This window comes from Robertmurraya beringensis (assembly GCF_042433785.1).
Taxonomy (GTDB): domain Bacteria; phylum Bacillota; class Bacilli; order Bacillales; family Cytobacillaceae; genus Robertmurraya_A; species Robertmurraya_A beringensis.
In genome coordinates this window covers 57,672-115,342 of sequence record NZ_JBHLUU010000125.1, presented here as the reverse complement: position 1 = coordinate 115,342, position 57,671 = coordinate 57,672, and the positions used below count along the sequence as shown (strand labels likewise).

The 57,671-nt window shown below is 37.4% G+C and carries 52 protein-coding genes and 2 pseudogenes (2 of these 54 cut by a window edge); 45 read left to right on the top strand and 9 right to left on the bottom strand.

The window, feature by feature from the left end; all coding sequences use genetic code 11:
* From ACFFHF_RS22145 to ACFFHF_RS22125, 5 genes are all read left to right on the top strand, one after another.
* Positions 1 to 821, top strand: the 3' portion of a protein-coding gene (locus ACFFHF_RS22145; protein ID WP_377059082.1) for an anthrax toxin lethal factor-related metalloendopeptidase. It extends 85 nt beyond the left edge of the window; only the last 821 of its 906 coding nucleotides appear in the window; its start codon lies beyond the left edge, outside the window; the stop codon is at positions 819 to 821.
* A gap of 126 nt (positions 822 to 947) precedes the next feature.
* A complete protein-coding gene (locus tag ACFFHF_RS22140) occupies positions 948 to 2,954 on the top strand; it encodes a phosphodiester glycosidase family protein (protein ID WP_377059080.1) in 2,007 nt (668 codons plus the stop codon).
* A 216-nt stretch (positions 2,955 to 3,170) separates the two neighbouring features.
* Positions 3,171 to 3,578: a hypothetical protein gene (locus ACFFHF_RS22135; RefSeq protein ID WP_377059079.1), complete on the top strand. Its 408-nt coding sequence runs from the start codon at positions 3,171 to 3,173 to the stop codon at positions 3,576 to 3,578.
* 203 nt (positions 3,579 to 3,781) lie between these two features.
* The gene (locus ACFFHF_RS22130) at positions 3,782 to 4,477 is read left to right on the top strand and encodes a C40 family peptidase (protein ID WP_377059078.1); all 696 of its coding nucleotides are present in this window, start codon (positions 3,782 to 3,784) and stop codon (positions 4,475 to 4,477) included.
* A 74-nt stretch (positions 4,478 to 4,551) separates the two neighbouring features.
* Positions 4,552 to 6,273: a transglycosylase SLT domain-containing protein gene (locus tag ACFFHF_RS22125; RefSeq protein ID WP_377059076.1), complete on the top strand. Its 1,722-nt coding sequence runs from the start codon at positions 4,552 to 4,554 to the stop codon at positions 6,271 to 6,273.
* 41 nt (positions 6,274 to 6,314) lie between these two features.
* Here ACFFHF_RS22125 and ACFFHF_RS22120 read toward each other — a convergent pair whose 3' ends face one another.
* Complete coding sequence (locus tag ACFFHF_RS22120) at positions 6,315 to 7,196, bottom strand: accessory Sec system S-layer assembly protein (protein ID WP_377059075.1); 882 nt, start codon at positions 7,194 to 7,196, stop codon at positions 6,315 to 6,317.
* A gap of 10 nt (positions 7,197 to 7,206) precedes the next feature.
* Positions 7,207 to 9,579 carry an accessory Sec system translocase SecA2 gene (gene secA2 / locus ACFFHF_RS22115; RefSeq protein ID WP_377059074.1) on the bottom strand — a complete coding sequence of 791 codons (2,373 nt, stop codon included), beginning with the start codon at positions 9,577 to 9,579 and terminating at the stop codon, positions 7,207 to 7,209.
* A 314-nt stretch (positions 9,580 to 9,893) separates the two neighbouring features.
* Here secA2 and ACFFHF_RS22110 point away from each other — a divergent pair, with 314 nt between their 5' ends.
* The 12 genes from ACFFHF_RS22110 to ACFFHF_RS22055 all read left to right on the top strand — a co-directional run bounded on the left by ACFFHF_RS22110 (position 9,894) and on the right by ACFFHF_RS22055 (position 23,490).
* The gene (locus ACFFHF_RS22110; protein ID WP_160549254.1) at positions 9,894 to 10,967 is read left to right on the top strand and encodes a glycosyltransferase family 4 protein; all 1,074 of its coding nucleotides are present in this window, start codon (positions 9,894 to 9,896) and stop codon (positions 10,965 to 10,967) included.
* A gap of 188 nt (positions 10,968 to 11,155) precedes the next feature.
* Positions 11,156 to 12,268 (top strand): DegT/DnrJ/EryC1/StrS family aminotransferase, encoded by a 1,113-nt coding sequence (locus ACFFHF_RS22105; protein ID WP_377059073.1) that lies wholly within the window; start codon positions 11,156 to 11,158, stop codon positions 12,266 to 12,268.
* 45 nt (positions 12,269 to 12,313) lie between these two features.
* Entirely contained in the window at positions 12,314 to 13,069 is a 756-nt protein-coding gene (locus ACFFHF_RS22100; RefSeq protein WP_377059072.1) for a hypothetical protein, read from the top strand.
* A 117-nt stretch (positions 13,070 to 13,186) separates the two neighbouring features.
* The gene (locus ACFFHF_RS22095; RefSeq protein ID WP_377059089.1) at positions 13,187 to 14,500 is read left to right on the top strand and encodes a nucleotide sugar dehydrogenase; all 1,314 of its coding nucleotides are present in this window, start codon (positions 13,187 to 13,189) and stop codon (positions 14,498 to 14,500) included.
* Between the two features lie 24 nt (positions 14,501 to 14,524).
* Complete coding sequence (locus ACFFHF_RS22090; RefSeq protein ID WP_377059071.1) at positions 14,525 to 15,256, top strand: N-acetyltransferase; 732 nt, start codon at positions 14,525 to 14,527, stop codon at positions 15,254 to 15,256.
* Positions 15,257 to 15,258: 2 nt separating this feature from the next.
* Positions 15,259 to 16,689: a lipopolysaccharide biosynthesis protein gene (locus tag ACFFHF_RS22085; protein ID WP_377059070.1), complete on the top strand. Its 1,431-nt coding sequence runs from the start codon at positions 15,259 to 15,261 to the stop codon at positions 16,687 to 16,689.
* Between the two features lie 53 nt (positions 16,690 to 16,742).
* Entirely contained in the window at positions 16,743 to 17,798 is a 1,056-nt protein-coding gene (gene wecB / locus ACFFHF_RS22080; RefSeq protein ID WP_377059069.1) for a non-hydrolyzing UDP-N-acetylglucosamine 2-epimerase, read from the top strand.
* 11 nt (positions 17,799 to 17,809) lie between these two features.
* The gene (locus ACFFHF_RS22075) at positions 17,810 to 19,183 is read left to right on the top strand and encodes an O-antigen polymerase (protein ID WP_377059068.1); all 1,374 of its coding nucleotides are present in this window, start codon (positions 17,810 to 17,812) and stop codon (positions 19,181 to 19,183) included.
* Positions 19,184 to 19,201: 18 nt separating this feature from the next.
* Positions 19,202 to 20,320, top strand: coding sequence for a glycosyltransferase (locus ACFFHF_RS22070; RefSeq protein WP_377059067.1), 1,119 nt, complete (start codon positions 19,202 to 19,204; stop codon positions 20,318 to 20,320).
* Positions 20,317 to 21,399: a glycosyltransferase gene (locus ACFFHF_RS22065; protein ID WP_377059066.1), complete on the top strand. Its 1,083-nt coding sequence runs from the start codon at positions 20,317 to 20,319 to the stop codon at positions 21,397 to 21,399. The genes ACFFHF_RS22070 and ACFFHF_RS22065 overlap by 4 nt, the downstream gene beginning before the upstream one ends.
* On the top strand, positions 21,396 to 22,259 hold the full coding sequence (gene galU / locus ACFFHF_RS22060; protein ID WP_377059065.1) for a UTP--glucose-1-phosphate uridylyltransferase GalU: 864 nt from the start codon (positions 21,396 to 21,398) through the stop codon (positions 22,257 to 22,259). Before ACFFHF_RS22065 ends, galU begins: the two co-directional genes overlap by 4 nt.
* A gap of 13 nt (positions 22,260 to 22,272) precedes the next feature.
* Positions 22,273 to 23,490 carry a glycosyltransferase family 4 protein gene (locus tag ACFFHF_RS22055; protein ID WP_377059064.1) on the top strand — a complete coding sequence of 406 codons (1,218 nt, stop codon included), beginning with the start codon at positions 22,273 to 22,275 and terminating at the stop codon, positions 23,488 to 23,490.
* Positions 23,491 to 23,534: 44 nt separating this feature from the next.
* On the opposite strand, the gene ACFFHF_RS22050 is transcribed toward ACFFHF_RS22055, so the two are convergent.
* From ACFFHF_RS22050 to ACFFHF_RS22030, 5 genes are all read right to left on the bottom strand, one after another.
* Positions 23,535 to 24,905 (bottom strand): SpoIID/LytB domain-containing protein, encoded by a 1,371-nt coding sequence (locus tag ACFFHF_RS22050; protein WP_377059063.1) that lies wholly within the window; start codon positions 24,903 to 24,905, stop codon positions 23,535 to 23,537.
* Positions 24,906 to 25,583, bottom strand: coding sequence for an SH3 domain-containing protein (locus ACFFHF_RS22045; RefSeq protein WP_377059062.1), 678 nt, complete (start codon positions 25,581 to 25,583; stop codon positions 24,906 to 24,908).
* Between the two features lie 71 nt (positions 25,584 to 25,654).
* Entirely contained in the window at positions 25,655 to 28,108 is a 2,454-nt protein-coding gene (locus tag ACFFHF_RS22040; protein WP_377059061.1) for an N-acetylmuramoyl-L-alanine amidase family protein, read from the bottom strand.
* A 133-nt stretch (positions 28,109 to 28,241) separates the two neighbouring features.
* Complete coding sequence (locus tag ACFFHF_RS22035) at positions 28,242 to 29,267, bottom strand: LCP family protein (protein ID WP_377059060.1); 1,026 nt, start codon at positions 29,265 to 29,267, stop codon at positions 28,242 to 28,244.
* 91 nt (positions 29,268 to 29,358) lie between these two features.
* A complete protein-coding gene (locus ACFFHF_RS22030) occupies positions 29,359 to 29,997 on the bottom strand; it encodes a YigZ family protein (RefSeq protein WP_377059088.1) in 639 nt (212 codons plus the stop codon).
* A 378-nt stretch (positions 29,998 to 30,375) separates the two neighbouring features.
* On the opposite strand from ACFFHF_RS22030, the gene ACFFHF_RS22025 reads away from it, so the two are divergent.
* From ACFFHF_RS22025 to ACFFHF_RS21910, 24 genes and pseudogenes are all read left to right on the top strand, one after another.
* On the top strand, positions 30,376 to 31,518 hold the full coding sequence (locus ACFFHF_RS22025) for a sensor histidine kinase (protein WP_377059059.1): 1,143 nt from the start codon (positions 30,376 to 30,378) through the stop codon (positions 31,516 to 31,518).
* 32 nt (positions 31,519 to 31,550) lie between these two features.
* Entirely contained in the window at positions 31,551 to 32,228 is a 678-nt protein-coding gene (locus tag ACFFHF_RS22020) for a response regulator (protein ID WP_377059058.1), read from the top strand.
* 134 nt (positions 32,229 to 32,362) lie between these two features.
* Positions 32,363 to 32,518 (top strand): sporulation histidine kinase inhibitor Sda, encoded by a 156-nt coding sequence (gene sda, locus ACFFHF_RS22015; RefSeq protein ID WP_377059057.1) that lies wholly within the window; start codon positions 32,363 to 32,365, stop codon positions 32,516 to 32,518.
* A gap of 100 nt (positions 32,519 to 32,618) precedes the next feature.
* On the top strand, positions 32,619 to 33,455 hold the full coding sequence (locus ACFFHF_RS22010; RefSeq protein WP_377059056.1) for a fatty acid kinase binding subunit FakB: 837 nt from the start codon (positions 32,619 to 32,621) through the stop codon (positions 33,453 to 33,455).
* Positions 33,456 to 33,578: 123 nt separating this feature from the next.
* Entirely contained in the window at positions 33,579 to 34,928 is a 1,350-nt protein-coding gene (locus tag ACFFHF_RS22005; RefSeq protein ID WP_377059087.1) for an ATP-dependent helicase ComFA, read from the top strand.
* The gene (locus ACFFHF_RS22000; RefSeq protein WP_377059055.1) at positions 34,925 to 35,620 is read left to right on the top strand and encodes a ComFC family protein; all 696 of its coding nucleotides are present in this window, start codon (positions 34,925 to 34,927) and stop codon (positions 35,618 to 35,620) included. The genes ACFFHF_RS22005 and ACFFHF_RS22000 overlap by 4 nt, the downstream gene beginning before the upstream one ends.
* Positions 35,621 to 35,824: 204 nt before the next feature.
* A complete protein-coding gene (locus tag ACFFHF_RS21995; protein WP_377059054.1) occupies positions 35,825 to 36,247 on the top strand; it encodes a TIGR03826 family flagellar region protein in 423 nt (140 codons plus the stop codon).
* A gap of 124 nt (positions 36,248 to 36,371) precedes the next feature.
* Positions 36,372 to 36,635: a flagellar biosynthesis anti-sigma factor FlgM gene (gene flgM, locus ACFFHF_RS21990; protein ID WP_377059053.1), complete on the top strand. Its 264-nt coding sequence runs from the start codon at positions 36,372 to 36,374 to the stop codon at positions 36,633 to 36,635.
* A 15-nt stretch (positions 36,636 to 36,650) separates the two neighbouring features.
* Entirely contained in the window at positions 36,651 to 37,139 is a 489-nt protein-coding gene (locus tag ACFFHF_RS21985; RefSeq protein WP_377059052.1) for a flagellar protein FlgN, read from the top strand.
* A 16-nt stretch (positions 37,140 to 37,155) separates the two neighbouring features.
* Positions 37,156 to 38,706, top strand: a complete 1,551-nt coding sequence (gene flgK / locus ACFFHF_RS21980; protein WP_377059051.1) for a flagellar hook-associated protein FlgK — start codon at positions 37,156 to 37,158, stop codon at positions 38,704 to 38,706.
* Positions 38,707 to 38,716: 10 nt separating this feature from the next.
* Positions 38,717 to 39,598: a flagellar hook-associated protein FlgL gene (flgL, locus tag ACFFHF_RS21975; protein ID WP_377059050.1), complete on the top strand. Its 882-nt coding sequence runs from the start codon at positions 38,717 to 38,719 to the stop codon at positions 39,596 to 39,598.
* Positions 39,599 to 39,669: 71 nt separating this feature from the next.
* On the top strand, positions 39,670 to 40,227 hold the full coding sequence (locus ACFFHF_RS21970) for a DUF6470 family protein (protein WP_377059049.1): 558 nt from the start codon (positions 39,670 to 39,672) through the stop codon (positions 40,225 to 40,227).
* Between the two features lie 12 nt (positions 40,228 to 40,239).
* Positions 40,240 to 40,668 (top strand): flagellar assembly protein FliW, encoded by a 429-nt coding sequence (fliW, locus tag ACFFHF_RS21965; protein WP_377059048.1) that lies wholly within the window; start codon positions 40,240 to 40,242, stop codon positions 40,666 to 40,668.
* Between the two features lie 4 nt (positions 40,669 to 40,672).
* On the top strand, positions 40,673 to 40,894 hold the full coding sequence (gene csrA / locus ACFFHF_RS21960) for a carbon storage regulator CsrA (protein WP_377059047.1): 222 nt from the start codon (positions 40,673 to 40,675) through the stop codon (positions 40,892 to 40,894).
* Positions 40,895 to 41,312: 418 nt separating this feature from the next.
* On the top strand, positions 41,313 to 42,428 hold the full coding sequence (locus ACFFHF_RS21955; protein WP_377059046.1) for a flagellin N-terminal helical domain-containing protein: 1,116 nt from the start codon (positions 41,313 to 41,315) through the stop codon (positions 42,426 to 42,428).
* Between the two features lie 83 nt (positions 42,429 to 42,511).
* Positions 42,512 to 44,431 (top strand): tetratricopeptide repeat-containing glycosyltransferase family 2 protein, encoded by a 1,920-nt coding sequence (locus ACFFHF_RS21950; protein ID WP_377059045.1) that lies wholly within the window; start codon positions 42,512 to 42,514, stop codon positions 44,429 to 44,431.
* Positions 44,424 to 45,299, top strand: a pseudogene (locus ACFFHF_RS21945) (polysaccharide pyruvyl transferase family protein); the annotation flags it as partial. The gene ACFFHF_RS21950 and the pseudogene ACFFHF_RS21945, both read left to right, overlap by 8 nt.
* A 192-nt stretch (positions 45,300 to 45,491) precedes the next feature.
* Positions 45,492 to 45,989: pseudogene (locus ACFFHF_RS21940) on the top strand (acyltransferase); the annotation flags it as partial.
* Between the two features lie 452 nt (positions 45,990 to 46,441).
* Entirely contained in the window at positions 46,442 to 46,807 is a 366-nt protein-coding gene (gene flaG, locus ACFFHF_RS21935; protein WP_377059044.1) for a flagellar protein FlaG, read from the top strand.
* Positions 46,808 to 46,820: 13 nt separating this feature from the next.
* Entirely contained in the window at positions 46,821 to 48,842 is a 2,022-nt protein-coding gene (gene fliD, locus ACFFHF_RS21930; protein ID WP_377059043.1) for a flagellar filament capping protein FliD, read from the top strand.
* A 20-nt stretch (positions 48,843 to 48,862) separates the two neighbouring features.
* Positions 48,863 to 49,264: a flagellar export chaperone FliS gene (gene fliS / locus ACFFHF_RS21925; RefSeq protein ID WP_377059042.1), complete on the top strand. Its 402-nt coding sequence runs from the start codon at positions 48,863 to 48,865 to the stop codon at positions 49,262 to 49,264.
* The gene (gene fliT, locus ACFFHF_RS21920; protein ID WP_377059041.1) at positions 49,264 to 49,605 is read left to right on the top strand and encodes a flagellar protein FliT; all 342 of its coding nucleotides are present in this window, start codon (positions 49,264 to 49,266) and stop codon (positions 49,603 to 49,605) included. Before fliS ends, fliT begins: the two co-directional genes overlap by 1 nt.
* A 268-nt stretch (positions 49,606 to 49,873) precedes the next feature.
* Positions 49,874 to 50,434, top strand: coding sequence for a ribosome hibernation-promoting factor, HPF/YfiA family (gene hpf, locus ACFFHF_RS21915; RefSeq protein WP_119710101.1), 561 nt, complete (start codon positions 49,874 to 49,876; stop codon positions 50,432 to 50,434).
* Positions 50,435 to 50,618: 184 nt separating this feature from the next.
* Positions 50,619 to 51,698 (top strand): Gfo/Idh/MocA family protein, encoded by a 1,080-nt coding sequence (locus tag ACFFHF_RS21910; protein WP_377059040.1) that lies wholly within the window; start codon positions 50,619 to 50,621, stop codon positions 51,696 to 51,698.
* Positions 51,699 to 51,741: 43 nt separating this feature from the next.
* Here the strand turns inward: ACFFHF_RS21910 and ACFFHF_RS21905 are convergent, their stop codons facing one another.
* Both ACFFHF_RS21905 and ACFFHF_RS21900 read right to left on the bottom strand, forming a co-directional pair.
* Complete coding sequence (locus ACFFHF_RS21905; protein ID WP_377059039.1) at positions 51,742 to 53,397, bottom strand: methyl-accepting chemotaxis protein; 1,656 nt, start codon at positions 53,395 to 53,397, stop codon at positions 51,742 to 51,744.
* A 12-nt stretch (positions 53,398 to 53,409) separates the two neighbouring features.
* The gene (locus ACFFHF_RS21900) at positions 53,410 to 54,384 is read right to left on the bottom strand and encodes a BMP family lipoprotein (protein ID WP_377059038.1); all 975 of its coding nucleotides are present in this window, start codon (positions 54,382 to 54,384) and stop codon (positions 53,410 to 53,412) included.
* Between the two features lie 176 nt (positions 54,385 to 54,560).
* On the opposite strand from ACFFHF_RS21900, the gene ACFFHF_RS21895 reads away from it, so the two are divergent.
* The 4 genes from ACFFHF_RS21895 to ACFFHF_RS21880 all read left to right on the top strand — a co-directional run.
* Positions 54,561 to 55,130: a chromate transporter gene (locus ACFFHF_RS21895; RefSeq protein ID WP_377059037.1), complete on the top strand. Its 570-nt coding sequence runs from the start codon at positions 54,561 to 54,563 to the stop codon at positions 55,128 to 55,130.
* Positions 55,127 to 55,657 (top strand): chromate transporter, encoded by a 531-nt coding sequence (locus tag ACFFHF_RS21890; protein ID WP_377059036.1) that lies wholly within the window; start codon positions 55,127 to 55,129, stop codon positions 55,655 to 55,657. Before ACFFHF_RS21895 ends, ACFFHF_RS21890 begins: the two co-directional genes overlap by 4 nt.
* Positions 55,658 to 55,744: 87 nt before the next feature.
* Positions 55,745 to 56,584, top strand: a complete 840-nt coding sequence (locus ACFFHF_RS21885) for a DUF1028 domain-containing protein (protein WP_377059035.1) — start codon at positions 55,745 to 55,747, stop codon at positions 56,582 to 56,584.
* Between the two features lie 336 nt (positions 56,585 to 56,920).
* Positions 56,921 to 57,671: the 5' portion of an SEC-C metal-binding domain-containing protein gene (locus ACFFHF_RS21880; protein ID WP_377059034.1), read on the top strand. 338 nt of this gene lie beyond the right edge of the window; the window shows 751 of its 1,089 coding nt (coding positions 1–751); its start codon is at positions 56,921 to 56,923; its stop codon lies off the right edge, out of view.

The following is a 57,671-nucleotide window of genomic DNA, read 5'->3' as shown; positions in this document are numbered from 1 at the left end:
GTGCGGAGCTTGTAGCTGGTCAAATCGGTAAAATAAAAATCCTCCAGCCTATTAATCTATGGAAAAAAGAAAATAATCAACTGAAATTTGTACGTATTTTAAAAACTGGTGAGACCTATCGAGTCTATGGCTATGATAATAAAAATAACCAATTTCGTGTGGGTGGTTCTTTCCTTGTGACGAATATGAAGGGGAGAGTTTCCTACTTCACTCCTTCGAAAGAGAAACTTAGCCAGCTCTCCATAGGAAATGAAAGTGAATATCTTGTTAAACAATTGGTTCAATACCCAAAAGGATATGAAACAAATACGGATGTAAAAGGAATAATGAACAGACTAAGCTCAATTCCTATTACTACCCTTCAGAAACTACAGAAGAATGGTGTGACCATTAAGCTTGTCGATCAACCAATTACAAGTGTTCCGGAATATTCCTATTTAAAGGGACAAGTCCCTCGTGGGTGGGAAGGGACCGATAAAACCTGGGATGATGTACCTGGTATTGGGGGGACAACGGTAATTGTAGTGAGGATTGGATACAGTGAATATGGAAAAGGACATGGTTCTGTGAACCTTGAGCTTCATGAAACGGCGCATACCATTGACTCTTTTGTGTATCAAGAGCTCTCCTCAACAAGTAGCTTTAAGAAAATATGGAGCAAGGAAACAGTTGCTTTATTCGGAGAAAATGATTATTACAAGAATTATGCGGAAGAATACTTTGCTGAGACATTTGCTATGTATTATTACTCGTCCGCAACAAGAGGTGTTTTAAAAAGTAAGGCACCACAAACGTACACATTTTTTCAAAACCTACAGTAGTTACTAGCCTAGCTCAATAGTGAGTTAGGTTTTTTTTGGTATTTTTGTAGAAAAAGAGGAAAATAAGGGCGATTTTGTCGTATAATTGAAGAGATTTTGTTTGTAATAGAAAAGGGAGCGGAAGCATTGAAAAGAATTATTAGTAGTATTGTAGTATGTGTATTAGTATATTTAAGTCTTTTTACCAGCAATCATTTCATTCATGAGGTAAAAGCTTCTAGCAGTGTACCGGTTGTTTATTGGGATGGGATGCAGCTGTTAAAAGGACAGGTCGGAAGAGTAGATGTTATAAAACCTATTAATCTATGGAAAAGGGTTGGAGGAAAACTAGTTTTTGAGCGTGTCCTAAAACCTGGTGAGTCTTATCGTGTCTATCGGTATGATAGTGGATTTGGTGGACAATATGGTCTTGGAGGAGCTTATTTTGTGACGAATATGAAGGATTATATTCAATACAGAACGCCTTCAAGAGCAAAACTTTTGCTCGTTAATCCAGAATTAAACGGGACAAAAAAAATCTCATTAGGTACGGTTACAAAGGAAGAAGCAAAAGTAATCGCACCTGGTGTGACACAATCTAAGTTAACGGTTGATGGAAGTTCAGGTAAACAAGCCATATACAAGCTAGATGTAGATCAAAAGGCTTCACAAATCACTTTTGAAACCTCATTAGCTAAGGATCAAATGATCGGATACGAAACGGTATCCAGTCAAGCGAACCGTTATAATGAAGAAGGTCGCTATGTTATTGGTGGCGTGAATGGAGACTATTTTGATAGTAACGGAGCGCCAACAGATTTAACCGTACATAATAGCGAGCTAGTAACAACCAATAAGACACCAATAAAAGACCGAGTGATTTTTGGTGTTGGAGCCAATGGAAAAGCAATGATTGGAAGTCCTGATATTACCATTGGTATGACGGTGAATGGTGGAAACAATTATCCCATTAATTCAGTAAATAAGCGTAGAGATGCCAACCATTTGGTTCTATACACTCCATACTTTGCGAGTACAACCATGACGAATAATTTGGGAACAGAAGTGATATTAGAGAATATTTCTGGAACTTTGAATGGAAATAACAAGGTCGTGGCAACGGTAAAAGAAGTTATTGTTGGAATTGGTAGTCAGTCGCTTCAGCCTGGCCAATACGTATTATCAGGACATGGTGCTGGCTCAGAATATTTAAAAACCTTAAAAGAGGGAGATCAAGTGGAGATGAACCTTTCCTATGATCTTTCACAATGGAACAACGTACAGCAAGCAATTGGTGGTCGATATCAGCTTGTGAAAAACGGAGTGGTTCAAACATATAATATAGCAGGTGCACACCCTAGAACTGCAATTGGAATCAAGGCTGATGGGTCTGTTTTTACCATTGTTCTAGATGGTAGGCAAACAGATAGTGTAGGAGTGACTCTTAATAGCCTCGCAAAAGTGATGAAGGACTTTGGTGCAGTGGAAGCGATGACCTTTGATGGTGGTGGTTCATCGACGATGGTAACGAAACAACCTGGTACCACTGATTTATCTGTTGTTAACAATCCATCGGATGGAAAAGAGCGAAGTGTGGCAAATGCTCTCTTTATTGTCATGTTAAGCTCAACCAATCCTGAAAAGGAGCCAACGCCTGAGCAAAAAGAAGAAATTATTACAGGCACTCTTATGATTGAAAGTTTCGAGGGGATTACCAATTGGAAAGCAACAGGTGCGAAATACAACACTGTGGCTGTTCAACTAGAAAAGGTATATGTAAAAGAGGGCAAGCAGTCATTAAAGGTTGCTTATGACTTTATAGGGACAACGGGCACTTCTGGAGTATATGCATCAAAGGATCAGCCAATAACTCTTAAGGGCAAGCCATTAAAAATCGGTATGTGGGTATATGGCGATAACAAGGGTCATTGGTTGCGTGCTCAGTTATCGGATGCTAATAATGAGAAGGTTCAACTCGATTTCACGAAAAATGTTAATTGGACAGGATGGAAGTATGTTGAAGCAACAATACCATCTGGACTTCAAACCCCATATAAGCTTGATCTTCCTGTTCGATACATGCAGGTGGAAGACATGAAGAAAAACAAAGGCCAAATTTTTGTGGATTCGATTCAGGCGATCTATGAGGACTAGGAAATAAGGAATAGGAAAAAGGTTTCCCTAATAGGAAGCCTTTTTCCATGCCAATTAATGTCTGTTTCGTGGATGAATTGCAGAATGAGAATCAGTATGCTACATTAGAATATGGACTGCAGGGATCTTGAAATTACATCGTAAGAAAAGACTTTATGCCTGAATTCTTATGTTCTGAATCACTCACTCAGAACACGGAGGGAGTAGAAGTAATCAATGGCAAAATCTAACGAACAAAAAGATAGACTTAGTTATCTAGAAGAAAATCCACCAAAAATCATTGGTGGGTATAAACGACAAGGTTGGGCAGTAAAGGTTCTTGATAAGATAAGTAATGATCCTCTTGAAGTGGAAGAGGACGGAACTCTAACTGCTACTGCAATATTAGAAGCAAAGGATATGACGTATTATCCTGCATTTCTAAGTATAGATTCGTCAAAAAAAGGACAAGTAGTCGGAGTATATCTACTATTTGAAGAAGAAGAGCAATATAATTTAATTCCTTTAGAGTTAGCCCAGGATTTTATTCCTGGTGTAGATAGAATATTAACGCCTTTTAGATATCGAACATTAGCGAAAATTGAAAATGATGCATATCAGCTAAATTGGCCAGATTTTAGCTAAAATTGACGGGACCTAGGGAATGGTTCCGTCTTTTTTGTCGCCCGATGTCTGTGTTGTAATCAAATTGTAATATAAAGTCGAAACTGTAAGGAAACTGAAATAGTAATTGTTTTTCGAATAGTATAAAATTTTCATAGAAGGTAAGGAAAATATACCCATTTAAATTTTTTTACTATGATCAGTTTCTGGAGGTAAAACGATTTATGATGAAAATAGCAAAATTCGTATCAGCTATACTCATATCGATTCCACTTATCTTTTCTCCTATCAAAGACATTCAAGCTGCTGAAAAGGATAGCTTAGTAGATTATGCTCAACAGTTTATTGGAGTGCCTTATAAATATGGAGGAACCACTCCATCTGGATTTGATTGTTCAGGATTTCTTTCCTATGTATTCAGTGAATACGGAATTGAGTTACCAAGAAGAAGTGTTGACCAATTTAATTCGGGTAAGCAGGTGAAAGCTAGTGAGTTAACTGCAGGTGATTTGGTTTTCTTTAATACAAGTGGATCGGGTGTTTCCCATGTTGGTATCTACTTAGATAATAATAAGTTTATCCATGCTGACAGTAGTAATGGGATTATGATTAATAGCTTAGGTGAAAGCTATTATAAAAGCAGGTATGTTGGTGCAAAGAGATACTTAGAACCACAAATGTCTATCGCATCTGTGTCTGTGAAAAGTGGACAAATTGGTACTGTATACATTAAGAAGAGAATTAATCTGTGGGAACGAGACGCTAATAATAATCTAGTAATGGTACGTGTGTTACAACCAGGTGATCATTACCGAGTGTACGGGTACGATGAACAGTTCGGTGGACAATACAATCTAGGATCCCAACTTTTCGTAACGAAGATGGAAGATTATATTGAATACCAAGAAGTGGGAAAATAATACATAAAACAGGAAATCTTGCTATAATAGAGTAGCAAGATTTTTTTAATAGATTGGGAGAGTGAGAGAGAAGGATGAAAAAATCGTTAAAAGTACTTACAGCTTTGAGTTTACTAGTACCGACTACAACGGTATTCGTAAATCATACAGCTGAAGCGGCCACACAAACACAAATCAATGCTGCTGTTCAAAAGGCGAAAACTGCTTCACTAGCATTAAGATATGCTTCCTCGATTGAATTTAAAGGAGATATTAATGTTCGTCCATATACGGAGTATAATGCAGCGAAAAAAGCCTATGCAGAGGCGAAGAAGCTTGTAGATGCATCTAAGTCATCCAGCAAGCAGGTTCAGCTTGCTCAGTTACAAGAAGCTAAAACATGGATTGATCGGGGAGCTGCCTATATCGATGCGATTAGTGCAGGGTTAGTAATTCAAAAGTACAAGCAACAGCTTGATGCTAAGGGGAAAGCTGGTGTATTGGATAGCGAGGCAATAGAGCTTTATCATGAAATGTCTCGTCAAATTAAGAAGCAAGCTGCCCATATCTTTAAGATTTATGGTGCTTCTACTAGGGATGCGGTTCGTACAAAATATATTAGAACTGCCGAACAGCTTAGGGATGAGTTGAGCTATTCTATAACTGTAAGAGGGAAATTAGATATAATAAAAAACGCTTCAAGTACAAATACACAGAAAATAGAAGCGGCTAAGCAAATCTTATTATTCCTTGAATCCATTCCACAAGCCAATTACTATAGTCAACTTTCAAAAGAATGGAAATCAGTCGTTATCCCTGAATCTATACAGGATGCTGAGTATAAAAATTTACTAAGTTTAAACGAAGAGTTAGTAAAGTTAAAAGCGATTATTAAGCCAGGTGTATCTAGTGAAGAGGTTCCGGGGTTATATCAATCGGTAATAGGGAAAATAGCAAAGGTATCACATGCAATAGGGGCTAAGAAATTAAGTGAAGAACTTACAGAAACGATGTCTTTACTAGAGGTATCGGTTGGGGAATTAAAATCTAGACTAACAAATGAAGCTATTAAGGCTGGTATTCCTCCTGAAATCGTAAAAGCAATTGTCCTAACTGAAAATGGTCGATTCCAGCAATTCACTTCATCTGGGGAGGTATTTAAGAGCCCGGACAATGGTTACGGCTTGATGCAGGTTACACCTCTAAGTGATACGGATACACGCTATGATTGGGATCGAGTGAAGTACGATTTACAGTATAATATTGAAAAAGGTATTGATATCTTACTTGAGAAATGGAGTTATGGAGAAAGTAAGCGGATCCCAGTCATTAATGATGGGTCAAAAGAGGTCTTAGAGAATTGGTATTTTGCGATTATGGCTTATAATGGTTTATCCAAAGCGAATGATCCAACGCAAACGGCACTACCATATCAGGTGAAAGTCTATGAAAATCTAAAAAATGGCACTCAGCTATCTCCAGATTTAATCAATCCAGAAGATCTAGTCCTTCGATATAATGTAAGCACAGGACAAATAATTTTTGCGGATAAACTAGCTTACACGACTAGTAAGAAAACAAAATCTACCCAAATGTATGCGATTGGAGATACGATCACTTTAACGGGTTCAGCAACATTTAGAAACGCTCCAACTACGTCTGGTAGTGTGTCTACACCTATTTCAGCGGGTACCAAAGTAATCATTCAAAGTGAAGCTATCCAAGATTCCAACAAGGCTAATCTATTTGTCTGGTATAAGGTAAAAATTGGAACCACTGGTAAAGTGGGATATATTGCTTCTGTCAGTTTAAAATAGTAAAAAAGCTTGGGTTCTGAAGTGACCCAAGCTTTTTCCTTTTACTTATTCGGAGGATAGACTCTCCATTTCGATAAATCTGGTGATGGCTTACTAATTAAATTGTTTGGAAATATAAAAGTCCATGGTTTACTTGAATTCGCCTGGACAATAAACTTATCAAGTTTAAAGCCGCCTTGGCAAATGATGTCACCTTGTGCATCTTCAACAATGAGTGGCAGTTGTTCAAGATTAATGTTTTTGTCACTACCGTTTCGTATGAGTACAGTAACAGCGAGGTTATCATCGGATGTAATTTTACATTCTAGTCCTAAGAAGTTGATTTCCCCTTCTTGAAGAGGTGGAAGAGTAGAAACAAGCTGCTCTAAATGCTCCCGATGTAAAGGTGAAATTTGGTTTTCCCAGCTCTCATGGAGCTGAAGCTTGTGTTCTTCCCTAGGCTGTTTCAGTTCAAAAGCTATCGTCCAACCATCCTCAGGCATTTTTTCTACCAGTTTATCTTCGTTGGAAAAAAGGAATCGCCACGGTCTACAAGTAAAGGGAGCCAGTTCTTCCATTCCATCTAACTCGAACTGCTTCTTAGCGACAGCTTGCCCTGTTTCGTCTAAAAGTAATAAATCAACTGCATCAAAACGAATCGCTTTGTCTAAAGTATTGCGCAGAAAAGCCACTACAACAAATCCATCCTGGTACTCTAGCAGTTTCATGCCAGTAATAGAGATCTGGTTTGGTTTTAGCAATGGAAGCTGTTTATGCTTAAACATATATACATACTTCTCTTGACTTGTTAACTCCCAATCTGGGTGAAAGGAGAGGGTGGTTTCAACCATTCCCTCATTTGTAGTGTCTATTTTTTCTAATGGTAAGTCTAATTGTAATTCATTTTCTTCTTTCTTTTTCGGTTTTCTTTTAAAGATAGGCATGATAGGCTCCTTATGCTTCCTCAGTAACTTCGTACTGTGCTTTTAAATACTCAATGAAACGGATGCTTACATCTGATTCAATGGAAAAAAGAAGATGTTCAAAATACTGTAGTGCCTCTTTTTCATATAATCGATAAGGGTCTTCCTGACCATACCCTCTAAGTTGTATTCCGTCCTTTAACTGAGTCATTGCATCGAGATGCTGAATCCAATTTGTATCAATTATTTGAAGCATAAACATCTTTAATTCTCTTCCAAGATCCTCATTATCCTGAAGGGAGAGGATCTGCTCTGTTAGCTTATCGTATTCGTTTAGGACTAGTGCTGTAATTTGGTCCCTATCTAATCCATCAAGAGAGCGGACAGTTAACTGATGCTCTAGCAATACAAGGTCAAGTTCTTGAACAAGCTGTTGAAGATTCCAGTCGGCCGACAATTGTTCAGAATTACAATATTTATTAATAACTTGAGTTAGATAATTTTTAATATAATTGACCAGCTCTGGGAAGGTTTCATGAGCTGTTGCTTTTAATAGTCGGTCACGGGTAGAATAGATCACCTTACTTTGGGAGTCAATGGCACTGTCTAATTTTAATAAATGGGCCCTTGAGGATTGGTGGGTATATTCAACCGTTTCTTGTACTCGACGTACGAACTTATTTGGATCAGGTGATAGAACAAGTCCTTCTTCGTTTGTTTTGAGTTTCTTTTTAAATTTCTTCAATTCATCCTCATCGTAATTTTTAAATAAGTCATCTTCTAAAGAGATAATGAATTGGCTTGAACCTGGATCTCCTTGTCTTCCTGAACGTCCTCGTAGCTGCATATCGATTCGGAAGCTTTCATGGCGTTCTGTACCAATAATATAGAGTCCACCGAGTTCACGAACTCCTTCTCCAAGTAAGATATCAGTTCCACGCCCTGCCATGTTTGTTGCTAGCATGACCTGACCTTTTTGTCCTGCTAGAGAGATGATTTTTGCCTCATCCTCTTCGGTTTTTGCATTAAGCACAAAATGTTTGATTCCAGCTTTAGAAAGGTGTGATGAAAGCATTTCAGACTGTTCAATGGATGTTGTTCCTATTAGAACAGGACGTCCAATCTGATTCAGTTGTGTGACAGTCGATAGAATTTTCTTTACCTTTGCTTCGTAGTTTGAGTAAATAAGGTCATCTTCGTCTATACGCAAAACAGGTTTATTCGGTGGAATAGAAATTACAGGGATATTGTATGTCTCAAGAAATTCCTGTTTCGAAGGTGTTGCGCTCCCCGTCATACCGCTTAAATGCTTGTACATACGGAAATAATTTTGGATGGTAACGGTGGCTTGTGTATCGTTTTCTTCCGTAACCTCGACTCCTTCTTTTGCCTCAATCGCCTGATGGAGACCTTCACTGAAAGTTCTACCTTCCATGATTCGACCGGTAAACTTGTCTACTAATATTACTTTTCCATCTTTAACGATATAATCATCGTCCTTTTTCATAATGGCAAATGCACGTAATGATTGCATCACGTTGTGGACAAGATCTTGATGCTCGGCATCATATAAATTATCGATTCCATAAGCCTGTTCGATCTTGTTAGCACCCTCGTCTGTTAAGTAAAGCTGTTTTGTTTCAGGATATAACTCATAATCCACATCTGCTTGGAAGGTTTTAATAATTTCCGAATTAATATAGAAGAGATCCGCACCTAATCCAGATTTATTTGCGATAATGAGGGGGGTACGTGCTTCATCAATAAGAATGCTATCAATTTCATCAACGATTGCAAAGTGATGCTCCCGTTGTACCTTTTGTTCGGATGTATACACCATATTATCTCGAAGGTAGTCGAACCCAAATTCGTTTCCTGTTCCATACGTAATGTGAGCATTATAAGCTGCATGTTTCTCTTCAGGTAAAAGTTGAGAAATATTTAATCCAACCTTTAATCCAAGAAATTCATGTATCTTCCCCATTAGTTCAAAGTCTCTTTTTGCTAGGTATTCATTGGCAGTTATTATATGTACACCTTTGCCCTCAAGTGCTCTGACGTAGCTGGGAAGAGTCGACACGAGTGTTTTTCCTTCTCCCGTTTGCATTTCAGCGATACTGCCTTCTAGTAATACAAAGCCTCCAACAAGCTGTACATCATAATGCCTAAGACCAAGTACACGCTTAGCAGCTTCTCTTACAACAGCAAATGCCTCAATTTTAATATCGTCGATGCTATGACCAGACTGAATTTTTTCTATAAAAAGATCGGTATGATTTCGAAGCTCTTCGTTGCTAAGTGTTGCATACGTTGGCTCAAGCGCGTTCACTTTCTCAACTAGCTTTGAAATTCTTTTTATATCTCTAGAACTTTCACTAAATAACATTTTTACTTTTGTAAGCAAAAAAATCGCCTCTGTTTCAATGAATTAATAAAAAACTACTAGTCGAATTATATCATAAATAGGGGGATTTCTGCTAAGAAGGTAAAATTTGGTCGAAAAATAATGTAACCAAAATGGTTGTATTAACGTCTAAATAGAAGTGGGAAAATAAAATACTATTTGCATGCTCTAAAAAACTGTAATTTACTAGAATAACCTAAAGATATAAGCTTTATACCTTCCAATAAAAAAAAGAATTGCGTATTTAAAGATATGTGTTACCATATGAATGATTGGGAATGAATAAAATAACCTCTCAAAAAGGTGATGAAATAATGCTTACAACAGGTATATTAGCATTTACAGTATCGTTACTAACCGCACTTTTTGTAACGCCTTTAGTTATTAAAATAGCCAAAATGATTGGTGCTGTAGACAAGCCCAATGAAAGAAAAGTTCACACTAACCTCATGCCTCGTCTTGGCGGGTTAGCGATCTTTATAGGTGTAATAGCAGGTTATTTTACAGCTGGATTGCATCATGAAAAAGTTACAGCGATTAGTGTTGGAGCGATTCTAATTGTTATCATAGGCATTTTGGATGACAAATATGAATTGTCTGCAAAAGTGAAATTTCTTGGTCAGTTAATTGTAGCTGGAATAATTGTGTCAAGTGGACTAACGGTAAACTTAATCACTATCCCATACATTGGAGATTTTGAATTAGGAATGTGGAGCTATCCAATTACTGTTTTCTGGATAGTTGGTATTACAAATGCAATTAATTTGATTGATGGATTAGATGGATTGTCAGGTGGGATTTCTGCGATTGGAATTGGAACGGTAGCTATACTAGCAGGAATGAATGGAAAGGTTTTGATCTTTACTCTCTCCATTATCTTACTAGGAAGTATCCTTGGTTTCCTTTACCATAATTTCTACCCTGCGAAGATTTTTATGGGCGACACCGGAGCATTGTTTCTCGGCTATTCCATTTCGATTTTATCACTGTTAGGCTTATATAAAAGTGTCACTTTATTTAGTTTTTTAGTTCCGATTATCATATTGGGCGTACCAATTTTTGATACCACCTATGCGATAATTCGACGTATTGTCAATAAAAAGCCAATCTCAGCTCCAGATAAGTTTCATTTGCATCATCGATTATTAGCTTTAGGGTTGTCTCACCGTAATACAGTGTTGGCGATCTATGCTTTCGGAATCTTATTTGCAGTATCTGCTCTCCTTTTCTCAGAGTCAACTCTTTGGGGGTCTATCTTTATTATCTTTGGATTGTTGATTGTGACAGAAATTTTTGCAGAATTGATTGGGATCGTTCATCATAAATATCGACCGATTTTAGGATTAATTAACAAGTTAACTAATAAACGACTTTATGGAAAGCAATAATAAGAAAAAAACCGTTTGTTCCATACAAACGGTTTTTTATAGAGTAAATCGGGGTAAAGTGCTAAGATTACTTGATGAAATTTGATGAAGTTATGCTATTTTTGTCATATTATGTTTAATGTATTAAAATAATACATGTTAAACTATAATCTGGTTTTTACCTTAATATTTCTTGGAGGTTTCCTTTTATGCAAGTACCTATGCTTGATCTTACAGAACAATATAGTAGCTTACGTTCAGAAGTACTAGAGGTTCTAGATAAGGTGATGAGTTCATCTCAATTTATCTTAGGACCAAATGTAAAGAAGTTAGAAACAGATGTTGCTGAATATAGCCGTGTGGCACATGCAATTGGATGTGCAAATGGAAGCGATGCTATACATATTGCTTTACAAGCTTTAGGAGTGGGTCCTGGGGACGAAGTTATTACAACTCCATTTACTTTCTTCGCAACTGGAGGAGCGATTGTTCGTGCTGGTGCAAAACCTGTATATGTGGATATTGATCCTATTACCTTTAATATTGACCCTGCCAAAATCGAAGAGGCGATAACAGATAAAACAAAAGCAATTATTCCTGTTCATCTTTATGGACAAATGGCTGATATGGAGAGAATTGCTGAGATTGCGAAAAAACATCATTTAGCGGTTGTTGAGGATGCAGCACAAGCAATTGGTGCCAAGCATAACGGGAAAACGGTTGGTGAGTTAGGTTCAGCAGCAACATACAGCTTCTTCCCAACGAAAAACCTTGGAGCATATGGTGACGGTGGAATGATCGTTACAAATGATGATGAGGCAGCTGAAAATTGCCGTGTTATCCGAGTTCACGGAAGTAAGCCAAAGTACTATCACCATGTACTTGGGTATAATAGCCGTCTAGATGAGCTACAAGCAGCTGTTTTAAATATCAAGTTCCCACATTTAGATAAGTGGAGTGAACTAAGACGTGAGAAGGCACAAATGTACACTTCTCTGTTAAAAGAAAAAGTAGGTGATATGGTGGTTACTCCTATTGAAAAAGAAGGGAACTACCATGTATTCCATCAGTATACAATTCGAGTTGAGAACCGTGATGAACTTCAGCAATTTCTAAAGGACCAAGGTGTACAAACGATGATTTATTATCCACTACCATTGCATGTGCAACCTGTATTTAAGGACCTTGGCTACAAGGAAGGGGATTTACCACTTGCGGAAAAGGCGGCGAACGAAGCATTATCGCTACCTATGTTCCCAGAACTGAAAACAGAACAACAAGAATATGTTGTGGCGAAAATTGCGGAGTTTTACGGGAAATAAATCTAAGGGGAAACGTCGCCAGAGGATCGGGGGGCGTTTCTTTACATGCGAGATAAAAGGTTGGTGGACTGTTTGATAGAGGAAAAAAACAAATTTGTGTTTTATCAATACTTACAATATTTTTGGCGAAAAAAATGGTTTTTCCTGATTGTTCCAGTTATTTCAACGATAATAATCATTGCGGCTGTTTACTTTTTAACAAAAGATAAGCCTTATTCAGGTGAAATTTTATTTTATACAGGATCGATAACTTCCCAAGAGCTTGTACATCCTAATAATATTTCGTCGAAATATGGTGGAGACGTTCATGTTACTGAAAAGGGACAGGTAAAGTTTAACCTTTCCGGTGATTCAAAGGAAGAGGTTCAAGATAAGATCGATCAAATTGTGGAATTATACTCCAAAGATCTTGAGGAAAAAGCTAAAGTTCAAATTGATTTAACAGAGGTTCAAGTAAGTTCATTAGAAGAACGTAAAGAGGCTTTGAATAATTCTATTGAGCTCTATAAAGCAAAGCTTGAAAATGAAAATCTTTCTCCACTGGAACATGAAGCAATATTGAATTCATTGGCAGTGTCTGAGTTGGAACTTACTGAAGTGGATTTAACAGCATACAGAATGAGTAGTGACCTGGAATTATATGAACAACCACATCTCTTATCAACAAATGTATCTCCCGCTAAGACATATATGAAGGAATCAATCGCCATTGGTTTAGTAGTAGGACTATTAGCAACAGTAGTTTTATTAATGCTCATGAAATACCTAGGTGATGCGAGGAAATACTTCGGGCATTCTTAATGTTATATTAAAAAAAGATTAAATTGAAATGGATTAGCACCTATTTAACTTGATTTTATCTATACTAAAATCAATGGAAACCGAAACTTAGTTTCGTAATAAAAGGAGAAGAAGATGATGAGTACTTTTGAAGCTTTAACTAAAAAAATTGAAAATAAAGAAGCAGTTATTGGAGTTGTAGGTCTTGGATACGTTGGACTTCCACTAGCGGTTGAAAAAGCAAAAGCTGGTTACAAGGTTATTGGTTTTGACGTTCAAGCTGCTCGTGTGGAGCAAGTGAATATGGGAATTAACTATATTGGAGACGTAGTAGACCAAGATCTATCCGATATGATAAAGGATGGCAGACTTGTAGCGACAACGGATTATGCCCGTATTCAAGAAGTGGATGCAGTTGCGATTTGTGTACCAACTCCACTTGATATTTATCAACAACCGGATACTTCTTACGTGGAAAGCTCATCAAATGAAATTGCTAAGTATGCTCACGCAGGAATGCTCGTTGTATTAGAATCAACGACGTATCCAGGAACTACGGAAGAAATCGTTAAACCGGCTCTTGAGGCAAAAGGATTTGTAACAGGTGAGGACATCTTTGTTGCTTACTCTCCAGAACGTGTCGATCCAGGTAACAAGCAATTTAAAACGAAAAATACACCAAAAGTAGTTGGAGGTATTACTCCGAACTGTACGAAGGTGGCTGCTTCTCTATATAGAAACGTCTTAGAAGGGGATGTTCATGAAGTTTCAAGCCCTGCAATTGCCGAAATGGAGAAGATTTTTGAAAACACATTCCGTCATATCAACATTGCACTAGCAAACGAAATGGCTATTCTTTGTGAAAAAATGGGAATCGATGTTTGGGAAGTAATTGATGCAGCGAAGACAAAGCCTTATGGGTTTATGGCATTCTACCCAGGACCTGGACTAGGTGGACACTGTATTCCAATCGATCCATTCTACTTAACATGGAAAGCTCGTGAATATAACTACCATACAAGATTAATCGAACTTGCAGGAGAAATTAATAACGGTATGCCTGATTATGTAATTAATCGCTCTATGCAAATATTGAACGAAGATGGAAAAGCTTTACGTGGAGCAAAAGTAACAATCTTAGGTGTCGCTTATAAGAAAGACATTGATGACGTGCGTGAATCTCCTGTATTAAATATTATTGAACTTCTTAACCAACATGGTGCGGATTACAAAGTAGTAGATCCTTTTGTAACTAGCTTCAGATCTTGCAATACGAAGGTAGAAACGGTTGAGTTAACAAAAGAACTTCTTAATGAGTCAGATCTTGTTTTATTAACAACAGATCATTCAAACTTTGACTACGAACTAATCGCAAATGAAAGCCGTGTAATTTTTGATACACGCAATGCTCTTAAGGATTTTGCTAAGCCGAATAAATACATTAAATTATAATTTGTAAATAAGGGAGACTTTTTCATGAATTATATTGATTCTTCCGCTGTAGTAGATTCAAGTGCGGTTGTTGGTCTTTTCTCGGTCATTGAGAAAGAAGTGAAAATCGGGAAAAATGTAGTCATCGGAAACAGAGTGACGGTTCACGAAGGAACTGTGATCGAAGATGATACCACTGTAGCTGATGGAGCGGTGCTAGGAAAACCGCCGAAGCCTGCAAAGACAAGTACGGTCAAACTCGCAGATAGTATTCCTGCCTTAAAAATTGGTGAAGGTGTAACCATCGGATCAAATTGTGTGGTTTATCGTGGAGCAACCATTGGTGCTAATACGTTAATTGCTGATTTAGCAAGTGTTCGAGAGAATGTTGAGATAGGGAACTACTGTATTGTCGGCCGAGGTGTTACGGTGGAAAATTACGTAACGATCGGAGATAGAACGAAGATTCAATCTAATTCTTATATTACTGCGTATACAACGCTTGAAGAGCAAGTTTTTATAGCTCCATGCGTAACCACTACAAATGACAACTTTATGGGTCGTACAGAAGAGCGTTTTGATAAAATTAAAGGTGCTCATGTGAAAAAAGGCGCCCGTGTGGGTGGTGCTTCTATCATCCTTCCTGGTATTACAATCGCAGAGGAAACATTTGTCGCTGCAGGAGCGTTAGTAACGAAGGATACGGAAGTAAAAACTGTCATTAAAGGAGTTCCTGCGAAGTTTGTCCGTCTTGTTGACGAGCGGGAACTATTATAAGGGTGTTCGCCCAGTTTAAGCGTTTAGGAGCGGATTCGCTCCTTTACGCATTTATGAATGTCGGTACGAAGCTAATTGCGTTTATTATGCTTCCAGTCTATACAAACTATTTGCCTCCTAGTGTTTATGGGGTGCTAGATATAGTAGATCGCTGGACGGCGATGTTAACGTTCTTAATTATTTTTGGGACTGACTCTGCTTTATCCTTTTTCTATTTTGATACAAAAGATAAGGAAAAGCGATTAGAGCATGTTCGAAATGTTATGTATTTCAGAATTTTTATCGTGTCTATCCTTGCTCTCTTAGTCCTTACCGCAGGACCTTGGATTTCTGAGCTATTGTTTAAGGATAGGGACTATGTGTCACTGCTTTACATAAGCATTGGGGTTTTGTTTGTTGATACCATACTAGTTGTAGTTTTAATGGTACTTCGTTTTGACTTTAAGACCAAGAAGGTCGTATTCTTCACAGTTTTCAAAATGCTTTTAGTAGCGATTCTCTCTTATTTGGTTTTACGTTTTTTTATTCGTACACCAGAGGGAGTATTACTAGGGAGAATTTCTAGTAGTATCATAATTGCTGTATTGCTTTTATCATCGAGTATAAAGTATTTAAAACCGAAAATTTCGTTTTCTTCGATGAAGGAAATGTTAAAATATGCTGCACCACTTGTTCCAGCATCTCTTGCATTTTGGGTTCTAGCTAATGCAAGTGCTTTTTTTCTGCAAGCTTTTTACTCTACCGCAGAGGTTGGAATTTATGGAGCAGCGACAAAGCTAGCTACAGTGATTACATTACTTACAAGTGGAGTCCAGATGGCTTGGAGACCTTATTCCATGTCCATAAAGGATAAGGAAAATAGTCCATTGCTTTTTTCAAAAATTTATATGGGCTTATTACTATTAGGAATGGTCGGTATTCTAGCAATCGCTACGGTTATGCCTTATATCATTGGAATATTGGGAGACGATTATTTTCATGCATATCAATATGTTGCATTGATCTCAGCTGCAACCTTCCTAAATTTCTATTATATGATTATATCTGCTGGGTTATTTTTTACGAAGAAAACATCAGCTATTTCCATCACATTTGCCATAGTGGCAGTTATTAACACAATTCTTAACATTACACTTATTCCGTTGTACTCGATTTGGGGAGCCGTAGCTGCTTATCTAATTGCTTATATGGTAGCTATCATATTTATCTTTAGAAAAAGCCAACAATCCTATTATGTTCCTATTTCATTTGGAAAGATGTCCTTTCTTTTCTCTAATATGATTGCGGCTGTCATAGCTATTATTTATGTGCAGGAGCAGGACATGTCTTTTGTCTATATTCTTCTGGCTTGGTTGTACGTTCTTGTAATAACAGGAATCAGTCGGATTGATAAGGACTTTAAAAGAAAGGAAATGCCAGCGGGACAACATTAACAAGAAGATATAGGGAAAACTAATCATACTTACATTCAAGGGGGTAACCTTACATGAAAATTCTAACAGTACTAGGAGCGAGACCTCAATTTATTAAAGCAGCACCTGTTTCACGTGTATTAAGGGAGAATCATACAGAGTTAATTATTCATACAGGACAACATTATGATAGCAATATGTCTGATATTTTCTTTGAGGAACTAAATATTCCGAAACCAGACTATTATCTTGGAGTGGGCTCAGGGAATCATGGAAAGCAAACAGGGGAAATGCTTGCTAAAATTGAAGAGATTGTTTTAAAGGAAGAGCCGGATTTTGTCATGGTTTATGGTGATACAAATTCTACTCTTGCTGGTGCATTGGTTGCAGCAAAACTTCATGTACCAGTCATCCATATCGAAGCAGGCTTACGGAGCTTTAATAAGAAAATGCCTGAAGAAGTCAATCGTATTATGACAGATCATGTATCAGAGTTTTTATTTTGTCCCACACAAACCGCCATTGATAACTTAACAAATGAAAATATTACCCATAATGTATTTAACATTGGTGATGTTATGTATGACGCGGTTCTTTATAATAAAGGGCTTGCAGCAGAAAAATCCGAGATCTTAAAGGAACATGGGTTATCAGAAAAAGGGTATCACCTGATTACGATTCATCGTGCAGAGAATACAGATGATATTCATCATATGAAAAATATTCTAGATGCTTTCTCAAAGATTGAAGAAGTAAAGGTATGGCCGATTCACCCGAGAACAAAGCACAAGCTCGAAAGCTATGGCTTAGATTTAAGCAGTGTTCCTAACTTAAAGGTGATTGATCCAGTCGGATATTTAGATATGCTAACACTTGAAGCGAATGCACTAAAGATTGTGACGGACTCTGGTGGAGTTCAAAAAGAAGCTTATTTTATGAAAGTACCTTGTGTAACTGTCCGTGAACAAACGGAATGGGTGGAAACATTAGAAGAGGATGCAAATATCCTTGTAGGTACAGATGTTGAAAAGTTATTAGCTGCAGTTGAGAAGAAAGTTAACCCTAGTTATAAGGAAGCATTTGGTGACGGTAAAGCAGCTGAAAAAATAGTTGAACTAATTAAAGGGTAAGGCTACGGAACATGTTATTTTTAATCGTATGGATCATCGTTCTAATTGCATCCATCTATTTTTTTCAAAAGGCTTCAGGCAGTTTGTCGTTGTTAAAGCCTAACCTTAACTCGATTATTTTCTATTATTCTTTTTTCATATCCAGTTATATCGGAACACTCCTTATTGCAACGGGAGTCGATGATTACTATATGATTAATCGAATGACTCATGAAAAGTATAGATGGATTGGATTCTATGCCGTTACGTTTGTAATGTTAGTATTCCCACTTATCCTTTTTACCGTGTCAAGGCTCACCGGTTTTAACGGTGAAAAGGAATTTAATGCCTATTTAAAGAAGGAGATTAGTCTTCCTTTTAAAGAGAAAAATGAGTTTTTCCTAATTTTTTCGGGGCTCTCTGTTCTTTCATTAACAGCAATTGCCTATACGATGTTAAAAACACCTCAAATTCCAATACTTGAAGTATTGTTGGGGAGAGGGGAATTGTCTCCAGGTGAATTAAGAAACTTAGCTCAAAGAGGGTTTGGAGGAAATGTTCTTATACGTAATATCTTTGCGATCGCATTAACCCCCTTACTCTCATTAGTTGCTTATGTTTATTCTGTAAAAACAAATCAAAGAAGATGGAAAGTACTATTTCTAGCTTTGTTTGCGGGTTCCATACTCATCAATTCATATGATTTAGCAAAATCGCCTATTTTCTTCTATTTAATTATGTTTTTACTAGTCAGGTTATACGTAGGTAAAATGGTGTTTACTCCAAGGAAGATTATGATTTGGGGAGTTACAGGTACAGTTGCACTAGTAGGTATGTATATAGTCATTCAAGGGGTTACAGATGTTAACTCCTTTGTATCCTATAATACTGGTCCCATCGGGCGTTTAATTCTTGCGCAAATCGCCCCAACCTTTTTACATTTAAATTTATTCTCAGAATCATTACCAATGCTAAATGGACAAGGGTTACCTTCTATTTTTATTAATTTATTTGATATAGAACAAGTCCGCTCTGCAAGACTTGTAATGATGACGGTTTTTCCAGAGAAGGTCGCAGATGGAACAGCTGGTGTATTAAACACATTGTTTATAGCTGAAGCCTTTGCAAATTTCGGTTATATCGGGATTGTGTTAGGGACTGTATATGTAGCTGTGCTTGTTCAACTACTCTATATTACCTTTATTCGTTTACCAAAAAATCCAATTTTTTTATGCTTATTTATCTATTTCACCGTTAATATCCCAAGAACATTAGTGGGAGGCTTTACAGATTTTCTATTTAATCCGATCTGGACGCTAATCGTCGGCCTATTTGTTGGAATTCTATTATTTATTCGTTTGAGAATTGATGTAACTTCTATTTGGCTAAGAAAGCAAAGGTCATGAACGTAATATGAGGAGAAGATGATGAAATCAATTTTATTATATTATCCATTTCAGATAGCTAAAGAAGCTAATAGTGGTTCAAAGGTTAGACCAAAGGAGATCCATAAGGCCTTCCTTGCTTGGGGGCAAGAAAATGGGATTGAAGTATTGCTTTTGTCTGGATCTTCCAAGGAAAGAGAAGAAACTTTTTTTCAGTGGCAACGAGAGGGTAAGTTAGATAACCTTTGGTTCTGCTATATGGAAAATCAAACGATTCCCTTTTGGCTGACCGATCAAGGACATATTCCAAAGAAACCACTTATTGATCAAAAGGTAATGAGTTTCTTAAAAGCAAAGAAAGTTCCAGTAGGAGTGTTTTATCGGGACGTATATTGGAAATTTGATGAGTTGTACCCTCTTAAGGGAATAAAGAAATTCATTATGAAAAGTATTTACCGATTAGAAGAAAAATTCTATGAAAAATATTGTGATGTTATCTTTCTGCCAAGTGAAGCAATGGGACGCTATGTTCAGATTGAAAAGCCTATGGTGCCTTTACCTCCAGGAGGAAAAGGAATGAAAGGTCAGCATAGTAAATCCAATAATGGTACGAAAAAGGGTCTTTATGTCGGTGGTATTAATAATGAAGATTACGGACTTTTCTTATTGCTTGATGCTCTTTCGTTAGCAAATAAAGACCAAAAGAATTGTGAGTTAACCATTGTTTGTCGCCCTGATGAGTTTGAAAAGTTACCTGCAGAGAAGAAATCTCGTCTTTTAGATGCCGGTGTTACAGTTAAGCATGTGAGTGGTGAAGCGTTAAACACATTATATCAAGAAATGGATTACGCCTTTATTCCAAGATTTAAGAGTGTATATAACGATTTTTCTGTACCTGTGAAGCTGGTTGAATACTTATCTAATGAGCTCCCTGTCATAGCGACTCATTGTGAAGCACAAAAGGATATTATTGAAGCAGATGAATATGGTCTGATTTGTGAAGACAATCCAGAGAGTATGGCACAAGCTATACTAAGGATGAATGATAAAGTAGACACTTATAGAAGTCATATTCAGAAAAGTTTTGTTGAGAAGCACTCATGGTTAGCGAGAGTTAAAAAGGTAAAGAGTGTCTTGTTAAAGGAGGAAAGTAGGTGAGGGTTTTAATACTTGCTCCGAGCAGATCGATCCATACTCATAAATGGGCCCTTTATTATCAAAATAAGGGGATTGAAGTGAAAGTAGTTACCTTTTTTGATCATTACTCTGAAGAAAATGCTAAAGAGGTAGATACTGTTATTCTTCCCAAGCTATTACCTGGAAAGCTATCCTATTTTACGAGTGTATTTGCACTTAGAAAAGTCTTAAAGTCATTTAAACCGGATATCCTTCATGCACATTATGTGTCAAGCTATGGGTTTATTGGTGCACTTGCAAATTATAAGCCGTACTATATATCCGTATGGGGAAGAGATATATTTCAGTTTCCTCTTCAAAATAATATTAATAAGAGCATTGTTACGTATACACTTAAAAAGGCAGATGTGATTTGTTCTACTAGCCATATCATGGCAAAAGAAACGAATAAGTATACGGATAAAGCAATTCCTGTCACCCCATTTGGTGTGGATATGAATAAATTTAAGCCTATTGCTGGATTAAAAAATGAAAACATATTAACCATTGGAACGGTAAAAGCTCTATCAGATAAATATGGGATCAGTGATTTAATTCATGCTTTTGCTCGGATCTACTCCGTTCAGAAAAAAACTCGACTGCTGATTGTTGGTGATGGACCCCAAAGAGCAGAATATGAGGAGCTAACTAAAGCCTTAGGAATTGATTCAGTTACTACCTTTACAGGGAGAGTACCGAATAACGAAGTCCCAACTTACATCAACCAAATGGATGTGTTCGCAGTGCCGTCAACGGAAGATAGTGAGAGTTTTGGAGTTGCCGCTGTTGAAGCAATGGCTTGTGGCGTTCCCCCAGTGGTATCTAATGTTGGAGGTCTGCCAGAGGTTGTTATTGAAGGGCATACAGGCTTTGTTGTACCAAAGGAAAACCCTGAAAAACTAGCTGAATCGATGTCGATCCTTTTGTTGGATAGAGAAAAACGGATGAAGATGGGAATGAGCGGCATTGATCATGTGAAAGCTCATTATAATTGGACAGATAATGCAGAAGGTATGCTAATGCTTTACGATAAAACCTTGAAAAAGGAGTTGGCGAAATGATTAAAAAAGCGGTTATTCCTGCTGCAGGATTAGGAACAAGATTCTTGCCTGCAACAAAAGCTCAGCCGAAGGAAATGCTCCCAATCGTTGATAAACCAACCATTCAGTATATTATTGAAGAAGCAGTGGAGTCCGGTATTGAGGATATCATAATCATTACAGGAAGAAACAAACGTGCCATCGAGGACCATTTTGATAAATCCGTTGAACTTGAGCTCCTACTTGATCGCACGGGTAAGCACGAAACACTTGAGCTAGTTGAAGGTATTTCCAATTTAGTGGATATCCATTATGTTCGTCAAAAAGAGCCGTTAGGGCTTGGACATGCTGTTCTATGTGCAAAAAAGTTCATTGGGAACGAACCGTTTGCGGTTCTTTTAGGTGACGATATAGTAGATAGCGAAGTCCCTGCTTTAAGACAAATGATGGATCAATTTAATCAAGTTCAATCTAGCATTTTAGGGTGTAACGAGGTTCCGCGCTCAGAGGTAGATAAGTATGGAATTGTTAATTACTCTAAAGAGTTAGGTGAATTATTCGAGGTGGAAGGGCTTGTTGAAAAGCCAGCTATTGATGATGCTCCTTCAACTCAAGCTATTGTAGGCCGATATATATTAACACCTACGATCTTTGACATGCTGGAGAAAATTTCTCCTGATAGAAAAGGGGAAATTCAACTGACGGAAGCCATTGATCTTCTTTTAAAGGATGAATCAATTTATTCCTATATTCTCAAGGGAAAACGCTACGATGTTGGCGACAAGTTTGGTTTTCTAAAGGCTTCCATTGATTTTGCTTTAAAAAGACCTGACTTGAAGGATCAAGTGAGAGCGTACCTGAAAGAAATCAATGTCAATTAATGGAGTTGGGAAAATGAGAGTAATTTATTTATGCCAGCATTTTCCCCCTGAAACGGGTGCACCTCAAATTCGAGTGTATGAAGTGAGTAAGGAATTACTTAGCCGTGGACATCAGGTGGAAGTAGTAACGGCATTTCCTCATCATCCGAAGGGAGTCATCCCAGAGGAGTACCGTGGGATGTTTTATATGTATGAGGATTGGGATGGGATTCCTGTACATCGTACATGGATTTATCCATCACCTAAAGGAAGTTTTTGGAAGAGACTGGCATCCTATTTTTCTTTTACTTTTAGTGCATTTTATGGACTTCTAAAAGCAAAGCCAACAGATGTGATTATTTGTAATTCTCCACCATTATTTTTGGGGATCACTGGATATCTAGGTGCAAAGCTTAAGGGAGCAAAATTTGTTTTTAATGTGGCTGATATATGGCCAGAATCAGCGGTTGAATTGGGAATACTTAAGAACAAACGATTTATTCAATTGGCTGAGAAACTTGAGAACTTCCTCTATAAAAAATCTTGGAAGATAGCAACGGCAACAGAAGGTATACGTGAATACATGATTAAGAAGGGGAAGAAGCCTGAAGATGTATTCTTGTTACCAAATGGAGTTAACACAGAAACATTTGTCCCTCTTCCAAAAGACCAAGAACTGATTGAAAGCCTGGGTTTAACAGGTAAGAAAATATATATGTATGCTGGGGCTCTTGGATATGCTCAAGGCTTAGATTCTGTTCTTGAAGCAGCCTCCCTTATAAAGGATGATCCTAGTATCCATTTTCTTTTTGTTGGTGATGGACAAGAGAAAGACAAGCTTCTAGCGATGAAGGATACATTAGATTTAGAAAATGTCACTTTCTATGGGACGGTACCCGTATCAGAGATGCCGAGAATGTTTTCTATAGCTGATTATAGTATTGTTTCCCTTCGAAATATAGAGCTTTTTAAAGGGGCAAGGCCATCTAAAATTTTCCCAGCTATTTCAACTGGAACACCAGTTCTCTATTGTGGAGTTGGGGAAAGTGCCTCTATATTAGAAGAATATGAATGTGGTCGAATAGCTGAACCGGAAAATCCAAAAGCAATTGCTGAAGCGATTCGAGAACTTCACTCTGTTTCAGAAGAACAATATGAGAATATGAGTAAGAAAGGTCGTCAGTTAGCCATTGACCATTATTCATGGAAAAGTATTGTTGAGGATTTATTACAAGCTATAAAACAAAAATAATAAAGAAAGGTCCTAAAAATTTTTTTAGGACCTTTTTTTATTTATTATTTTGAGACCGTTGTTCCTTTAAAATAGTGAGTGAGAATTTGTTCAGCTGTATAACCCATCAATGCAAAGCCTCTTGCTCCGTATTGACTCATTCCTACACGGTGTCCCCAGCCTTTACCTGTAAGAGTTACAGATGTAATCCCAGTTGCTGTATTAGAGATGACTCCGGAAGATGTTTGGATACTAACATTAGAATCAGACAAGACTATTTGTCCACTAGCTGTTTGTACTGCTTGTCCTTTTAAGTCAGAGACTTGCTGAGTTCCTGAAGAAGTCTGAACCGATACAACACCAGTAGATCCATTCAATTTAGCTGTAAACCAATTTGAGTAAAGAGAATTGTATACTGCATCGTTTTGAATAGGAAATGCCTTTCGAACATTCAGTTCGTTTCCGCTGATCGTTTTATCTCCAGCAGTGGTTTTTAACGTAACAGATTTAACCTCACCGTTTTGACCAATAGTTCCAAGTACTAGATCAGTAATTTTAGCAGTTTTGTCTGTTATACCAAATGATGTTAGTAATTGATCTGCAGTAAAGGTTTCTGTCCAGTTAACAAAACTTGATTTACTATAAGGATATGAACATGCAGTGTTGTTTGGACAAACCACATTTTCATATGGATCCTCTACAGAAACTAAGTAAGGGAAGTTACTTTGGCTTGAGTTCCAAACATCACTTACATTTGCTGTTCGACCTCCAGAGGTAGAAAAGAAAAAGGTTTGAATGGTCTTAGTACCATACTTAACTGTTAAACCTTCCGTTTCATTAATTGCAGTGTTTGTTCTGGAATCCTCTGCTGAGTAACCACCATATACCTGACTTGCTGCTGTATCTGATAGCTTCATAGAATTTGCTGCATAGCTTCGAGCAGCAATTGCCTGTGCTTTCAAAGCTTCTTTTGGCCATGAGGCAGGCATTTCACTTGGCACAACCCCTTTGAGATAATCCTCCATATCGAGCACATTACTTACTTGCACTTGGCTACCGTTAGCGCGTAACCAAAAGCTTCCTCGATAAGTTTTCCCATTACTAAGCTTCGTTAAAGAAGTCGAAGTACTAACTTTCTCTTGAACATCAAAACCGGCTACGGAGTTTTGATTGAAGTTTGTATAGGTTACATTGACTCCTGATGTTCCCTTTTTTACCGTAAGGATTGTCCCTTTTGGTATATCGGTAACAGCTGATGTATCCTTGTTAAGTAGCTGGTAATCTCCGTTTAAAGTCATTGTTAGTGTTGAAGCTAATTGTACAGAAACATTGACCTCATTTGGATAGTTTACTATTTCAGCAGCTTTTGAGAATTTTGGCTGTGAAATGGCCATCAATAAAATAAAAGAAGTAACTAATAAAATCAGCTTTTTCAATTATTTCACCTCACTTAGTCCACCAAAGACCCAACCTTTCACACCAGCAGACGTCTGTGCATTATACCAAGTTTCTCCTTTAGAATTTACGAAAGTAGAGATATATTTTAACGTCGTTCCTTTAGGCAATGTTTGTAAAATGGCATAGGAAGTGGTTGCTCCTTTTCTTAGGTGAACGTCTCCAGTCGTGATTACTGATGTTGATGAGGTAGTCGCCGTTGTTGAAACGTCACCAGAGAAAATCCAACCATAAACGGTTGAGGAAACCTTCACTCGGTACCATAGACCAGTTGATGAATTAAATGTATCGACGAACTCAAGTTTTGTCCCTTTTGGTTTTGTAGCAATTACTTTATAACTTCTAGTTGCACCAGAATGAATGGTAACGGAATCTTTAGTTGTATAAACCATATTGGTACTTTGGGCTGGTGGAGTTGATGGGTTTCCAAGGCTAGCAATCTGGGTCTTTAAGCTAGCAATCTCTTTTTCCTGATTCGCAAGTTTTGTTTCAAGCTCAGTAACTTTTGTTTTCACCGGGTTGATTTGAGAAGTAACCCACTCCACACTTGCTAGTACAACGTTACTTGACGCACTCATCACTTGTGGTGTAGAAAGTAATGCACCTGTTCCAATCCCAACGGTTAAAGCTCCTGCTACTAATATGTTTTTTTTCTTCATTATTGTAGTTCCTCCCTTTGTTAGAAAAAAAGATTTGGAATGCTAGACTCCAAATCTTTTGTTTTTATATACTAAAAATCCGTAAAATACTCTTCAAGCCCTTGTCTTATTCCTAATACTGCTTTTTGTTTAAATGCAGTTGATTTTAAGAGAGCTTCTTCATTTGGGTTAGAGATAAAAGCCAGTTCTACCAAAACACTCGGAATTTCATTCATCCGATTCACATAAAATTCTTGTTCTTTTACTCCTCGGTCATATGTTCCTAATGAGGAAATCAAGTTTTCCTGGATTGCATTCCCCAAGTCCCTGCTTCGTGGTCCATTGAAATTCACGGTAGTGTTCAAATAAGTGGTTGTTCCTTTTGTCGTTGACGAGAATGCGTCTGTGTGAAGACTAATAAATGCGTCATAGTTATTTGCATTTGAAATCGCTGTTCTCTCAGAAAGCTCTAAGAAAATATCTGTGCTTCTAGTAAGAGTTACAATTGCGCCATATCTTTCTAGCTCTGTTTTTAGCATAAGAGCTGACTCAAGAACCACATCTTTTTCTTTAAGTCCACTTGGTCCTATAGCACCAGGATCTTTTCCACCATGACCAGGATCAATGACGATTCTTTTTCCTTTTAATCCGTTCTCCGCAACCTTAAGGACTACACGGTCTGAATAATCACGTAAAGTAAACGTATATCCTGGTAAGAAGGTAATCACCATTGTTTTCTCTGTTCCAGAAGTGAAAGTATCAATGGATTGGATTCCTACTGGATTCGTAGGAGGAAGTTCAATGTCAGTAATTCCACCTTGAAGTTTTAGACGTCTTTCAGATAATAGAGAATAACTAAAAGAGAAGTCAGTCGGTTTTTTCCAAGTAAGATATTGTTCATTTCCACTTGTTTGGATAACTGGTGAGGTAAGTCGCTTTAACGAAACTGAGGATGTGAGTGATTGATCCACCCAGCCTCTTACTCCATTTGATGTTTCAACATTCAACCAATTATTATGAGTTCCTAATATAAGGAGTGAGTCATTTTCTTTTAAAGTAGCTGTCACAGTGTAAGAGGAGCTCGCTCCTTTACGTATGACGGCTTTGTTTAAAGCATATACATACTTTAATTCAGACTGAGAGTTTACTAGATCACTTTTTAGAACCCAGCCAGTAACACCGGTTGGAGTCTTGACTTGAAGCCATGACTGTTTTGAAGAGTTTACAAATTCATTTAAAACGGTTACTTTACTCTTAATAGCGAGTGTTTGTTTTACTTTATATTGAGTAGACGCTCCTGATCGTAAATACGTATTGTAATTACCTACATACATTGTAGATCCTACTACAACTGTATTTTTTAATTCAGTACTAACTGAATTGGCAGGAATCCACCCAGATAGTGTTGAATTTACTTTCACTCTTAACCAAGACTCTCCAGTTGAATGAGTAAATGAATCAAGAACAGTAACGGCTTGATTGGTAGCGAGTGTTGCTACTGATGCATAAGCAGTGGTCGCACCTCTCCTTACATTTGTCTCTCCAGAACTATAAACGGTTGCTCCAATAGCAGGGAGATCGACTGATGGTGTAGGGGGACTAACCGTTTGGGCTTCAAAGGCCGTTCCGATTACCCAGCCTTGAATGGAACCTAAATCCACACGATACCATTGTTCTCCGGAAGAGTTTTTAAAAGAATCAATAACTGATACTTTTTGGTCTTTAGTTAGTGTAGCAACTGTAGAGTAGGATTGGCTAGCTCCTTTTTTAACCTGAGCTTGGTTTGTTTGAACCGTTTTTGTTTCGTTACTTTGAATTTCAAATACGGTTCCAATAACCCAACCTTGAATGGAACCAAGGTTCACACGGTACCACTGTTCACCTAAAGAGTTTTTAAAAGAGTCAATGATTGATACTTTTTGAGCTTTAGTTAGTGTAGCAACTGTAGAGTAGGATTGGCTAGCTCCTTTTTTTACCTGAGCTTGATTTGTTTGAACGGTTTTTGTTTCAATGACAGTTGGTGTTGGTGGTTTAACAACAGTATTAGTCGTTGACGAAAGAAGGTCTTCAATTACCCATCCCGTAATGGTTCCGACTTTTACCTTTGCCCAATTTTCTCCGCTACTATTTTTAAATTGGTCAATAACTGTAACTTTTGTACCTTTTGATAGTTTAGCTATTGACGTATAAGCAGTAGTCGCACCCTTTCTTACATTAACATTATCACCATTTACCGTAGCTACTTGGCCGATTGATAATGTTGAGTTATTTTGGGCAAAGCTACTTGCTAATCCCCAGCCTTGTAAATTTCCCGTACTGACTCGATACCATGTTTCCCCAGATGAATTAGTGTATTCATCAATAACGGTTACTAGTTGTCCTTCATTTAGACTTGTAACCAGAGGGTAAGAGGTAGTTGCACCCTTACGGATTTCAACCTTGGTCTCTGCTTCCATTCTTGATGGAAGTGTTAATTCTTCCGCATGAACAAGGAAAGGTAGCAGAGAGCAGGTAGCAAGGACTGAAGATGCAATCAATTTCTTCAATCTAAATCCCTCCGTCGAACTTTAGTTTATTCTCACTTATTCTATCGAAAAATGTCTAATCTTCCAACCTTTAGGAAGAAAATTTTCATAAAAAAATAGACTTCTAACATCTAGAAGTCTATTTATTTTTGTATTATTCATCACCTTGAGCCGTTTCGAGGTCGCTCGTTGACTCTTTATTTATTGTTGTAAGACTTGTTGAAGTTGATTCCAGTACATTGTTTAATGTAGTACTTAAATTAGTTAGCGATTCCTCATATGGAATGTAGTAATAGACTGAATCAATATAATCGTCATATCCTTCTAAAGCTAAGTGTTGGATTTGTGAGTCCTTAATCTGCGTATATAACTTTACAAAGCTTGCAAACTTGGAAGGGGGAATATTCATCTTTACATTTTCTCCAAGATCATCCATTATATCATCTATTTTAGTAATAGAGGTAAACGATGTTCCTTTATCAACAATTTCTTGTATCACTTGCTGTTGTCTTTCGTTACGGCCCATATCACCTTTTGGATCAGCCTTTCTCATTCTTACATAGGCAAGGGCTTCATTCCCATTTAAATCCATTGGTCCTTCGGAATATGTCTTCCATTTTAAGCTGCCAGTAAGTTGCGCTTTGAAAGTAAATGGAACATCAACTGTAATTCCCCCAAGGGTATCTACGATATCTTCAAATCCGTTGAAATTTGTTGTCATGTAATAATCAATTGGAACATCAAGAAGTTCACTTACCGTACTAATGGTGGATTCAATACCACCAAAACCAAGTGAATGGTTAATCTTGGTTTCGTATCCTGCTGATTCCACATAGGTTCTAGTATCTCTAGGAATACTTAGCATATATATTTCTTTTGTTAGTGGATTGACTGTTAATAAAAGAAGGACGTCGGCTCTTTCTCCGCCTTCTTGGTCTTCAATTCCAACAAGAAGGATATTAAACGGATCTTTCGTTACTTCTACCTCTGCCCGTTGGTTTGCAAGTTTCGAACTATCAAGTTCTTGATAAATACTGTCTGATGCCTGTTTGGCACTATATATAAAATCAAAAGCTAGATAGGAACCACCAGCTAATATAGTAAGCAGCATAAAAAGAATGGTTAAGCGGAGGAATCGTTTTTTTCTTTTCTTTCTCCGAATATTTCTCGTATTATTCATATATTTTTATCCCTACTTTTATTTTAGTATGCTCAATCATACAATATCTAATTTTAAAGGAAAATGTCGAATGCGTAAATAACAATTGTTACTAAAGTACGATATCACTTTCCTTATATAGTAAATTATTCATTGTTATGATACCTTGTCCGTTCGTTAATTCCACCATCCATTCCTTGAACCGTTCGATATGTGTTTGTTCAACAAACACCTCGAATTCTACATTTTCAAGGTAAAAGATATCTTTAATTTCATACATGGAGTTACGTAGATCATTTTCAAGTTTCCCTATCCAAGAATAATCTACTTTAACAGATACAACCTGCATTAGTTTTCGTTCTACCATTCCAGTATTGTTTATTCCCTCAGAAGTGGCTCTCCCATAAGCGCGGATTAATCCCCCTGCACCTAATTTTATTCCTCCAAAGTAGCGAGTTATGACAACAACTGTATCTTTAAGTTTTCTTTTTTTTAGGACTTCTAGAATAGGTACACCAGCGGTCCCACTCGGTTCCCCATCGTCATTTGCTTTTTGAATAAGGTCATTTTCGCCAATTAAATAGGCAGAGCAATTATGTGTAGCATTCCAATGTTTCTTTTTAATATTCTGAATAAACTCAAGGGCTTCTTCTTCCGACTCTGCACGTGATATATGTGCAATAAAACGAGATTTATCTATTACTATCTCATGTTCTCCGTATCCCTTTACGGTTAGATAAGAGGGGAGCATCATATTAGCTCCTTTCAGTTTGAAAAATGTACTATATATAGTATAAAACTTCTCGACAGATTTCATCAAATTCCAACTTGATTGTAATCAAACTTTAATCTATGTAATTTATTCACGTGATATAATGTACGTAAAGTACTAACCATTATTTCAATATTTCAGCATAATATTTCTGGTGAGTAAGTACTAAAATAGTAACAACACTTAGTTTTGTTTTATAGGATATATAGCATATTTTGTTGAAAAAAACTCGTTCTTTTTAACGATTTTCTTGTGTTTCGACAGTTTTTTCTCCACCAAGAGATAGTATATTTATCTAAATCAAGCTAAAATAATATCAAAGCCGAAAGGGAAAATGGGACCCTTGGAGGAATAAATATGTTGAAGAAAAAATTTGATATAAAGATGCTTGATTTTATACTTGAAAAAATGATAGAGACGGTCGGTACGAGTAAGGACGAAATTTTCCGTATAGGAGAGCAGTGTCGGAAGGACTATGAATCCCTCGCTGATGAATTACAAGATGTGAAGCGAATGGTCATTGAAGTGATTGATGATGGAGACAAGCTTGAAACGCAATCACGTTTTGCACGGAAAAGATTATCGGAAGTAAGCATGCACTTTAAGGACTATACCGAGGCAGAGGTTCGCGATGCTTATGAAAAAGCTCATCAGCTCCAAATGGAACTGACAATGAAGCGCCAAATGGAAAAGCAGCTTCGCGATCGCCGTGACGATATTGAGCGCCGATTACATGGTTTGACGGAAACCATTGATCGAGCGGAACATCTAGTTTCACAAATTTCCGTCGTCATGAACTATCTCATGAGTGATCTTAAGCAAGTTGGCGAAGTATTAGAGGACGCAAAGCAGAAGCAGGAATTTGGTTTGCGTATTATAGAGGCTCAGGAAGAGGAAAGAAAACGAGTGTCTCGAGAAATCCATGATGGTCCTGCTCAAATGATGGCAAATGTGATGATGCGGTCAGATTTAATTGAACGTGTTTTCCGTGAGCATGGGGAACAAGCAGGCATGGGTGAGATTAAAAATTTAAAAAAAATGGTGCGAAACGCGTTGTATGAGGTGCGTAGAATTATCTATGACCTTCGTCCGATGGCACTTGATGACCTAGGCTTAGTGCCTACCCTCAAAAAATACCTACAAACGATCGAAGAGTATCATAGTGATACAAAAATTAGTTTTGTTAATATGGGGAATGAAAAAAGGTTACCAGCCAAGTTTGAGGTCGCATTGTTTCGATTGGTTCAAGAATCCGTCCAAAATGCCATCAAACACGCAGAAGCACATGAAATTAAAGTAAAACTCGAAATGACACGAAATAGTATTTCAGTAGTAGTAAAAGATGACGGCAAGGGCTTTGATATGAACAAGGACAAGCCAGAGTCGTTTGGAATATTAGGAATGAAAGAGAGAGTGGAGCTCCTACAAGGACAGCTTTCTATCGATTCTAAAATTGGTCGAGGAACGATTGTCATTATACAAGTTCCATTAGAGAGTTAATTTATTGAATAGGCTTAGGGAGGCTGAGAGAAATGACTACAAAGATTGCCATTATTGATGACCACCAATTATTTAGAGAAGGTGTCAAAAGAATATTAGATTTTGAAAAAACGTTTGAAGTAGTTGCTGAGGGAGAAGACGGAAATCAAGCAGTTACTATCGTAGAGGAATATCAACCAGATGTAATTATTATGGATATCAATATGCCGAATGTGAATGGTGTAGAAGCAACTCGTCAACTAATAGAGAATTTTCCTGAATCAAAAGTGATCATTCTTTCCATTCATGATGACGAAAATTACGTAACACATGCTCTTCAAACAGGAGCAAGTGGGTATCTGTTAAAGGAAATGGATGCAGATGCTTTGGTAGAAGCGGTGAAGGTAGTGGCCGATGGAGGTTCTTATTTACATCCGAAAGTCACACATAATCTAGTGAGAGAATATCGCCGATTAGCAGGTGAAGGCGGTGGAGGTTATGTGGGAGCTACCGAAATTCGTCGTCCACTTCACTTATTAACTCGCCGTGAGTGTGAAGTTCTTCAGTTGTTAACGGATGGAAAGAGTAACCGTGGAATTGGGGAAGCTTTATTTATTAGTGAAAAAACGGTTAAAAACCACGTAAGTAATATTCTTCAAAAAATGAACGTGAACGATCGTACTCAAGCGGTAGTAGAAGCCATTAAAAAGGGCTGGGTTGAGGTTCGATAAACTATAGAAGAGGGGACATCTGTCTAGGCAGATGTCCTTTTTTGTATTTGGAAGCATTTCCAATTTTGACAATGTAGTGAAAAACATTTTACAAATAGGTGTTTTTGCTTATAATACTACTAAATCTAGTATAAATGGAGGTGTTTTCCATTAATACATCTTTGGGTATATTATCAGATGAGGATTTAGTTAACGTATATAGCAAGGCATTAAATTACAAACTGGATACGAGTTTTATTGATCTCATTTTGGAAGAAATACATCGTAGGGGCTTAAAGGATGCGAGTTAAGGTTTCCCTTATGAGCGTGTAGGTAATGCAATTTGTATCGTTTTCATATAAAATATGTGTGAGACATATAGTAGAGAAAAACAAAGGTGGTTACTTTTATATGAAAACGGCAGTTGTAACGGATAGTACCGCGTACATCCCGAAAGACCTGCGTGACAAGCTTGATATTCATATGATTCCTTTAAGCGTGATATTTGGTACTGAGACGTATCAAGAAGAAGTAGAGATTACCGCCTCGGAATTTTTTGAAGAGGTAAAGAATCGTGAGCTTCCAACCACGTCACAGCCACCCGTTGGTGAGTTTGTTCAGCTATTCGAACAACTATCGAAAGACTATGATTCAGTGGTCAGCATCCACCTATCAAGCGGGATCAGCGGCACCTTCCAAGGGGCAGTATCAGCTGGAGAAATGGTAGAGAATATTGATGTCTTTGCATTTGACTCGGAAATTAGCTGCATGGTTCAAGGTTTTTACGTACTAGAAGCAGCACAGATGGCTCAAGAAGGTAAGGGGCCAGACGAAATCATGGCACGACTCGAAGAAATGAAGAAGACTTTGTACGCATATTTTATGGTGGATGACTTATCTCATTTGCAACGTGGAGGAAGACTATCCAGTGCTCAAGCCTTAATTGGAAGTTTGTTGCAGGTGAAGCCACTTCTTCATTTTCAGGATAAGAAAATTGTTCCATTTGAAAAGATTCGTACGCGTAAAAAGGCAATGCGCCGTATGGTTGATCTGTTGGCAGAAGCATCTGCTGGTGAACAATACCGTGCAGTGATTATTCACGCCAATCGTGAGCAGGAAGCAAATGAATGGAAGAAAGAGCTTGAAGCTGAGCTTCCAAACGTTGAATTTGTGATTAGTTACTTCGGACCGGTTATTGGAACGCATTTAGGTGAGGGCTCAATGGGCCTTGGCTGGGTAAAGAAATAATTTTTGGTTTACTGAACTTATATCTTTTTATTATTTGGCGCCATTTCAGCGATTGCTGGGATGGTGTTTGTAGTTTTCGGGCGTTTTTTGAAAATTTGATTATGAGGTGATAATTTGAATTTAGTGGACCCCCTTCGAAATGTCCTCGCTGGTAAGCAGCTTCTTCGTGAAGAATTCCCCTTTGAGATGGTTGATTCTCCTTTAGTTTCTAAAAGACCTGGAATTGTGTTTGATAAGAAAGGTCGGGCATGTTGTAATCGGTGTGGCAATAGTGATAAGGAGTTACTTGCTGAGTTTCCTTGTGCTCGGTGTGGGAAAAAGTGTGTGTATTGTCGTGCTTGTATCATGATGGGGCGTGTGAGTGAGTGTACTCCTTTGTATGGATGGGGTGGAGATATGCCGGAGATAGATCATGCTTCTCTTAAGTGGAGTGGTTCGCTTTCTGATGGTCAGCGGGTTGCTTCGGATCGAGTGGTGAAGGCTATTTCTCATAATGATGAGTTGCTCGTTTGGGCCGTGTGTGGAGCTGGTAAAACAGAGCTTCTTTTTAAAGGAATTGAAGTGGCTTTTGCTACTGGTAAGCGAGTGTGTATTGCAACCCCACGTACAGATGTTGTGTTAGAACTAGCTCCACGATTACAGTCCGTGTTTCCCTCAATACAAGTTGCCTCTTTATACGGTGGCTCAGATGACCGCCATCAGTTTTCCCCTTTAACGATTACTACTACCCACCAGTTATTACGATTTTATCAAGCGTTTGATGTGATGATTGTTGATGAAGTGGATGCTTTTCCTTACTCTGTTGATCCGATGCTTCAGTTTGCAGTTAGGAATGCGATGAAGGTTGAATCGAGTTTGATTTATTTGACGGCTACTCCTAGCCAGAAGTGGCAGAAGGAATGTCTGGGTAGAAAGAGGAATTTTGTAACCATTCCTGCTCGTTTTCATCGGTGTTCGTTGCCTGTTCCTGAGTTTGTTTGGTGTGGTAACTGGGAGAAGGTGGTCAAGAAAGGTCGGGTACCATTGAAATTGCAAAAGTGGATTGAACATCGCCTGCTAGTGGGTACGCCAATGCTACTATTTGTCCCAACTGTTGCATGGATGGCTAAATTGTTGCCATTGATACAAATGATCGATGAAAGGATTGAGTCGGTGCATGCTGAGGATCCTGATAGAAAAGAGAAGGTACTAAGAATGAGAAAGAAAGAGATTCCGTTACTTGTAACGACAACCATTCTTGAAAGGGGAGTGACCTTTCCTGGTCTGGAGGTTGCTGTTCTTGGTTCTGAAGATCGGATTTTTACTGAGTCAGCACTTGTTCAAATTGCGGGAAGGGTCGGACGGAGTGCGGATAAACCATTTGGCAATGTGACATTTTTTCATAATGGAAGGACACAGGCGATGGAAAAAGCAAAAGGTCAAGTCGTTATGATGAATAAAGAAGCTTTAGCGAAGGGGCTGATTGACGAGTGAAATGTCTTTATTGTGGAGAAGGAATCATTTTGTCCATCGGTTGGGGAAATTTGTTTTCTAGGGAAGAAGAGGTTTTGTTATGTGATCAATGTACAAAACAGCTTGTACCTATAGAGGGCGAATGTTGTGCTCGTTGTAATAGACCTTTTGAAGGTTTGGCGGAGGAATTTCGTAAAGGTGAGTTTTGTTATGACTGTGTCCGTTGGGAGGGAGACAAAGAGTGGAAAGGTATTCTAGAACGTAATGTTTCTCTTTATGTATACAATGACTTTCTAAAAGGAGTAATTAGTCGATATAAATTTCGTGGAGACTATGTGCTTTCGGAATTTCTTTGTAAAGGTCTAAAAAAAGTGAATAAAGAGTACGATTTAATTGTCCCAGTACCATTGAGTAATGAGCGATTGCATGAACGAGGATTTAATCAGTCGGAAGCGTTAATTTTGCAAGCTGGGCTTATACCAACATTTGTTTTAAAACGTACTCATACAGAAAAACAATCGAAAAAGTCTCGTGAAGAAAGGGTCCACCTCTCAAATATCTTCAAAATTGTTAGTGCGGAAGAAATTGTCGGTAAGAAAGTGTTGTTAGTTGACGATATATATACTACAGGTTCTACACTATTGCACGCAGCTAAACTTTTGAAAAAGCAAGGAGCATTATCGGTTTCATCCTTTACGGTAGCGAGAGGTTAGTGACACGATTCAACAAAATGCAGCCTTGTAAAATTCAATCAAACGTTTAATTGAATTTACCCGACTCTTAGAGTCCCAAGGAATAAACCCACTTCAATCAAACGACCGATTGAATACATTTACTTCCAAATAATTTTCATATCCTTACACAAATCGACAAGCTATAATGAGACTATCGACTTATTTCAAAAAGGGGAAAAAGAAATGTCTCAAATAGAAACTTGCCCTAGCTGTGGGGATATTTATGTAAAAAATCAATTTCGTGATGTTTGTCAAAAGTGCTGGAAGGAAGAAGAACAAGCATACGATAAGGTTTCTCAATTTATGAGAAGACGTGAAAATAGAGCAGCCACGATGTTGCAGGTGGTGGAAGCTGTTGGGGTTAAGGAAGAACTCCTTCTGAAATTTATTCGTACCGGGCGTCTAAAGGTTACACAATTTCCTAACTTAGGTTATCCTTGTGACAAATGTGGGACTATTATACGTGCGGGGAAACTTTGTGAGCCTTGTGCATTAGAAATAAAAAAAGATTTAGAACAACACGAACAAGAAGAGGCTTTTAGAGAAGAACTACGAAAGCGAGAAAAACAAGCCACATACTTTACAACAAATAAGACTATGAGGTAAATAGGAGTAAGTACCTATATGTTAGTCATTTTGATACATTTTTTAAATAAATGCTAAAATAACCTTCAAAATGTCCGATAATACTAGTAGAAGTTGGAACGGACTCTGAAGGAGATGGATATATATGAAAATCAACAACATTGGTACGACAGGAATTAATCCATATAAAAAAGCAATAAACAAACTTGATAAAGTCAATAACACAACAACTGCTAAAGCGGATAAGGTTGAGATTTCTTCCGCTGCAAAAGAAATGCAGCAGATTTCTCAAGTGGATGCTTCTCGTCAAAAGAAGGTTGAAGAGCTGAAGCAAAGTGTTCAAAACGGAACATACAAGACAAACGCTACTGCAACTGCATCTAGTATCATTAACTACTTTAAAATATAGAGAGGAGGGGCTTAGATGTCCGCTGATCAATTAGTAACCGTCATGGAGAGGCTACTTGACCTGCATAATAGCTTGCTTGAAAAAGCCTATCAGAAGACGACAGTTATTGAAAAAGGGGACATTGAGGCCCTAAATACTCTCATTAAAGAAGAGCAAAAGCTTTTACCAACCATAAATAAATTCGAACAAGTAAGACAGCAGGTTGTGAGAAATTTTCTCACTCCTTTTCATGTAGAGGAAGAGAACTTTACAATTTCTACTTGTTTAACATATATAGATGATTCAAAAAAGGACAAGCTTGCTGATTTTCGTGAGGAGCTATTAGAAGTTGCGCAGAAACTTCAAAAGCAAAATGAGTTAAATTCAGAGCTCATCAAACAATCACTACAATTTGTCCAAATGTCATTAGACATGTTTTACCCAAAAACACCTGAATTCAATTATGGACCACCTAAACAGTCCGGACCGTCCACATCGAATTCCCTTTTCAATCGAAAAGCCTAAAAACGGAGGCGCGAACATGAGATCAACATTTATGGGATTAGAAACAGCCCGTAGAGGTATGTTTACACAACAAAGTGCTTTAAACACTACAGGTCATAATATCGCAAATGCAAGTACACCAGGATATACAAGACAACGTGTAAACTTCGCACAAACAGAACCTTATCCGAACGTCGGCCTAAATAAGCCTCAGCTTCCAGGTCAAATGGGAACAGGTGTAGAGGCTGGTTCGGTTCAACGAGTGAGAGAAAGCTTCCTCGATGTGCAATACCGTGCGGAGAATAACAAGTTAGGATATTGGGAAGCCCGTGCAGAGTCGTATACTAAAATGGAGGAAATTATGAACGAGCCCTCTGATAGCGGACTTTCTACAACAATGGACCAGTTTTGGCAATCACTTCAGGACTTAGCGGTGAACCCAAGTAACCCTGGAGCACGTTCAGTAGTGAGACAACGTGCAGTTGCAGTAACGGAAACATTTAACTATCTTGCTAGCTCTCTAAATAGTATTCGTGCAGACTTAAAAAATGAAATTACAGTAACTGAAAAAGAAATTAATTCACTTTCTGAGCAAATTAATAATATAAATAGCCAGATTGCTAGTGTTGAGCCACATGGCTTGTTACCAAATGATTTATACGACGAGCGTGATCGATTAATTGATCAGTTGTCATCACTTGTAAATATAAAAGTTGATTACTCGTCTAGTGGTGGAAATGCATCTACCCTAGCAGAAGGAAAAGTGAATATCACTTTACTTAATGCTAATGGTGCTAATTTGGGTCAGCTAGTAAATGGGACAGGCTTTAATAAGCTCACGGTTAATTTTAACGGTACCGATGAATCGGTAAAAACGGTTCAACTCGGATCCACACAGGTGGATTTTCAGGCATTCAGTTCAACTGGAAAACTAAAAGCCATTGTTGAGTCATATGGGTATCAGAATTCCTCAGTAGAGGTAACTGGAGTATACCCTGATATGTTAGCTGAATTAGACAATATGGCATACATGTTTGCCTATCAGTTTAATCTCCAACATGAGGCTGGGGCTACACCAAACCAGATTAACGGATCAACTACTGATGTTACTCCTGCATTCTTTTCTGATACAGAAAATGGCGCTGTTGATCTTGCCAATAAGAAGGACATGGCTTCTCGTTTGCAAGTATCTGATGAGATCATGGCAAGTCTAGACAATATCGCAACAGCTAGTAAGGATAATCCTACAATGGGTGACTCTACTAATATTTCAGCATTAGCTGAGATTATTAATAAACCGTTTAAATACGGAAACAACACAGAGTCCAGTTTCCGTAACTATTATGAAGTGTTAGTTGGTGGAATGGCTGTTGATTCTCAGGAAGCTGCGAGACTTTCAACAAACAGTGGCACACTTCGTCAAGCGGTTGAAGAAAGAAGAATGTCAGTAAGTTCCGTTTCACTAGACGAAGAAATGACAAATATGATTCAGTTCCAGCATGCTTATAATGCATCAGCTAGAATGATCTCGTTACAGGATGAACTATTAGATAAAATAATAAATGGTATGGGAACAGGTGGAAGGTAGGGGTTAATTTATGCGTGTGACACAAGGTATGTTAGCATCTAACTCAATAAGAAACTTGAGTAACAGCTATACACAGATGGGGAAATATCAGGATCAGCTTGCAACAGGCAAGAAGATCACCAAACCTTCTGATGATCCGGTTGTTGCTATGAAGGGGATGTACTATCGTTCAAACCTAACTGAAGTGGAGCAGTATAAACGAAATTTATCTGAATCGTATCTATGGATGGAGAATTCTGAAGCGGGGATAGAGCAAGTAAACGAAGCATTACAACGTGTACGGGAACTAACAGTTCAAGGGTCAAATGGAACTCTATCTGAATCTGATAAAGAAGCGATCGCTAGAGAAGTTGAACAAATAAAAAAAGATATTATGACGGTAGCTAATACACAAATAGCTGGTCGTTATATATTTAATGGAACTAACACTTCAAACCCACCTGTTGCTGATGGTGGTAATGGAGCTCTACAAGCAAATTTAAATACAAATAATTATCTTGTAGAGGTATCGCGTGGGGTTTCTCTAAAAGCTAACATCAACCCTGACAATATATTTAATCAAGAATTGTTTGATACTCTTCAAGGTATACAAGAAACGCTTGAAGGAATAGGTACAGGGGACTTAAATATTTTATTAGGAACCTTAGACAAAAGGCTTGATATTTTATCTGCTGAACGATCTGAGCTCGGGGCTCGTTACAACCGCCTTGAAATGGTAGAGGCTCGCATTGATCAACAGGAAGTCATTGCTACTCGTATACTTTCTGACAATGAAGATGCAGATGTCGAACGTGTTATTTTGGATTTAACAACACAAGAGAGTATTCACCGTGCTGCACTAAGTGTTGGTGCTAGAATTATTCAACCAACATTAATGGACTTTTTAAGATAAGGGTCAGAGTTACGACCGCAATCTAAGGCTGACCTGCTATGTGTAGGTGGCCCTTTTTTATAGGGGGAAGGATGGAGATGCAAATCCCGCAGATAAGGATACAAACGACACCGGCAAAAATTGAAATATCAACCAAAAAGGGAGAGATGTCAATTGAGCAATCACTTGGTGACCTTCAAATTGAACAACCTCAAGCTATTTTGAATATAACTAGGATTCCGGGGAAACTAACTATAGACCAGACACAAGCAAGGGCAGATGTTGACCTGAAATCTGTAAAACTTCGTAGTGAAGAGGCAGCAAGAGTAGGAAAACAGGATTTACTTACGGGGATAGCAAGGAGAATTCAAGAAGGCACAGAATTAATGAAAATAGAAGATGGTTTTAGTGCAATTTCAAGCATTTCAAAACGAAATAGTGAAGGTGAAAAGAAGGAGTTCAATATAGGTTGGGTTCCGAGTATAGGATCAGTTAAAATCACGTATGAACCTGGGAAAGTAGATGTAGAAGTAACAAATAATAAGCCTAAAATTGATTACAAATTAAACAAACCGATTTTAAATTATAATCCTAGTCAAGTAATAACAAATTTAAAACAACATGCTTCACTTAAAATAGACTTTGAATAAAGGGATGATTAAATGGAATTACGAACAAAATACCATGGTACGATAGAAATAGACCAAAGTAACTACATCTATTTTTCTAATGGAATTCCAGGTTTCCATGAAGAGATTCAATTTGTTATTCTACCATTGGAAGAAGACGAAACATTTTATATCATGCAATCGGTTAATACCCCTACTCTAGCTTTTGTTATGATAAATCCATTTGCTTATTACCATAACTATGACTTTATTTTGGATGAATCAGTAGTGGAGTGTTTAAAAATAGACGCACTAGCGGATGTGCTGGTTTATAGTATTTTAACTGTTCAAGATCCATTTAAAAATACTACAGTTAACCTACAAGCTCCAGTAATAATTAATACTAAAAATAATTTTGGCAAGCAAATAATCCTTAACAATGAAAAGTATTTGACTAGACATAAACTAGTAGAGAAGAGGTGAGGTAATGCTAGTCCTTACACGTAAGTTAGGAGAATCAATCAAAATTGGTGATGACATAGAAATAACTATTCTTTCAACTAAAAATGACCAAGTTAGAATTGGCATCAACGCACCGTTAAACTTAGAGATCTTTAGAAAAGAACTTTTAAATGAAATTACTGATGAAAACAAGCAAGCTGCGAGCCTACAAGGGGATCTTTTAAGTATTTTGAAGAGAAATGATTAATAAATAACTCCTAATGGTCTTTAAGGACATGACGATACTGTTTCGTTTTATAATACCAACCTAATTCATTAGGATATGGTGTTATTCGGGTTAAATTCTTATGCTGAATTTATTAGCAATATTCTATGTTCTTCCACTTCATTTAAATATTATTTAACTACATTAATTTTTTCCTCAACCGTAAATTCTGTCTGCCAAAAGAAAACGCCCTAATTGTTAGACTTTCGTGTCTAATATTAGGAGTTATTAAAAAAAATATAAAAAACTATTAAACTTTTTAAGAGTGCGCCGATATTAATAGTGTAAGACAGAGAATGAAAAAAGGGCGGCCGACCTAGAAACTTTCTCTTCATATAAAAAACAAAAAAATAGAAGGTTCACAAGGATGTGAACCCAAACATTCAAGGAGGAAAATAAAATGAGAATTAATCACAATATCGCAGCTTTAAACACTTATCGTCAGCTAAATAGTGCTTCTACAGCACAATCAAAGTCAATGGAAAAATTATCTTCTGGACTTCGTATCAACCGTGCCGGTGATGATGCTGCAGGTCTTGCAATCTCTGAAAAAATGCGTGGTCAGATTCGTGGTCTTGAGCAAGCTTCAAGAAACAGCCAAGATGGTATCTCGTTAATCCAAACAGCTGAAGGTGCATTGAATGAAACGCACGATATGCTACAACGTATGAGAGAATTAGCAGTTCAAGCGAACAATGATACAAATAATGGAGACGACCGTAAAGCAATTCAAGATGAAATTAAACAATTAAATTCAGAAATTGATAGAATTGCAAATAAAACAACTTTTAACACAAAAAATCTACTTGATGGTTCTCTAGGAGCAAAAGTTAAGACTGGTGCTGGTAGCCAAGCAACATTAACTGGTTCTGGGGTTACAGCAAACCTTACTGGACTAGATAATGGTAAAACTATCTCATTTACAGCTGCAGCCACAGGTATTACTGCTAAAGTAGATGGTGTTAGCCAAACAATTTCATTGGGTGCATCAGTTTCAGCAGGATCATCATTAAACTTTGATAAATTAGGATTCTCTTTAAACTTCAGTTCAACATTTACTACAGCTAGTATGAACTCTAAGTCATTACAAACTGATGGAACTCAAGCTAAATTCCAAATCGGTGCTAATGAAGATACTACATTAGCAATTAACATTGGAAACATGAAGTCTACAGCACTTGGTTCTGGAAATGCTGGTACAACTGCTACAGTTTCAGCTGTAAATGTAGAAACAAATTCATTTGATAATGACATAAAGGTAATTGACCAAGCTATTAAGCAAGTTTCTTCAGAACGTGGAAAACTTGGATCATGGCAGAACCGCTTAGAGCATACAATTAATAACTTGAATACTTCAAGTGAAAACTTAACTGCTGCTGAGTCTCGTGTTCGTGATGTTGATATGGCTAAAGAAATGATGACACAAACAAAGAACTCAATTCTTTCTCAAGCAGCGCAAGCTATGCTTGCTCAAGCAAATCAACAACCTCAAGGTGTACTACAGTTATTAAGATAATAATAAAAAAATATTTATGGCTTATAATAAACCAGAGGACTCTATTCTCTGGTTTTTTTATTAATATTTTGGGGTGATAATAAATGAGAATATCAGGATGTATAATAGCTAAAAATGAGGAAGGGAGTATTGGAAGGTGTATTGAAAGTTTAAAAAACGTGTGTGATGAAATTATTTTAGTTGATACTGGATCTAAAGATAGTACTGTGGAAATAGCTACAAGTTTAGGGGTGAATGTATACTATTTTAAATGGGTCGACGATTTTTCTAAGGCAAAAAATTTTGCCAAGGAGAAGGCAACGGGTGATTGGATTATTTTTTTGGATGCCGATGAATACCTTCCTAAGCTAAATAGAGATGTTTTAGTAAACTTGGCTTCGAAACCGGGAAATTTTGATTCAGTCTTATGTGAAATAATAAATATAGATGAAAATAGCAATGCAAGTCAATCTCATATTGGTAATCGTTTTTTTAGAAATCTTAAATCAATAAAATTTATAGGGAAAATTCATGAAGATCTTAGGAAAGATAATCACTACCTAACTTCAATTAATGGTTACAATGAACTTAAAATTATACATACTGGTTACTCACCAACTATTATAAAAGAGAAAAACAAATTTGAGAGAAATATCAAAATATTATTAAAAGAGCTTGAGGAAAGACCTAATGATCCTGAATTGTACTATTATATTGCAGACACCTATGGACTAAATAATGATTATGATAAGCAAATAGAATATTGCAAAAAATCTATAGTTTTAGGGAGAGTAAAACAACTTGGTTTTGAGGAGCTCCCATATATACTTCTTATTAAAACTATGATTGATTCTTCAAAAAGTTATTATGAGATAAAATTTGAAATAAATAATGCAATTGAAAATTTCCCTACAAATCCAGTTTTTTATTATTTTTCTGGATTGCTCGAGTTGAAAAATAAAAAGTATAACCTGGCTATGGAAAACTTCATAATTTCATTGAACTTAAATTTCGAGTATAGAAACTATTCAGTCGATTATATGAAAAGGTACCTAAAAGATATTTACTATTTTTTAGGGCAAATAGCTTCAAAAAAATTGGATCTAAGAAATGCTATGGAGTTTTATCTTAAGGCAATTGAACTGGATCGAGAGGATAAAGATGTATTCATTGATCTTATGCGTCTTCTAGCTAATGAGGCGATTGAAGATAAAATTATTTTTATAAATAGTATATATAATTTAACCTCAAAGGATGAGTTAAACTTTTTAATACAAGCAATTTCTTCATTAAATGAGGGCACACTTTTATCATATTACATAAAGAAGTATGAACAAATTACTGGAGAGGGAAATAATGCAATATTACTCAATTATTTGATGATAAGGGAATTTTCAAAAGCATTTGAATATAGTCATAAATTTTACTTGGAAACTTACAGATATGATATTGGAATAGTTGCCTCCATTTCTTCGTTATATTCAGGTAATGAAAACTTTATTAAAACATTACTTCCAGTTGTACAACCATCTGTTAATCGCTTAATCTCTATAGTAAGAGGAAATACAGTGGAACTAATGGATGAGGATTATATTGTATACCTAGATTTTCTTAGAAGAATAATTCAATTTGGTAAAGGAAATGAAATAAAAGACTTTCTTACACATTTAGGAAATTTTAAAGGTAAGTTCCTACTTGAGACGGCAGAGTTTCTAATGCATTACAAAGAATGGAAGTATGCAGAATCTATCTATGCAGAGGAAATAAATAGAGTAGGTTTATTTGTAGATAATAAAGTATACAAAAATCTGGGTATCTGCTTATATATGCTAGGGGAATTTGAAAAAGCTACTGAGCATTTTATTATGTCTTTTACTTTAGGAAATTTAGAATACGAAACATTTGAATATATGTATTTTACATATTTTCATGTAAGTGAGGAGAAAAGAAAAAACATTCTTAGATGTTTAAAACTAGCTCCAAATGAAACATATATATATGAATTATTAAAAGGTGATGATTAGTTTGTTGAAAAATATTTTATATTTAGGATGGTTAGGGCAAGGTAATGTTGGTGATGACTTACTTTTAGAGGTTTTTAAGAAACTTGTTTATAGTAATGTTGATAATAACAAGTTCATAAACATAGATACTCTTTACCCTCTGAATAACTATAAAACAGATGTTTCAAGATATGATCTAGTTGTTTTAGGGGGGGGATCACTGTTAAACCTAGAATATTGGGAGAACGTATGTATGGAAGTTCTTGAGAGGAATATTCCCTTAATAACATGGGGTACAGGGGTAGATAGTAGGGATCCTAATTATATAAATAGTGCAATTGAAAAGTTCAATAATCATAGGGATGTAAGTAAGTTTGTATCTAATAAATCTGAAGAGATATTACAAAGAGTTAACTTACTTTCGGTTAGAGGCAACATTTCAAGATCTTTAATAAGTGATACTAATAGGAAAAATACTGAAGTAATAGGTGACCCGGGGATTATTACCAGTAAATTAATTAGAAAAGGTAAATATATAGATGAACTAAATGACTTTAATCTGATTGATAAAGAAACGGTCCTAATAAATTGGGGTACATCTTTTAACAATATATTAGGAAATGATGAAAAGTACGTTAGTGAGCAGTTAGAACATATTGCTCAAATATTATTAAATAAAGGTTATAAGATAATCGTTTACCCCCTTTGGACAGAAGATATCGATTCATGTAAAGAGTTTGGAAGGAAGTTGTCTAATCCTTCTCTGAAGGTAATTGAGAAGGTTTATGATGTATATTCACTTGTTGAAATTTTCGACAGAGCTCTATTTTCTATCAATTTAAAGCTCCATGCGAATATTTTGTCTTATTCCTATGGGGTTCCGTTTATATCGCTTGGTTATGGATTGAAGTCGCTTGATTTCGCGGAATCAGTTGATTTTCCAGATCTGAACATTTTTACTAGCGAAGTAAGTACATTGAAGATTTTGGAGAAAATAAATTTTATTGAAAGAAACCATAAGAAAATTAAGCAGAAGATTTATTGTGATATTGACAAGTATTTTGTCAAACAAAACCAGTTTATGTCTAGAATACTGGCAATACTTAATAATGATAGTAAGAATAAATTACAACCTGAAATTCAAGATAACGGAGAAACAAACTTTGATGTTACAGATAATGAATTTAGAATGTTAGGTAAAAACGTAATAATTGAAGAAGGAACCTATTTTATTGAAAAGAATAATATTGAAATTGGTAATAATGTTTATATTGGTTTTGGTGGGTTATACGTTGGAAGCGGAGGGATAAAAATTGGTAGTGGCACTATAATTGCACATAAAGTAGAAATAATGACTAGGAATCATAACTTTGATAGTACAGACTTATTATCTATTCCTTATGACTATAGATATATTCTTAAACCTGTAATAATTGAGGACAATGTGTGGATTGGTTCAAATGTATGTATAATTCCAGGAGTACGAATAGGTGAAGGTGCTGTTATCGGTATGGGATCAGTTATTACAAAAGACGTACCTAAGTATGCGGTTGTTGGTGGCAATCCAGCAAAAATTATTAAGTATAGGGACAAGGATACTTATAACAAATTGAAAGATCAAGATAAAATATATCTGAAACTTAAAAATCAATTAGGTGAAGAAAGCTGAACTAGTTACTGCTTTTCTACACTAAATCAACAAGTGAAGGGAATGTAGATGAGAGTTTGCATTCCCTTTTTTTATACTCTAATAATTTTTTTGCTAAAGAACTCTTAAAAGACTGTTTAATATCTTTCCATGTTTATCTGTTAAAATAATAGACTATTAATTAGGTTAGTTACTGATGGAATTTACAAAATAAGCAATCGCTACTAGTTATACTGGATATAAAGCTAAATAAATAGTTTTAGGTTACTCTTATTTCAATAGAAAGGAAAGTGCAATTTTCTATCTCTATACAATTAAAATAGTTAAAAAAGAAAAATAACAACCGATATAATAATAAAGAATGTAACCAGGGGGAGAAAGAAATGATTGATCCTATTTCATCGAAATCAATCTTCACTACTCAACAAAATACTTTAATAGAAGCCGAAAAAAACAAATCAAGTGATTTTTTTCAACTTAGGAACTTCACGAATGTTAAAGATGAAATTATCAATGTTCCTCAAGAAAAAAAACAATTGGAGGATGTAGTGAAAAGTTTAAATGATTTTTTAACTCCAGCACATACATCCCTAAAATTTAAGTTTCATGAGAAATTAAATGAATATTATGTAACTTTAGTTGATGATAAGACAAATCAAGTTGTCAAAGAGATTCCGTCAAAAAAGATGTTGGATTTTTATGCTGAAATGACAGAGTTTATCGGAATCATGGTAGATAAGAGGATATAGGTGGTGTGAAAGTATGAGAATAGGCGGATTAGCTAGTGGGATGGATGTTGATACTTTAGTTAGTGATCTAATGAAGGCAGAACGTATACCATTGGATAAACTAAAACAGAAAAAACAAGTATTAGAATGGCAGAGAGACGAGTATCGTTCAATGAACACTCTGTTATTAAATTTTAGAACTGAACTAATGAATATGAAGCTTTCATCAGCTTATCGTGCAAGATTAACAACATCTTCAGATGAGGCTAAAGTAAGTGCAACTGCTAATAGTTCCGCAGCATTAGCTTCATATTCTATACAAAGTGTGGAAAATCTTGCATCAGCAACATCAAAAGTAACAAATGATCTTACCGGAAAAATTACTGGTGAAGGCAAAAAAATTGATTTCACTAAATCACTTTACGATGAGTCAGCTAATTTCCATGATCAAACCTTTAACTGGACAACTGGAAGCCCAAAGTCAGAAACAATACAAGTTAGTGGGAGCCCGATTAAAGTAGACCTTAAAGGTGGAGCTTCCATATTAAGAACGGATCTAATGAATGTGAATGTTAATGGAGTTGCTTATGAAGTAGTAACTGGTAGCTTTACTGACCCAGTTAAGAAGCAAGTAATGATAGATAGTGTAACGGGAGAGCTTACCTTTAATAATTCTGTTTCAGATGGAAGTACCGTAAAAGTAGATTTTATCGCCTCGAAATCAGTACAAGAAATAAAAACTTCAGCAGTAACTAGAACGTTTTCAATTAACCAGGTGGCATTATCTTCCAGTAGCTCTATCCAATCTATCAAAATTGGAACAAGTGATTATACTAAGAGTGGAAGTCAAATTATGGATGGAAGTAATGTTGTGGGTAATATAGCAAATGATGGAACGGTGACCATGCTAACAGATATAGCTGCAGATATAGATATACAAATTTCTTATGAGGAGAAATTTAGCACTTTTAATATTAAGACAGCTGGTCCCGATAATACATTTGCCACTGAAAACTTTAATATAGCAGCAACTAGTTCTTTTAATAGTCTAATAACTAAGGTTAATGACTCTAATGTTGGTGTTACAATGTTTTATGACTCTGCAAGTGATCGAATGACTCTAACTAGAAAGGTGACAGGTGATTTTAATAAATCAGGTGAAGACATCTCTCTTACAGGAGACCTAATCAATAATGTTTTAAAATTTAACACCGCCTCAACTACGGAAGGGAAAAATGCAATCTTCACTATCAATAACCTTAGAACAGAGCGAACTACAAACACCTTTGAAATTAGTGGAGTAACATTTACTTTAAAAACCCCTTTTGCAAGTAATAATGGACCTGTTGGTATAAACATCTCAAATAATACCGAACAAGTATTTGAAAATATAAAAAGTTTTATATTGAAGTACAATGAACTAATTGGAAAAATAAAAGGAGAGGTACAAGAAGAACGTTATAGGACATATACTCCATTAACAGATGAACAAAGAGAAACTTTAACAGATAAGCAGCAGGAGCAGTGGGAAGAAAGAGCGAAGAGTGGTATGTTAAGGCGTGATCCAACACTTTCGTCCTTGCTAACAAAAATGCGTATTGATTTTTCTACACCAATTTCAAATACTGAAGTTAATCCTTTATATAAGCAGTTAGCTAGTATTGGAATAAAGACAACCTCAAACTACCTTGAAGGAGGAAAGCTTGAAATTGATGAAGCTACATTGAAAAAGGCAATCGAAGCTAATCCTACGTCTGTAGAAAAGCTATTTAATGCGACTGGAACAACCGATGGAGAAAAGGGAATTGCCCAACGTTTAACCGATACTGTTAATGCGAGTTTGGATAAACTACGTTCCAAGGCAGGAAATTCTTTTTCAACAAATAATCAATTTGAGATTGGAAAGTTACTAAATGATGTAGATACAAAAATTAATCGGTTTGAAGAACGTCTGTTAAAAGTTGAAGACCGTTACTGGGCAAGATTCACAGCAATGGAAAAGGCGATTCAACGATCAAATGAGCAAATGGCACAATTGACAAGCTATATGAGCTAGAATAAAGGAGTGTGTATGAATTGGCTGTAAATAATCCGTATCAAGCATATCAGCAAAACACGTTAAATACAGCATCACCAGGTGAATTAACATTAATGCTTTACAATGGATGCATAAAATTTATTAATCAAGCCAAGATAGCCATCCAAGCAAAAAATATTGAGGATAAGAACAAAAATTTAATAAAAGCTCAAAAAATCATTCAAGAACTCATGGTTACATTAAATATGGATGTTCCTATGTCAAAGGAACTGATGGCGATGTATGATTACCTGTATCGACGTCTGGTTGAGGCTAATATGAATAATAATATAGGTATTCTTGACGAGGTATTAAGCTTCGTAACTGAATATCGCGATACATGGAAGCAAGTGATCAAAATCAACCGTCAAAAGCAATTTGCACAAGGTGGCCAAGCATAGTGAATGGACTACAGCTGTTTTTTGACCTTACTGTTCAAATGATTAAGCTCTATCAGGCTGAAGGTGACCGTGATGAGCGAATACAAGAAACAGAGAGGTTACTTGCTCTTCGTGATGAGGCAATGAGAAACGCAGTTCCTCCTTCTTCCAATGTGGAGCGAGAATTATTACAAAAAGCCAAGCAATTAAACGATCATTTGAATGGATTAATGCTACGAGAAAAGCAAAATATACAAAAGGATATGAAAGAACTTAAAGTGAAAAAAGAATCAACAAACAAATACGCAAACCCGTATGAGAACATTAATCCAGATGGTATGTTTTACGACAAAAAGAAGTAAGGAGACTGGCACAAGCTAGTCTCTCTTCTTTTCGTTGAAATATGTCTAAATGGTTAACGTCACCAATTCGACACAATTTTCAAACCTTTTTCAAGTTTTAGCAGGAGTTTACGAGGGTAAAATAGAAGTATAAATACATAGTCTTAATTACCATATTAAGACGGTGGTTATTTTTAAGATATGCTTGGAAAAAGTGGCGTAGGACAAGCTGCTCTAAGCATAACAGTAAGGTAACCAAATTTGTATAATGTGAAGGAGGAGTTCACTTATGAATTACAACGTTCGTGGTGAAAACATTGAGGTAACTCCAGCAATTAGAGAGTACGTGGAAAAGAAGATTGCCAAGTTGGAAAGATATTTTACTGAGACTCCTAATGCAAATGTTCATGTGAATTTGAAGTTGTACAATGACAAGCGATCCAAAGTAGAGGTAACGATTCCAATGGCGAATTTGGTACTTCGTGCAGAGGAAGTTCATGATGATATGTATGCGGCGATTGATCTAATTACAGACAAGTTAGAGCGTCAAATCCGTAAGCATAAAACAAAAGTGAACCGCAAATTCCGTGAAAAAGGAAACCTAAATGAATTGTTTGCTTCTCCAGTCGAAAATCAAGGTGGCGGTGTAGCGGTAGAAGAGGATGAGACCGATTTAGAACTTGTTCGTCAAAAGAGCTTTGATCTAAAGCCGATGGACAGCGAAGAAGCGATCCTTCAAATGAACCTACTTGGTCACAGCTTCTACGTGTTTACTAATGCTGAAACAAATCGTACAAATGTTGTTTACAAACGTAAAGATGGCCGTTATGGTCTAATTGAAGCTCAATAAAAGTGAGGCCTTCTGGATATTCCAGAGGGCCTTTTGATATCTTTTTAGTCAGAAAGTATGTACTTATGAATAAAAGATTGATGAAATAAAATAATAAGTTTATTATATGAATGGTGAAGGTATTACGCTTTCAAGAAATTTTTACATAGTTTACAACAAAAAACATTAAGAACAGGTGGTACTTATGAGTTTAAAATTTGCGTTAATCGGTTGTGGAAGAATTTCTCCAAATCATATTGCGGCTGCCATAGAAAATGAATTAGAAATTGTAGGATTATGCGATGTGAAGCAGGAGAATATGGAAGGGATCATTTCCACATTTAATCTCCCGACCTCTACTCCTCAATATACGGACTATAAGGAAATGATTAAAGCTGAAAAGCCTGATTTAGTAGCAATCTGTACGGAAAGTGGAAAACACGGTCAAATGGCATTGGATTGCATTGAAGAAGGTGTAAACTTAATTATTGAAAAGCCCATTACTCTTTCTCTTGAAGAAGCGGATCAGATTATCGCCTTAGCTAAGGAAAAGAACGTTAAAGTAAGTGCTTGTCACCAAAACCGTTTCAATAAGTCAATCCAAAAAATTAGAGAGTCTGTAGAAAAAGAACGTTTTGGCAGACTTCTTTATGGTACAGCTCATATACGTTGGAACCGTGGCGAAGATTACTACACGCAAGCTCCATGGCGTGGTACATGGGAGCAAGATGGTGGAGCATTAATGAACCAATGTATCCATAATATTGACCTTCTTCGTTGGATGATGGGTGATGAGATCACAGAAGTTGTTGGAATGACAGACAACCTAAAGCATGGTTTCATAGAGGCGGAAGACCTTGGTATTGCCCTTGTAAGGTTTGGTAATGGTAGTTATGGTGTGATCGAAGGTACTACAAATATCTATCCAAAGAACCTAGAAGAAACTCTTTATATTTTTGGTGATAAAGGTACGGTTAAAGCTGGAGGGAAGTCAGTTAATCTGATTGAAGAATGGCATTTTGCTGATGGATTAGATGATCCAGATCAAGTGAAAGAAGAGTACCAAGAAAACCCACCGAATGTATATGGATTTGGTCACAAACCATTATATACAGACGTAATCGATGCAATCAAAAATGATAGAGAGCCTTATGTAACTGCTGAGGATGGAAGAAGAGCACTTGAACTAGTACTAGCTATCTATAAGTCAGCTGCAGAAGGGACAAGTGTTAAGTTACCTTTAACCAATGTAAGTAGCACGGACTTTACAGGTAGATTTAAATAATATATTAAAGAAGCGAGCAAACTAAGAGTTGCTCGCTTTTTTATTACAACCGAAACTTCCCCAATTCCTTCTTCATTTCCACCGTCAGCTCCTGCAACTGCTCCATCTTCTCATTCACCTGCTCAAACGCCTGAAGCTGAGCATCCGTAGAAGCACTAATCTCCTCAGTCCCCGCAGCTGTCTCCTCTGTAACGGCCGAAATATTTTCAATCGCAGAAATAACCGAAGCACTCATGCTGCTAGAAGTTTTCATCCCCTCAACCAACGCATCTAGTTGCTCATTGATCGCCATCACATTCATAGAAATCACTTCAAATGAAGATTCTGTTTCCTTCATAGATGACTGCTGTTGATTGGATAAATCATACCCAAGCTCCGTTGCTTCTACAATGGTCGCAATGCCTTTTTTCATATGGCTAACCATCGTTGTGATATGTTCCGTTGCCTTAGTCGAATCATCAGCCAACTTACGAACTTCGTCTGCTACAACAGCGAAGCCTTTTCCAGCCTCACCGGCGCGTGCCGCTTCAATGGCCGCATTTAAGGCTAATAAATTCGTTTGATCTGCGATTTCACGTACGGAACGTGCTGCTTCCTCAATTTGTCCTGCGAACTGTGTGAAGCCCTCGACGGATGTTTTTATATGATCGGTTGACTTAGACAATTGTGAAGCCAGTTCAACCTGTTTTTCCAACGACACTCGACCGGTTTGAACCGAATCCAACGCTGCTGTACCAGCTTGTGAAGATTGCTCGGTTTTATCCTGAACTCGAGAGAACTCTTCGTTCATCGCACCCATTGAGCCGGCGGTTGATTGAATGTCTTCTGAAACGGATTGACTGCCACGAGCAAGCTCTTCCGTCGAAACAGCTACCTGGTTGCTGATTTCACGCAAGTTCACCATATGTCCAGATACTTCAGCGGTAAAGCCCGTCACTCGTTCTCCGACTTGTTCAATCGATTGAACGGTTTGTTTTACATTCGAAATCATTAGCGCAAAAGCCGATTTTAGCTGATCTAGCTCGTACGAACTATCTTCCTTCACTTCGTCGACTTCTACCGTGAGGTCTCCGTCCGCCACTTTAACCGCATGCTCCACCACTTCACGTAATGGTTTCGCAATACGTCTAGCCAAGAACCAAGTTGAAAGGCTAGATAACACAATTAATATAACAATCGCAATGATCGAGAATAAAACAACAAACTGAATCTTTTTCTCGGTTTGTTGGAGCATTTCGTCGTACCATTCTCCAGTTAGCTTATCCAACAGGTATACATCATTTAAGACACCAGAAATACGAATGGATTGCCTTTTAATCGCCGAGGGGTCGTTACTTCCAAACCCCGCATCGACTTCAGATGATAGGGCGTTAAACTTCTCTTGTGCTTTCCCTAGGGTTTCTTTCTGCTCATCCACTCTAATTACTTTTGTAAGTGACGCGATTTGCTCATCAATGTTCTGTAATTGTGTCACAGCTTCTGATTTGTTTGCTTCACTTTGGTTGAATGTATAATTCGAGAGTGCTTGCTTGGCAACTACCAGCTCTCCTTGAATACCTTCCACCAATAATAAAACCTGTACATCATCCTTAACTGAGCTTTGCATGCTCACTAGCTGAGAAATCATAAATCCAATAATTAAAGTTGATAATAAAAGCGGAATGATGGCGATGATAAGTAAGCGAGATTGAAGTTTCATGTCATTCCCTCCTTATTCCATTTCGACCGTAATGTCGCCCGAAATGATTTTCTCTTTTGCTTCCTCAAGCTGGCTGTTCTCAGCATCTGATAGTTGTACGACACGAATGTCCGCTAAGCCAACGCCGTTTTCAGAAAGACCGAGCACATACGTGGAAGAACCAATTTTTCCTGTTTCCTTTAATTCTTTAGCGATATCGTACATGGCCACGTCAATATTTTTTAACATAGAAGTGGTAACGGCTTTTTCCGCTACGAAAAATTGGTCAGAATCTACGCCAGCAGCCAATTTACCAAGCTTTTGAGCGGTCTGAAGTGCACCGAAACCAGTGAATCCAGCTGCAGGGTAGATGAAATCAGCACCAGCTGCGATTTGTTTTTCGGCAATCGCTCCACCAAGTGTCGCGTCTCCAAAGGAATTTGCGTACTCAACCAGTACCTCTACATTTGGATTGACGTATTTTGCTCCTTGTATGTAGCCTGCTTTAAAGTGATTAATGACAGGTACATCAAAGCCACCGATAAATCCAATCTTACCCGTGGTGCTCTTCATTGCAGCGACCATTCCTACTAAGAAGCTTCCTTCATACTCTTTAAAAGTAAGGGATACAACATTTTCAAGCTCGGAAACCTCATCAATAATCATGAATTGCTGATTGGGATGTTCCTTTGCCACTTTTTCTAACGCTTCCTTAACAGAGAAACCAAGACCGATAATCAGGTCATATTCTTCCTCGACAAGTTCGGTTAGTTTTTCTTCGAAGTCCCCGTCGGGAGCTTCTTTATAGTCAAATAAAATTCCAAACTCGTCGCGAGCTCGTTCTAGGCCGCGGAACGCCGAATCGTTAAAGGACTCATCTCCAAGTCCACTATCTGATAAAAGAATCCCAATTTTGTATTCTTTTTCTGTCTTTGTTTGCTGTGCTCCCAGTGAACAAGCGCTTAAAACATTCACGACTAGGAACAATAAGAATATTCTTTTTAGCATGTTGCTGTCCTCCTCTTGGTTGTACATACCTCTTATGTATCGGACAAAATTCGACAAGTTTAAGTAAATTGTTTCGATTTTGTGAATATCTCGAATTCCGAAATAAACGGTTAACGAAAGCACATAAATTTGGTATGATGAAACTATCTGAATTTTTATAATTTAGGAGGAATGTTATGAAGCACAGACAGTTATTTATCGCCTTCTTCCGCTCAGGAATTCTGGGCTACGGTGGAGGGCCATCATCAATTCCTCTTGTCAAAAAGGAAGTTGTCGATACATTCAAATGGATGGATTCGGATGAGTTTGGGGATATTTTGGCCCTGGCCAATGCCTTGCCAGGGCCGATTAATACGAAGATGGCGGGATATATTGGGTATCGTGTGGGTGGTGTGTTAGGTCTTTTAAATGCCCTTTTTGCATCGATTTTACCGAGTATTTTTTTCATGATTATCTTGCTAAATGTACTAAATACCTACAAAGACGAACCATGGGTACGAGGGATGTCGATGGCGGTCGTGCCGGTCGTTGCGGTGATGCTCGCAACATTAACTTGGGATTTTATAAAAAAATCATCGAGCTCTAGTCTCGGTTGGGGTTGGACTCTTCTTTTTGTCGTAGTGAGTCTTGTGTTGCTGCAATTTTTAAACGTACATCCTGCAATCATTATTTTTGCCTTATTACTCAGCGCATTATTGAAAAAAGATCCTGAGAACTCTAAGGAAAAGGAGAAGACGTCCGCATGATTTATTGGCAATTGTTTTTGGCGTTTTTTATTCCGGGAATTCTCGGTTATGGTGGGGGACCAGGGACGATTCCATTGGTTGAAAATGAAGTGGTGGATCGGTATGAATGGTTGTCTGTTAATGAATTTAGTGAGGTGCTCGCGTTAGGGAATGCACTGCCAGGACCGATTGCGACGAAAATGGCCGGGTATATTGGCTATGAAGTGGGTGGTATCTTCGGAGCCGTGGTTGCCGTATTTGCTACGGTGGCACCGTCGTTAATTTTGATGGTTACTTTACTCGGTTTATTGATGAAATATAAGGAATCACCAAAAGTTAAGAGACTCACCGTATTGGTCCGTCCGGTCATTGCCGTTCTATTAGGGGTGATGACGTACGATTTCTTTTTCTCCTCTTATGAAGGAGCGGGCATTTGGCAGACGATTGGAATTGGTGTCATTGCCTTTGTGTTGATGGAAAGGCTGAAGGTTCATCCTGCTTATGTGATAGCGGGTGCGCTTGTTTATGGTGGGGTATTCTTAGGATAAGTCAGGATCAGTCGCACATTCCACAAGCTGGTGTTGCTAGCGATTCATGTGCGACTGACCTTATTAGAAGCGTGAGGAGGCAGACACATGACGTTTTCAATCGTTGGATATGACCCAAAGGAGAAAGAATGGGGGGTTGCGGTGCAGTCGAAGTTTTTAGGAGTCGGAGCGGTGGTGCCGTTCGCGAAGGCTGGAATAGGTGTTGTTGCGACGCAGTCTTATGCGAATACGGCATATGGTCCAGAGGCATTTCAGTTATTTTCAGAAGGAAAGTTAGCGGAAGAGGTCATTGAAATGATTACCTCACGAGATGAGGATAAGGATCTGCGTCAGGTTGGAGTGATCGATGCGAACGGAAATGCTGCTTCTTTTACCGGTGAAAAATGCTATGACTGGGCCGGTGGAATCGTTGGCGAGCATTTTGCCGCACAGGGCAATATTTTAGTAGACGAGCAGACCGTACAAGCGATGGCCAAAACGTTTCAAGAGACAAGTGGCACTCTGGCGGAACGCTTGCTTGCCGCGTTAAATGCAGGGCAAGAGGCTGGCGGTGATAGTCGTGGTCAGCAATCAGCGGCCCTATTAGTAGTGAAGGAAGCGGGTGGTTATGGTGGATACAATGACCGCTTCATCGATCTTCGTGTTGACGATCATCCGGAGCCCATTAAAGAGCTGATTCGCGTGTTTGGTTTGCAACAGCTATACTTTGCCCCTGCTAAGCCTGATCGTATGGCTACGATTGAAGGGCATGTGAAGGAAGAGTTGGTTGCGCATTTAAGACGTCACGGATATTTGGAATTGTATGTGGATGAGGAAAGCATTCACAAGGCTCTGACTCGTTATATACATACTGAGAACTTTGAAGCGCGCGAGTTAGAGCGTGGGAAAATTGATTTGGACGTACTTGATTATATGAAAAAGCAATAGTTTTAATAGTGGGCACTTCTTCCTAGCCAAGAAGTGCTTTTTTTATTTTGAAAAACACAACCCATTTTCTCCTCAATCTCTTTTGTATTCCTCCATAATCGTTTACACTAAAGGGTAAGAGATTTGGATAAAGGCTATGTTCACATAGATTGTTGTTAAAATCTAAAAGCCGATTTTAACGTGGAAATAAGCTATTTTGTGCTTGAAATTAAGAATGCAAGCTCTTTTCTTACCATTGGAGTATAGTGTGCTATGTATTGTAGCTCAGGTTAAGCGTTTTTTATCTCCAAAACAACAAAGTTTAAGAAATGAGCCTTGATAAAGAAGGAGAACCGAATGGCAGCATCATTTAATCGAAATGCACCATGTACATGTGGGAGCGGGAAAAAATATAAAAAATGTTGTGGCTTAAAAGAAGCCATTTCGATTAACTCATTAATAGAACGGGAGATTGAGCAAATCCAGGCAAAGGTCATCAGTGATGTGGATTATATGTACGGTGATGAAATTGATGAGGATTTTGATCGGTATGTTCTTCCTGCGCTCGTTGATGATGAAAAGGAAATCGAGTTTTTTGGCTTTATTCATACCGTATGGTTCGCCCTTTTCAAACAAGTGGACCAAAACATGACGTTTTTACAAGACTTTATCCATCACCGTGATAAAACGGTCACAAGAGCGAGTTTACGAGACATCGTCGCTTCCTGGCACAGCCCTCGGCCGGTTGCAGGGAGAATGCTTGAGCTGACGCCAACCAGTGTAACAATGAAAGATACGCTGACTGATGAGCTTCTACAAATCAAGCTTCTTCAGCCATCAGCAGCTGAGCCGAACTCTTTCATCTTCGGATTTATCGTTCCATATCGTGAGGAGTGGATCTTTTTCCCGACCTTCTTTGACCTTGAAGGGGAATCTGATCAAAGGGATGAAGAGTTTATTAAGCAGGAGTTTGCCGAAAGCAAGTACGATGACCCTATCGAGTTTTTGAAAAATCAGCTCCTTTATGTGATGAACGAAATTCAATTTTTATCAGCCGAAGTGAACATCGACAACTTCAATTGGCCACTCCCTGTTCACAAGGTGATTG

What these genes read in the sequence shown, in the direction of transcription:
- ACFFHF_RS22135 (WP_377059079.1), top strand. Translation starts at nt 3,171, where the DNA reads ATGGCAAAATCTAACGAACAAAAAGATAGACTTAGTTATCTAGAAGAA.
- ACFFHF_RS22130 (WP_377059078.1), top strand. Translation starts at nt 3,782, where the DNA reads ATGATGAAAATAGCAAAATTCGTATCAGCTATACTCATATCGATTCCA.
- ACFFHF_RS22125 (WP_377059076.1), top strand. Translation starts at nt 4,552, where the DNA reads ATGAAAAAATCGTTAAAAGTACTTACAGCTTTGAGTTTACTAGTACCG.
- ACFFHF_RS22120 (WP_377059075.1), bottom strand. Translation starts at nt 7,196, where the DNA reads ATGCCTATCTTTAAAAGAAAACCGAAAAAGAAAGAAGAAAATGAATTA.
- ACFFHF_RS22110 (WP_160549254.1), top strand. Translation starts at nt 9,894, where the DNA reads ATGCTTACAACAGGTATATTAGCATTTACAGTATCGTTACTAACCGCA.
- ACFFHF_RS22105 (WP_377059073.1), top strand. Translation starts at nt 11,156, where the DNA reads ATGCAAGTACCTATGCTTGATCTTACAGAACAATATAGTAGCTTACGT.
- ACFFHF_RS22100 (WP_377059072.1), top strand. Translation starts at nt 12,314, where the DNA reads ATGCGAGATAAAAGGTTGGTGGACTGTTTGATAGAGGAAAAAAACAAA.
- ACFFHF_RS22095 (WP_377059089.1), top strand. Translation starts at nt 13,187, where the DNA reads ATGAGTACTTTTGAAGCTTTAACTAAAAAAATTGAAAATAAAGAAGCA.
- ACFFHF_RS22090 (WP_377059071.1), top strand. Translation starts at nt 14,525, where the DNA reads ATGAATTATATTGATTCTTCCGCTGTAGTAGATTCAAGTGCGGTTGTT.
- wecB (WP_377059069.1), top strand. Translation starts at nt 16,743, where the DNA reads ATGAAAATTCTAACAGTACTAGGAGCGAGACCTCAATTTATTAAAGCA.
- ACFFHF_RS22075 (WP_377059068.1), top strand. Translation starts at nt 17,810, where the DNA reads ATGTTATTTTTAATCGTATGGATCATCGTTCTAATTGCATCCATCTAT.
- ACFFHF_RS22070 (WP_377059067.1), top strand. Translation starts at nt 19,202, where the DNA reads ATGATGAAATCAATTTTATTATATTATCCATTTCAGATAGCTAAAGAA.
- galU (WP_377059065.1), top strand. Translation starts at nt 21,396, where the DNA reads ATGATTAAAAAAGCGGTTATTCCTGCTGCAGGATTAGGAACAAGATTC.
- ACFFHF_RS22055 (WP_377059064.1), top strand. Translation starts at nt 22,273, where the DNA reads ATGAGAGTAATTTATTTATGCCAGCATTTTCCCCCTGAAACGGGTGCA.
- ACFFHF_RS22045 (WP_377059062.1), bottom strand. Translation starts at nt 25,583, where the DNA reads ATGAAGAAAAAAAACATATTAGTAGCAGGAGCTTTAACCGTTGGGATT.
- ACFFHF_RS22035 (WP_377059060.1), bottom strand. Translation starts at nt 29,267, where the DNA reads ATGAATAATACGAGAAATATTCGGAGAAAGAAAAGAAAAAAACGATTC.
- ACFFHF_RS22030 (WP_377059088.1), bottom strand. Translation starts at nt 29,997, where the DNA reads ATGCTCCCCTCTTATCTAACCGTAAAGGGATACGGAGAACATGAGATA.
- ACFFHF_RS22025 (WP_377059059.1), top strand. Translation starts at nt 30,376, where the DNA reads ATGTTGAAGAAAAAATTTGATATAAAGATGCTTGATTTTATACTTGAA.
- ACFFHF_RS22020 (WP_377059058.1), top strand. Translation starts at nt 31,551, where the DNA reads ATGACTACAAAGATTGCCATTATTGATGACCACCAATTATTTAGAGAA.
- sda (WP_377059057.1), top strand. Translation starts at nt 32,363, where the DNA reads ATGGAGGTGTTTTCCATTAATACATCTTTGGGTATATTATCAGATGAG.
- ACFFHF_RS22010 (WP_377059056.1), top strand. Translation starts at nt 32,619, where the DNA reads ATGAAAACGGCAGTTGTAACGGATAGTACCGCGTACATCCCGAAAGAC.
- ACFFHF_RS21995 (WP_377059054.1), top strand. Translation starts at nt 35,825, where the DNA reads ATGTCTCAAATAGAAACTTGCCCTAGCTGTGGGGATATTTATGTAAAA.
- flgM (WP_377059053.1), top strand. Translation starts at nt 36,372, where the DNA reads ATGAAAATCAACAACATTGGTACGACAGGAATTAATCCATATAAAAAA.
- ACFFHF_RS21985 (WP_377059052.1), top strand. Translation starts at nt 36,651, where the DNA reads ATGTCCGCTGATCAATTAGTAACCGTCATGGAGAGGCTACTTGACCTG.
- flgK (WP_377059051.1), top strand. Translation starts at nt 37,156, where the DNA reads ATGAGATCAACATTTATGGGATTAGAAACAGCCCGTAGAGGTATGTTT.
- flgL (WP_377059050.1), top strand. Translation starts at nt 38,717, where the DNA reads ATGCGTGTGACACAAGGTATGTTAGCATCTAACTCAATAAGAAACTTG.
- ACFFHF_RS21970 (WP_377059049.1), top strand. Translation starts at nt 39,670, where the DNA reads ATGGAGATGCAAATCCCGCAGATAAGGATACAAACGACACCGGCAAAA.
- fliW (WP_377059048.1), top strand. Translation starts at nt 40,240, where the DNA reads ATGGAATTACGAACAAAATACCATGGTACGATAGAAATAGACCAAAGT.
- csrA (WP_377059047.1), top strand. Translation starts at nt 40,673, where the DNA reads ATGCTAGTCCTTACACGTAAGTTAGGAGAATCAATCAAAATTGGTGAT.
- ACFFHF_RS21955 (WP_377059046.1), top strand. Translation starts at nt 41,313, where the DNA reads ATGAGAATTAATCACAATATCGCAGCTTTAAACACTTATCGTCAGCTA.
- ACFFHF_RS21950 (WP_377059045.1), top strand. Translation starts at nt 42,512, where the DNA reads ATGAGAATATCAGGATGTATAATAGCTAAAAATGAGGAAGGGAGTATT.
- flaG (WP_377059044.1), top strand. Translation starts at nt 46,442, where the DNA reads ATGATTGATCCTATTTCATCGAAATCAATCTTCACTACTCAACAAAAT.
- fliD (WP_377059043.1), top strand. Translation starts at nt 46,821, where the DNA reads ATGAGAATAGGCGGATTAGCTAGTGGGATGGATGTTGATACTTTAGTT.
- hpf (WP_119710101.1), top strand. Translation starts at nt 49,874, where the DNA reads ATGAATTACAACGTTCGTGGTGAAAACATTGAGGTAACTCCAGCAATT.
- ACFFHF_RS21910 (WP_377059040.1), top strand. Translation starts at nt 50,619, where the DNA reads ATGAGTTTAAAATTTGCGTTAATCGGTTGTGGAAGAATTTCTCCAAAT.
- ACFFHF_RS21905 (WP_377059039.1), bottom strand. Translation starts at nt 53,397, where the DNA reads ATGAAACTTCAATCTCGCTTACTTATCATCGCCATCATTCCGCTTTTA.
- ACFFHF_RS21900 (WP_377059038.1), bottom strand. Translation starts at nt 54,384, where the DNA reads ATGCTAAAAAGAATATTCTTATTGTTCCTAGTCGTGAATGTTTTAAGC.
- ACFFHF_RS21895 (WP_377059037.1), top strand. Translation starts at nt 54,561, where the DNA reads ATGAAGCACAGACAGTTATTTATCGCCTTCTTCCGCTCAGGAATTCTG.
- ACFFHF_RS21890 (WP_377059036.1), top strand. Translation starts at nt 55,127, where the DNA reads ATGATTTATTGGCAATTGTTTTTGGCGTTTTTTATTCCGGGAATTCTC.
- ACFFHF_RS21885 (WP_377059035.1), top strand. Translation starts at nt 55,745, where the DNA reads ATGACGTTTTCAATCGTTGGATATGACCCAAAGGAGAAAGAATGGGGG.